The 57,671-nt window shown below is 36.4% G+C and carries 59 protein-coding genes (1 of these 59 running past the window's edge); 54 read left to right on the forward strand and 5 right to left on the reverse strand.

What is annotated here, in order from left to right; all coding sequences use genetic code 11:
* The first annotated feature begins 225 nt into the window (after nt 1–225).
* From polA to pepF, 17 genes are all read left to right on the forward strand, one after another.
* Nucleotides 226–2,889, forward strand: a complete 2,664-nt coding sequence (gene polA, locus J5J05_RS00990) for a DNA polymerase I (protein ID WP_208558799.1) — start codon at nt 226–228, stop codon at nt 2,887–2,889.
* Between the two features lie 72 nt (nt 2,890–2,961).
* Nucleotides 2,962–3,810 (forward strand): DNA-formamidopyrimidine glycosylase, encoded by an 849-nt coding sequence (mutM, locus tag J5J05_RS00995; protein WP_208558800.1) that lies wholly within the window; start codon nt 2,962–2,964, stop codon nt 3,808–3,810.
* A gap of 33 nt (nt 3,811–3,843) precedes the next feature.
* Complete coding sequence (gene coaE / locus J5J05_RS01000) at nt 3,844–4,449, forward strand: dephospho-CoA kinase (RefSeq protein ID WP_208558801.1); 606 nt, start codon at nt 3,844–3,846, stop codon at nt 4,447–4,449.
* A gap of 61 nt (nt 4,450–4,510) precedes the next feature.
* Nucleotides 4,511–4,978 carry a transcriptional regulator NrdR gene (gene nrdR / locus J5J05_RS01005; RefSeq protein WP_208558802.1) on the forward strand — a complete coding sequence of 156 codons (468 nt, stop codon included), beginning with the start codon at nt 4,511–4,513 and terminating at the stop codon, nt 4,976–4,978.
* Nucleotides 4,979–5,016: 38 nt separating this feature from the next.
* Nucleotides 5,017–6,438, forward strand: a complete 1,422-nt coding sequence (locus J5J05_RS12925; RefSeq protein ID WP_208558803.1) for a replication initiation and membrane attachment family protein — start codon at nt 5,017–5,019, stop codon at nt 6,436–6,438.
* On the forward strand, nt 6,438–7,367 hold the full coding sequence (dnaI, locus tag J5J05_RS01015; protein ID WP_208558804.1) for a primosomal protein DnaI: 930 nt from the start codon (nt 6,438–6,440) through the stop codon (nt 7,365–7,367). The genes J5J05_RS12925 and dnaI overlap by 1 nt, the downstream gene beginning before the upstream one ends.
* Before the next feature lie 352 nt (nt 7,368–7,719).
* Nucleotides 7,720–9,648, forward strand: a complete 1,929-nt coding sequence (gene thrS / locus J5J05_RS01020) for a threonine--tRNA ligase (RefSeq protein WP_208558805.1) — start codon at nt 7,720–7,722, stop codon at nt 9,646–9,648.
* Between the two features lie 293 nt (nt 9,649–9,941).
* Nucleotides 9,942–10,445 carry a translation initiation factor IF-3 gene (gene infC, locus J5J05_RS01025; RefSeq protein ID WP_208558806.1) on the forward strand — a complete coding sequence of 168 codons (504 nt, stop codon included), beginning with the start codon at nt 9,942–9,944 and terminating at the stop codon, nt 10,443–10,445.
* A 24-nt stretch (nt 10,446–10,469) separates the two neighbouring features.
* Nucleotides 10,470–10,670: a 50S ribosomal protein L35 gene (gene rpmI / locus J5J05_RS01030; protein ID WP_208558807.1), complete on the forward strand. Its 201-nt coding sequence runs from the start codon at nt 10,470–10,472 to the stop codon at nt 10,668–10,670.
* A gap of 53 nt (nt 10,671–10,723) precedes the next feature.
* Nucleotides 10,724–11,083, forward strand: coding sequence for a 50S ribosomal protein L20 (gene rplT / locus J5J05_RS01035; protein WP_208558808.1), 360 nt, complete (start codon nt 10,724–10,726; stop codon nt 11,081–11,083).
* A 523-nt stretch (nt 11,084–11,606) separates the two neighbouring features.
* Complete coding sequence (hemG, locus tag J5J05_RS01040; RefSeq protein ID WP_208558809.1) at nt 11,607–13,010, forward strand: protoporphyrinogen oxidase; 1,404 nt, start codon at nt 11,607–11,609, stop codon at nt 13,008–13,010.
* Between the two features lie 129 nt (nt 13,011–13,139).
* Nucleotides 13,140–13,883, forward strand: a complete 744-nt coding sequence (locus J5J05_RS01045; RefSeq protein WP_208558810.1) for an MBL fold metallo-hydrolase — start codon at nt 13,140–13,142, stop codon at nt 13,881–13,883.
* A 14-nt stretch (nt 13,884–13,897) separates the two neighbouring features.
* Complete coding sequence (lplA, locus tag J5J05_RS01050) at nt 13,898–14,917, forward strand: lipoate--protein ligase (protein ID WP_208558811.1); 1,020 nt, start codon at nt 13,898–13,900, stop codon at nt 14,915–14,917.
* A gap of 373 nt (nt 14,918–15,290) precedes the next feature.
* On the forward strand, nt 15,291–15,698 hold the full coding sequence (spxA, locus tag J5J05_RS01055) for a transcriptional regulator SpxA (RefSeq protein WP_208558812.1): 408 nt from the start codon (nt 15,291–15,293) through the stop codon (nt 15,696–15,698).
* A gap of 274 nt (nt 15,699–15,972) precedes the next feature.
* Nucleotides 15,973–16,632, forward strand: a complete 660-nt coding sequence (locus tag J5J05_RS01060) for an adaptor protein MecA (RefSeq protein WP_208558813.1) — start codon at nt 15,973–15,975, stop codon at nt 16,630–16,632.
* Nucleotides 16,633–16,726: 94 nt separating this feature from the next.
* Entirely contained in the window at nt 16,727–17,869 is a 1,143-nt protein-coding gene (locus tag J5J05_RS01065; protein WP_208558814.1) for a competence protein CoiA, read from the forward strand.
* 84 nt (nt 17,870–17,953) lie between these two features.
* A complete protein-coding gene (pepF, locus tag J5J05_RS01070) occupies nt 17,954–19,771 on the forward strand; it encodes an oligoendopeptidase F (RefSeq protein WP_208558815.1) in 1,818 nt (605 codons plus the stop codon).
* A gap of 37 nt (nt 19,772–19,808) precedes the next feature.
* Here pepF and J5J05_RS01075 read toward each other — a convergent pair whose 3' ends face one another.
* Complete coding sequence (locus J5J05_RS01075) at nt 19,809–20,438, reverse strand: DsbA family protein (RefSeq protein WP_208558816.1); 630 nt, start codon at nt 20,436–20,438, stop codon at nt 19,809–19,811.
* A 216-nt stretch (nt 20,439–20,654) separates the two neighbouring features.
* Nucleotides 20,655–21,245 (reverse strand): CYTH domain-containing protein, encoded by a 591-nt coding sequence (locus tag J5J05_RS01080; RefSeq protein ID WP_208558817.1) that lies wholly within the window; start codon nt 21,243–21,245, stop codon nt 20,655–20,657.
* A 101-nt stretch (nt 21,246–21,346) separates the two neighbouring features.
* Here J5J05_RS01080 and yjbM point away from each other — a divergent pair, with 101 nt between their 5' ends.
* From yjbM to J5J05_RS01105, 5 genes are all read left to right on the forward strand, one after another.
* Entirely contained in the window at nt 21,347–22,000 is a 654-nt protein-coding gene (yjbM, locus tag J5J05_RS01085; RefSeq protein WP_208558818.1) for a GTP diphosphokinase, read from the forward strand.
* 4 nt (nt 22,001–22,004) lie between these two features.
* Entirely contained in the window at nt 22,005–22,814 is an 810-nt protein-coding gene (locus tag J5J05_RS01090; RefSeq protein ID WP_341868489.1) for an NAD kinase, read from the forward strand.
* A 211-nt stretch (nt 22,815–23,025) separates the two neighbouring features.
* Nucleotides 23,026–23,919, forward strand: a complete 894-nt coding sequence (locus J5J05_RS01095; RefSeq protein WP_208558820.1) for an RluA family pseudouridine synthase — start codon at nt 23,026–23,028, stop codon at nt 23,917–23,919.
* Complete coding sequence (locus tag J5J05_RS01100; RefSeq protein WP_208558821.1) at nt 23,920–24,906, forward strand: ComEC/Rec2 family competence protein; 987 nt, start codon at nt 23,920–23,922, stop codon at nt 24,904–24,906.
* A 40-nt stretch (nt 24,907–24,946) separates the two neighbouring features.
* Complete coding sequence (locus tag J5J05_RS01105) at nt 24,947–25,186, forward strand: DUF3006 family protein (protein WP_208558822.1); 240 nt, start codon at nt 24,947–24,949, stop codon at nt 25,184–25,186.
* Nucleotides 25,187–25,217: 31 nt separating this feature from the next.
* Here J5J05_RS01105 and J5J05_RS01110 read toward each other — a convergent pair whose 3' ends face one another.
* Entirely contained in the window at nt 25,218–25,649 is a 432-nt protein-coding gene (locus tag J5J05_RS01110; RefSeq protein WP_208558823.1) for a GNAT family N-acetyltransferase, read from the reverse strand.
* Between the two features lie 142 nt (nt 25,650–25,791).
* Between J5J05_RS01110 and J5J05_RS01115 the strand changes: the two genes are divergently transcribed.
* Together J5J05_RS01115 and J5J05_RS01120 are read left to right on the forward strand one after the other, a co-directional pair.
* Nucleotides 25,792–26,883, forward strand: a complete 1,092-nt coding sequence (locus J5J05_RS01115; RefSeq protein ID WP_208558824.1) for an AI-2E family transporter — start codon at nt 25,792–25,794, stop codon at nt 26,881–26,883.
* A gap of 58 nt (nt 26,884–26,941) precedes the next feature.
* A complete protein-coding gene (locus tag J5J05_RS01120; protein WP_208558825.1) occupies nt 26,942–28,540 on the forward strand; it encodes a peptide chain release factor 3 in 1,599 nt (532 codons plus the stop codon).
* A gap of 54 nt (nt 28,541–28,594) precedes the next feature.
* On the opposite strand, the gene J5J05_RS01125 is transcribed toward J5J05_RS01120, so the two are convergent.
* Nucleotides 28,595–30,844, reverse strand: coding sequence for an ATP-dependent Clp protease ATP-binding subunit (locus J5J05_RS01125; protein WP_208558826.1), 2,250 nt, complete (start codon nt 30,842–30,844; stop codon nt 28,595–28,597).
* Between the two features lie 361 nt (nt 30,845–31,205).
* Here J5J05_RS01125 and J5J05_RS01130 point away from each other — a divergent pair, with 361 nt between their 5' ends.
* The 3 genes from J5J05_RS01130 to J5J05_RS01140 all read left to right on the forward strand — a co-directional run bounded on the left by J5J05_RS01130 (nt 31,206) and on the right by J5J05_RS01140 (nt 34,184).
* Entirely contained in the window at nt 31,206–31,472 is a 267-nt protein-coding gene (locus J5J05_RS01130) for a phosphocarrier protein HPr (RefSeq protein ID WP_208558827.1), read from the forward strand.
* Nucleotides 31,472–33,196 carry a phosphoenolpyruvate--protein phosphotransferase gene (gene ptsP / locus J5J05_RS01135; RefSeq protein WP_208558828.1) on the forward strand — a complete coding sequence of 575 codons (1,725 nt, stop codon included), beginning with the start codon at nt 31,472–31,474 and terminating at the stop codon, nt 33,194–33,196. The genes J5J05_RS01130 and ptsP overlap by 1 nt, the downstream gene beginning before the upstream one ends.
* A gap of 94 nt (nt 33,197–33,290) precedes the next feature.
* Nucleotides 33,291–34,184 (forward strand): NAD(P)-dependent oxidoreductase, encoded by an 894-nt coding sequence (locus tag J5J05_RS01140; RefSeq protein ID WP_279633266.1) that lies wholly within the window; start codon nt 33,291–33,293, stop codon nt 34,182–34,184.
* 64 nt (nt 34,185–34,248) lie between these two features.
* Here the strand turns inward: J5J05_RS01140 and J5J05_RS01145 are convergent, their stop codons facing one another.
* Entirely contained in the window at nt 34,249–35,427 is a 1,179-nt protein-coding gene (locus J5J05_RS01145; RefSeq protein ID WP_208558867.1) for a pyridoxal phosphate-dependent aminotransferase, read from the reverse strand.
* A gap of 195 nt (nt 35,428–35,622) precedes the next feature.
* Between J5J05_RS01145 and J5J05_RS01150 the strand changes: the two genes are divergently transcribed.
* The 27 genes from J5J05_RS01150 to ileS all read left to right on the forward strand — a co-directional run.
* Complete coding sequence (locus J5J05_RS01150) at nt 35,623–35,874, forward strand: YkuJ family protein (protein WP_208558830.1); 252 nt, start codon at nt 35,623–35,625, stop codon at nt 35,872–35,874.
* Nucleotides 35,875–36,031: 157 nt separating this feature from the next.
* A complete protein-coding gene (locus tag J5J05_RS01155; RefSeq protein ID WP_208558831.1) occupies nt 36,032–36,568 on the forward strand; it encodes a YqeG family HAD IIIA-type phosphatase in 537 nt (178 codons plus the stop codon).
* Nucleotides 36,555–37,682 carry a ribosome biogenesis GTPase YqeH gene (gene yqeH / locus J5J05_RS01160; protein ID WP_208558832.1) on the forward strand — a complete coding sequence of 376 codons (1,128 nt, stop codon included), beginning with the start codon at nt 36,555–36,557 and terminating at the stop codon, nt 37,680–37,682. Before J5J05_RS01155 ends, yqeH begins: the two co-directional genes overlap by 14 nt.
* A 33-nt stretch (nt 37,683–37,715) precedes the next feature.
* Entirely contained in the window at nt 37,716–38,030 is a 315-nt protein-coding gene (yhbY, locus tag J5J05_RS01165; RefSeq protein ID WP_208558833.1) for a ribosome assembly RNA-binding protein YhbY, read from the forward strand.
* Between the two features lie 71 nt (nt 38,031–38,101).
* Complete coding sequence (locus tag J5J05_RS01170; protein ID WP_208558868.1) at nt 38,102–38,704, forward strand: nicotinate-nucleotide adenylyltransferase; 603 nt, start codon at nt 38,102–38,104, stop codon at nt 38,702–38,704.
* Entirely contained in the window at nt 38,694–39,296 is a 603-nt protein-coding gene (gene yqeK / locus J5J05_RS01175) for a bis(5'-nucleosyl)-tetraphosphatase (symmetrical) YqeK (protein ID WP_208558834.1), read from the forward strand. Before J5J05_RS01170 ends, yqeK begins: the two co-directional genes overlap by 11 nt.
* Before the next feature lie 10 nt (nt 39,297–39,306).
* A complete protein-coding gene (rsfS, locus tag J5J05_RS01180; protein ID WP_208558835.1) occupies nt 39,307–39,666 on the forward strand; it encodes a ribosome silencing factor in 360 nt (119 codons plus the stop codon).
* Complete coding sequence (locus J5J05_RS01185; protein WP_208558836.1) at nt 39,666–40,388, forward strand: class I SAM-dependent DNA methyltransferase; 723 nt, start codon at nt 39,666–39,668, stop codon at nt 40,386–40,388. Before rsfS ends, J5J05_RS01185 begins: the two co-directional genes overlap by 1 nt.
* Before the next feature lie 9 nt (nt 40,389–40,397).
* On the forward strand, nt 40,398–41,600 hold the full coding sequence (locus J5J05_RS01190) for a nucleotidyltransferase (protein WP_208558837.1): 1,203 nt from the start codon (nt 40,398–40,400) through the stop codon (nt 41,598–41,600).
* A 142-nt stretch (nt 41,601–41,742) separates the two neighbouring features.
* Nucleotides 41,743–42,306 (forward strand): YceD family protein, encoded by a 564-nt coding sequence (locus tag J5J05_RS01195; protein ID WP_208558838.1) that lies wholly within the window; start codon nt 41,743–41,745, stop codon nt 42,304–42,306.
* 102 nt (nt 42,307–42,408) lie between these two features.
* Nucleotides 42,409–42,579, forward strand: coding sequence for a 50S ribosomal protein L32 (gene rpmF / locus J5J05_RS01200; protein WP_208558839.1), 171 nt, complete (start codon nt 42,409–42,411; stop codon nt 42,577–42,579).
* A 134-nt stretch (nt 42,580–42,713) separates the two neighbouring features.
* Nucleotides 42,714–43,076 (forward strand): DUF3397 family protein, encoded by a 363-nt coding sequence (locus tag J5J05_RS01205; protein ID WP_208558840.1) that lies wholly within the window; start codon nt 42,714–42,716, stop codon nt 43,074–43,076.
* Nucleotides 43,077–43,361: 285 nt separating this feature from the next.
* Entirely contained in the window at nt 43,362–43,793 is a 432-nt protein-coding gene (gene mraZ, locus J5J05_RS01210) for a division/cell wall cluster transcriptional repressor MraZ (RefSeq protein ID WP_208558841.1), read from the forward strand.
* A gap of 44 nt (nt 43,794–43,837) precedes the next feature.
* Entirely contained in the window at nt 43,838–44,782 is a 945-nt protein-coding gene (rsmH, locus tag J5J05_RS01215) for a 16S rRNA (cytosine(1402)-N(4))-methyltransferase RsmH (RefSeq protein ID WP_208558842.1), read from the forward strand.
* 32 nt (nt 44,783–44,814) lie between these two features.
* Nucleotides 44,815–45,201 (forward strand): cell division protein FtsL, encoded by a 387-nt coding sequence (gene ftsL / locus J5J05_RS01220; RefSeq protein WP_208558843.1) that lies wholly within the window; start codon nt 44,815–44,817, stop codon nt 45,199–45,201.
* Nucleotides 45,198–47,378, forward strand: coding sequence for a penicillin-binding transpeptidase domain-containing protein (locus J5J05_RS01225; protein WP_244244552.1), 2,181 nt, complete (start codon nt 45,198–45,200; stop codon nt 47,376–47,378). Before ftsL ends, J5J05_RS01225 begins: the two co-directional genes overlap by 4 nt.
* Before the next feature lie 48 nt (nt 47,379–47,426).
* A complete protein-coding gene (gene mraY, locus J5J05_RS01230) occupies nt 47,427–48,392 on the forward strand; it encodes a phospho-N-acetylmuramoyl-pentapeptide-transferase (protein WP_208558870.1) in 966 nt (321 codons plus the stop codon).
* A 112-nt stretch (nt 48,393–48,504) separates the two neighbouring features.
* A complete protein-coding gene (gene murD, locus J5J05_RS01235) occupies nt 48,505–49,890 on the forward strand; it encodes a UDP-N-acetylmuramoyl-L-alanine--D-glutamate ligase (RefSeq protein WP_208558844.1) in 1,386 nt (461 codons plus the stop codon).
* 24 nt (nt 49,891–49,914) lie between these two features.
* Entirely contained in the window at nt 49,915–51,039 is a 1,125-nt protein-coding gene (murG, locus tag J5J05_RS01240) for an undecaprenyldiphospho-muramoylpentapeptide beta-N-acetylglucosaminyltransferase (protein ID WP_208558845.1), read from the forward strand.
* A 27-nt stretch (nt 51,040–51,066) separates the two neighbouring features.
* Nucleotides 51,067–51,903, forward strand: a complete 837-nt coding sequence (locus tag J5J05_RS01245; RefSeq protein ID WP_208558846.1) for a cell division protein FtsQ/DivIB — start codon at nt 51,067–51,069, stop codon at nt 51,901–51,903.
* A gap of 245 nt (nt 51,904–52,148) precedes the next feature.
* A complete protein-coding gene (ftsA, locus tag J5J05_RS01250; RefSeq protein ID WP_208558847.1) occupies nt 52,149–53,471 on the forward strand; it encodes a cell division protein FtsA in 1,323 nt (440 codons plus the stop codon).
* A 24-nt stretch (nt 53,472–53,495) separates the two neighbouring features.
* The gene (gene ftsZ, locus J5J05_RS01255; RefSeq protein ID WP_208558848.1) at nt 53,496–54,725 is read left to right on the forward strand and encodes a cell division protein FtsZ; all 1,230 of its coding nucleotides are present in this window, start codon (nt 53,496–53,498) and stop codon (nt 54,723–54,725) included.
* Nucleotides 54,726–54,759: 34 nt separating this feature from the next.
* On the forward strand, nt 54,760–55,245 hold the full coding sequence (locus J5J05_RS01260; protein WP_208558849.1) for a cell division protein SepF: 486 nt from the start codon (nt 54,760–54,762) through the stop codon (nt 55,243–55,245).
* Between the two features lie 18 nt (nt 55,246–55,263).
* Nucleotides 55,264–55,563 carry a YggT family protein gene (locus J5J05_RS01265; protein ID WP_208558850.1) on the forward strand — a complete coding sequence of 100 codons (300 nt, stop codon included), beginning with the start codon at nt 55,264–55,266 and terminating at the stop codon, nt 55,561–55,563.
* A 12-nt stretch (nt 55,564–55,575) separates the two neighbouring features.
* Nucleotides 55,576–56,361 (forward strand): YlmH family RNA-binding protein, encoded by a 786-nt coding sequence (locus J5J05_RS01270; protein WP_208558851.1) that lies wholly within the window; start codon nt 55,576–55,578, stop codon nt 56,359–56,361.
* 86 nt (nt 56,362–56,447) lie between these two features.
* Nucleotides 56,448–57,131 (forward strand): DivIVA domain-containing protein, encoded by a 684-nt coding sequence (locus J5J05_RS01275; protein WP_208558852.1) that lies wholly within the window; start codon nt 56,448–56,450, stop codon nt 57,129–57,131.
* A 283-nt stretch (nt 57,132–57,414) separates the two neighbouring features.
* A protein-coding gene (ileS, locus tag J5J05_RS01280) for an isoleucine--tRNA ligase (protein WP_208558853.1) crosses the window boundary here: on the forward strand, nt 57,415–57,671 show its 5' portion. 2,527 nt of this gene lie beyond the right edge of the window; only the first 257 of its 2,784 coding nucleotides appear in the window; its start codon is at nt 57,415–57,417; the stop codon falls past the right edge of the window.

Raw genomic sequence — 57,671 nt, forward strand, 5'->3', positions numbered from 1 at the left:
TTACGCAAGGTATTGAACCGCCGTGTACGGAACCGTACGCACGGTGGTGTGAGAGGACGGTAAATCAACTAATGATTTACCTCCTACTCGATTTGCATGCGCTTGAAAACCACTGTAAGGGGATAATGACTTTACGAGTACGTTCTCTTTTTTGTAAGACGTATTTTTGTTAAAATAAGTTAACGAGTGTCAGAGTTGATCTGAGAAAATGAGGAGTCGAGACGAATGTCTGAAACGAAAAAATTATTGCTGATAGATGGATACAGTATAGCCTTTAGAGCGTTTTATGGTTTGCACAGTCAATTAGAAAGAATGAAAAATAGAAATGGGCTACATACGAATGCATTATATGGTATTCATAATATGCTTGAAGCTGTAATGAAAAAGGAACAACCAACGCATGCATTAGTTGCTTTCGATGCAGGAAAAACAACTTTTCGTCATGAGTTTTTTGAGGACTACAAAGGTGGTCGTTCAAAAATGCCGGCGGAGTTTGCAGAACAAATTCCTTTTATCAAAGATTTGCTTGCCGGTTTTGGACTAGAGTCATACCAACTAGTTAACTTTGAAGCAGATGACATTATCGGAACGCTTTCTAAAAAAGCTGAAGCAGATGGATTTAACGTTGTTATTTTGACGGGAGACCGAGATCTAACGCAATTAGCCTCTGACAAAGTAAGAATCGATATTACAAAAAAAGGTGTCAGTGATATCAAAGAATACACTGCGGATTCTATCATGGAAGAAATGGGTCTGACACCGAATCAGATTATTGACATGAAAGGACTTGCTGGAGACGCTTCTGATAATATACCCGGAGTTACCAACATCGGAGAAAAAACAGCATTAAAACTGTTGAAAGAATACGGTAGTGTAGAAAATCTATATGAGAATATAGATGAAATGAAAAAATCTAAAAGAAAAGAAAATTTGATCAATGAAAAAGACACAGCGGTACTCAGTAAGCGATTAGCGACGATCGATATTAAAGCACCCATCAAAATAACCGTTGAAGAATTATTGTATAGTGGAATGGATATGGAGAAACTCATTGCCTTTTATAAAGAAATGGATTTTCAATCTCATTTGAATAACTTGGATACGTCAGACTACATGGAACAACTTGCTGAAGATGTTGAGGATATTGACTATGAATATGTACAGACGATTTCCTCAGACATGTTCGAAGCGGACATGGCATTATATATAGAGATGCTGGAAGATAATTACCATCAGTCAGAAATCGTTTCTGTCGCATGGGGTAAGGAAAATCGCTTGTTTGTGGCTGAACCATCAGTTGCTTTTCAGTCAAAAGAATTTAAAGAGTGGATCGAGTCAGAAAGTATCTCTAAAACACTCTATGATACTAAAAGAACTTACGTGGCACTAAATCGTAAGGGGATGACACTGAAAGGAACGGCATTTGATATCTTGCTCGGTTCATATTTGCTGACTGCCGAAGATAGTAGTAGTGGAGACGTAGCAGATGTTGCAAATAAGCATCACTTCAAAGGTGTATCTCCAGATGAAATGGTCTATGGTAAAGGAAAGAAAAAGAAAGTGCCTGAAAATCTCGAATTAATGAGAGATCACGTTGCTCATAAAGTAAATGCAGTATATAAACTATCTCAACAAATGAATGAAGCGCTAATTGAGAATGAACAAGAAAATCTCTTGAAAGATATGGAGATTCCTTTAGCGATTGTATTGGCTGATATGGAAATACAAGGAATTACCGTAGATTCAGACAGACTTGAAACAATGAAGGCAGAGTTTGCAGAGAGTTTGCAGTCTATCGAGCAGAGAATCTACAAGGAAGCTGGAGAAGAATTCAATATCAATTCTCCAAAACAACTGGGTGTTATTTTGTTTGAAAAAATGGGTTATCCAGTAATTAAAAAGACAAAAACAGGCTATTCAACTGCACAGGATGTTTTGGAAAAACTACAAGATCAAGCACCTATCGTTGAATTTATTTTGAAATATAGACAAATCGCAAAAATTCAATCGACTTATATTGAAGGTCTCTTAAAAGTAATCAATCCCGATACGAAAAGAATACACACACGCTACCTTCAAACGGTCGCAAGAACAGGTCGTTTGAGTTCTGTTGATCCTAATCTACAGAATATTCCTGTTCGATTGGAAGAAGGAAGAAAAATCAGACAAGCTTTTATTCCTAGAAAAGAGAACTGGAAAATATTTGCCTCTGACTATTCTCAAATTGAACTAAGAGTGCTGGCGCATATATCAGATGATGAACATTTGAAACAGTCATTCATCGAGGAACAAGATATTCACACAAGTACAGCAATGAGAGTGTTTGACTTAAAAGATCCCAGTGAAGTGACTGCCAATATGAGAAGAGATGCGAAAGCTGTAAATTTCGGAATCGTTTATGGAATCAGTGATTATGGACTTTCTCAAAGTTTGAATATCACGCGTAAAGAAGCTCAAGAATATATCGATACCTACTTTGATCGTTTCCCAGGGGTCAAGAAGTTTATTGATGAGGTTATCCGTGAAGCGAAAGATAAAGGATTTGTCGAAACATTGTTCCACAGAAGAAGGTATCTTCCAGATATCAATTCTCGTAACTTTAATTTGCGGTCATTCGCAGAGAGAACGGCCATGAATACGCCTATTCAAGGAAGTGCTGCGGACATTCTTAAAGTGGCAATGATTGAACTGGCTGAAAAAGTTAAAGAACAAGGCTTAGAGGCGACAATGTTATTACAAGTTCACGATGAAGTGATATTTGAAGCACCAGAAGCAGAAATTCCTGTATTAGAGGCTTTAGTTAAAGAAGTCATGGAGAATGCAGTGGCGTTAACTGTCCCATTGAAAGTAGAAAGTAGTTGGGGCAAGAGCTGGTATGAAGCGAAATAAACTATTTATTATACCTAAGAAGAGAGTCTTACTCACTTCTTAGGTATTTTTAAAGAAGAAAGGAAGAACCTTGTGCCTGAATTACCAGAAGTAGAAAGTGTCCGGTCAGGATTAGAAAAGTTGATTCAAGGAAAAACGATTAAAACTGTCAACGTTTATTGGGACCGCATCATAGCTGAACCTAGCAACGTTGAAGCCTTTAAAAGGCAACTAGTTGATCAAAAAATAGAAGCTATCGGAAGAAGAGGGAAGTTTCTTTTATTTCAACTCACGGACTATGTACTGATTTCTCATTTAAGAATGGAAGGCAAGTATCGGATTGAAGAAAGTACTGTACCTTTGACAAAACATACGCATGTGGTTTTTAGTTTAGACGATGGAGTAGAGTTAAGGTATCTTGATGTCAGAAAATTCGGTAGAATGTCTCTGGTTGAAAAAGATCTGGTTCATACGCACAAGTCTCTGGCTAAACTAGGACCTGAGCCATTTGATGGAACACTACGACTAACTGAGCTCGATCGACAACTTAAGAAAAGAAAGAAAATGATAAAAGCGAGCTTGCTAGACCAGACAGTTATCGCGGGTATAGGTAATATTTATGCGGATGAGATACTATTTGAAGCTAGAATTTATCCAGGTAGATTAAGCAACTCTTTGAGTGATTTGGAAATGACTAACCTCCATAAAGCAATTCTGTTGGTTATGGGAAAAGCTGTCAAAGCAGGTGGAACGACCATCAGAACCTATATGAATGCATTTGGAGAGACTGGAACTTATCAAGCGTCGTTGAATGTTTATGGAAAAGATGGACAACCCTGTGTACGTTGTGGAACGATTATTGAAAAAACGAAAATTGCTCAACGTGGAACGCATTACTGCCCTAACTGTCAATTAGAAAATGGACCAATTGAGCCAGTATAGATAAATTGAGTTCGTTTAAATAGGAGGTATCATATGAGTTTTATATTAGGATTAACTGGCGGAATAGCGACAGGAAAATCGACGGTTAGTAAAATTTTTGCAGAACATCATATACCAATCGTGGACGCTGATATAGCTGCTAGAGCAATCTTAGAACCTGGAACAAAAGCGTTGGCCAAAGTTAAAGAAATTTTTGGAGAAGAAATCCTTTTAGATTCTGGAGCGTTAAATCGTAAAAAATTAGGCGATATTGTTTTTAATGACCAAAACAAATTAGACCAATTGAATGAGTGTCTGTCTCACTATATAAGGCAATGGATTTTAACTGAAAAAGCACGATTAGTTGAAGCAGATCATCCATTGATTGTTTTAGACATTCCGTTACTATTTGAAGCAAACTATAAGGAAATAACGGATGCAGTAATGGTTGTTGCTGTAGACGAGTCCACCCAATTAACACGATTGATACAAAGAAATCAATTATCTGAAGAAGAAGCTCGACAGAGGATGAACGCACAAATGGATTTATCTGAAAAGATAAAGCAAGCAGATTTCGTTATATATAATAATGGAACTATTGAACAATTAAGAGCACGAGTGGAAGAATGGCTTATAAGTAAAGGGTATTCCGGTGATTAAAGCTATGGTATAATAAATATAATCGAACGATCGTAAGATTATGAGAAAAGGACTGATTTCGATGCAATGTCCTCGCTGTCAGCACAATGGGAGCAGAGTCGTAGATAGTAGACCTGCTGATGAAAACACAGCCATCCGTAGACGTAGAGAATGCGAAAATTGTAAATTTAGATTCACAACCTTTGAACGCTTAGAGCAATCGCCTATATTAGTGGTCAAGAAAAATGGAACACGCGAAGAATTTAGTCGAGAAAAACTGCTTAGAGGGTTAAGAAGAGCTTTTGAAAAGAGACCGGTCACAGCTGAAGAACAAGAGAAAATCGTTAACCGTGTGGAGTACCAAATTAGAGATCGTGGAGACAGTGAAATTGAATCCACGAAAATCGGAGAATTTATCATGCACGAATTGGCTGAAGTGGATGATGTGGCTTATATAAGATTTGCCAGTGTTTATAGGCAGTTTAAGGATATAGAAGTTTTTATGAAAGAGATGGAAGAGCTAGCTAAAAAGAGAAAGAATCGTCAGTAAATGCATCACCTAGCGAATAGAGAGGAGCGCGCGTATTAGTGAGTTATCCATGGCAACAAGTCAAACCAAAAGATTTTTTTATATTACGTCAATCGTCGCCTCTCTCTGACCAAGACGTTAGAATATTGACAACGATTTATCAGCCACTGATTGGGAACGCGGCGTTTTCGTTATATATGAAATTAAAAGAATCGGTCAATAATCGAGGAGATTGGACTGAAGCTAGACCTTTATCAGAATTATTGATTGTATTAGATATTGGCATCCCTGAATTATATCAAGCGCGAATTCGACTGGAAGGTTTAGGCCTATTAAACGTTTATAAAAATAAAAATGTGTCAGATCGGTTTTTATTTGAGATTAAACCACCACTGACACCCGTCCAGTTTTTTAATGATCATTTGATGCGTCTAATCCTATTTGAAAAAGTCGGAGAAAGACTATTCAACGAAATTAAAAATCAATTTTTCAATGAACAGCCTAGTAATGAAGAGTATGAAGACATTACGAAATCATTTTTAGATGTCTATTACTTTAATATTCAACAACATAATCAATTATCAAATGGAACCTTTGAGAATCAACAAACTGTTCTGCCACAATTTTCTCCAGTTCAAAATCTTGTTGAACAAACTGATTTTGACTGGTCTTTTTTCATTGAAGGATTAAATCAGCACTTTATTAATAAAAAATCCATTACAAAAGAAGTTAGAGAATTGATTCTCTCGATTCATGAAATATATGGGATCAATGAATTAGATATGCAAAAGTATGTACTTGAAGCAACGGATATCGAGACTGCGGCGGTTGATTCGAAAAAATTATCTCAAATCGTGCAGCGTGATTTCCATCAAAAACAAGCTAAGCAAGTGAAATTAACTGATAAAGTGGATCATTCTATCGAAGAAAAAGAAGTAATGCAAAATGGTCGCAGAACTCAATTGAAACAAAAAGGGTTCAATGCACAAGAAGTAGAGATCATCTTACATGCGCAAGAAGTTAAACCGATTGAATATCTGAAATCAATCAAGAGTCAAAAAGGTGGCTTTGTTTCTAGTAATGAAACGTGGGTCATCAAAGAACTGGTTGAGCAGTCATCCCTTTCAACGAGTGTCATCAATATTTTGATTAATTATGTGTTGATTGGTAAAAATGCTCCAGTCCTCGAGAAAAGTTTAGCTTTGAAAGTGGCTAATGATTGGGCTCAAAATAATGTTGAGTCTCCAGAAGATGCTTTGCAGAAGGTTAAACAGCTATATGCAGAATCAAAGAGTGCGAGACAAAGTAGACAAAAATCTGGGTCATCTCGTTCGGGTAATCAGAAATATATTCGAAAAGAGACATTGCCTGACTGGGCTACTGAAGAAAATACTGGTGAAGAAATTGATGCACAAAAACAAGAAGAATTTAGAAGAAGGCTAGAAAAAATCAGAAATAGAAGTAAGGGTGGTGACAACTGATGGAAAGTATTCGTAACCAATTGGAAAATATGATGAACACAACAAAAATGAACGAAAGATTTCGAGAAATCATGAAAAATGAAGTATTCAAAGATCCTGATGTCAGAAAATTCATTGCCGAAAATAGAGCCGTATTAGATAATGAAGCAATAGAAAAAAGTGCATCAAAACTATATGAATTTGTTGTTGAAAAGAAAAAAGCAGCCGCTCAAAGTGGACAATTGATGCCTGGATACAAACCTAGGTTATCCATTAATAATAAACGAGTGGATGTAACGTATGAACCATCCTCAGACTTGATCAATCGTCAAAAGCAAGAAGCCATTAATAAACGGATTCATTCAATGTACATGTCTAAAGACATTAAACAATTCAATATTGATCATTTTGATAGTACGCCAGGACGAATCAAAGCAGTGCAAGAAGCATACGATTTTATTGATCAGTATTTGGAAGATCCAAGTACTTTCCATCAAGGTCTCTATTTCTACGGAAAATTTGGTGTAGGAAAAACTTTTCTACTGGGCGCGATTGCGCATGAACTCTCGGAACAAGGGCATCCGTCAACGCTTGTCCACTTTCCGACCTTTGCTGTAGAAATGAAAAACTCGATTGGTCAAAATACAACGGATGAAAAATTAGTCGCACTGAAAAATGCACCAATCTTGATGATTGATGACATTGGTGCTGATTCTATGTCTAGTTGGATCAGAGATGATATTCTTGGTGTCGTGTTGCAACATAGGATGCAAGAACAACTACCAACATTTTTTTCCTCGAACTTTGATATGGCTCATTTGGAACAGGAACACTTAAGAGTAACGCAAAGAGGAGAAAATGAACCTTTAAAAGCAAAAAGAATTATGGAACGCATCAAGTTTTTGTCTAAGGAAGTTGAATTGACTGGAGATAATAGAAGACACAGCTAGTATAAAAAACTATTGAATCCTTTAATCAAGCGTGGTATTCTACTATTATTCTAAAACCATAAAACAAAGAGAAAGATAATATTGATAATCTACTGTTTTTTCAGCGAGGAAAACGTTTGGTGAAAGTTTTCTAAAGCATATTATCATTTACCCCTTTCGAGTGTTACTTTGAAATAAGTAGGAGTAGCCGTGACTCTGCGTTAAAGAGCTAAATGAAGACAGAAGGGATGACTATCCCCCTCTGTAAATCTGGGTGGAACCACGTAATCAATCACGTCCCAATGAATAAGGTCAAACTTATTCATTGGGACTTTTTTTGTACAATAATAAATTGAAATCAGGAGGAAATCAGATGTCAGAAATAGCAGTTAAATTACCAGATGGTTCTGTAAAAAATGTAGAATCAGGCTCATCACCAAAAGTTATTGCCGGGAGTATCGCTAAGTCATTAGAAAAGAAAGGGTTAGCAGGTAAGTGGAACGGTCAGCATGTTGATTTTGATCAGCCTCTTTACGAAGATGGCGAGCTTGAAATCATTACACCGGATCATGAAGATGCGCTAGGTATCCTTCGTCATTCTACTGCGCATTTAATGGCACAGGCTATCAAGCGCCTGTTTCCAGATGTTAAGTTCGGTGTAGGACCAGCAATTGAAACAGGTTTTTACTATGATACTGATTCTGAAACACCGATTACTGAAGAAGATTTAGCTTCTATCGAAAAAGAAATGATGGCGATCGTTAAAGAAAATTTACCTTTTGTCAGAAAAGAAATTTCTAGAGAAGAAGCGTTAAAACTATTTTCAGCAGATCCTTATAAGGTTGAATTGATTACGAACTTACCAGAAGATGAGACAATCTCCGTTTATGAACAAGGAGAGTTCGTTGATTTATGTAGAGGTGTGCATGTTCCATCAACTGGACGCATTCAAGTTTTTAAATTACTTTCATTAGCAGGGGCCTATTGGAGAGGAAATTCCGATAACAAAATGATGCAACGGGTTTACGGAACAGCTTTCTTTGATAAAAAAGAATTAAAAGAATTCATTAAAATGCGCGAAGAAGCGAAACAACGTGATCACCGTAAGCTAGGTAAGGAATTAGATATTTTTATGCTATCTCCTGAAGTTGGATCTGGATTACCTTTCTGGTTGCCAAAGGGTGCGACGATACGCCGAGTGATCGAAAGATACATCACTGATAAAGAAATTAGCATGGGTTATCAGCATGTTTATACGCCCATCATGGCAAACGTTGATTTTTATAAAAAATCAGGTCACTGGGATCACTATCACGAAGATATGTTTCCGCCAATGGATATGGGTGACGGAGAAATGCTTGTATTGAGACCTATGAATTGTCCACACCACATGATGGTGTTCAAAAATGATGTACGAAGCTACCGTGACTTACCAATTCGTATTGCTGAATTAGGCCAAATGCACCGCTATGAAAAGAGTGGCGCGCTATCAGGTTTACAACGTGTTCGTGAAATGACATTGAATGATGCACACGTATTTGTAAGACCAGATCAAATTAAAGAAGAGTTCCGTCGTGTCGTTGAGTTGATGCTAGCGGTATTTGAAGATTTTGATATTACGGACTATCGCTTCCGTTTAAGCTACCGAGATCCTGCAAATACTGAAAAGTATTTTGATGATGACGAGATGTGGGAAAAAGCACAATCTATGCTGAAAGATACTTTAGATGAAATGGGTATGGAATACTTTGAAGCAGTTGGTGAAGCGGCATTCTACGGCCCTAAATTAGATGTTCAAGTTAAAACAGCCTTAGGCATTGAAGAAACATTATCAACTGTACAGTTAGATTTCTTATTACCTGAAAGATTTGATTTAACATATGTTGGTGAAGATGGAAATGATACGCACAGACCAGTCGTTATCCATAGAGGAATCGTTTCAACAATGGAACGTTTTGTAGCTTATTTGATTGAAAGATATAAAGGCGCGTTTCCAACATGGCTAGCACCGGTACAAGCGAAAATTATTCCAGTAAACTTAGACATACATGCAACATATGCTAACGAGCTGAACGAAGAACTAAAAGCGCAAGGTTTGCGTGTAGAGATTGATAACCGAAACGAGAAGATGGGATATAAAATCCGTCATGCACAAACACTCAAAATTCCTTACCAAATCGTTGTTGGTGACAGCGAGGTAGAAAACAAAACGGTCAGCGTACGTAAATATGGAGAGAAAGAAACACACACTTACTCAAAAGAGGACTTTGTAGCGAATTTGATTGCTGAATCAAGTAAGTAATCCTTTTTAAAGATATTGTTGACAAGTTCAAAAAAAATTGGTAAGATATAAAAGTTGAGAAAACAAAGCAGAAGCACCCGCTTCTCGCCTTTTGGATTTAAATCCATGGGCAGATATCGAACGTATATAAATCAGAATAAAAAAGTTGCTTGTCAGCTTTTCTATTTTGAAATCAGATGAGGTCAACTTATCTGTTAGCGGAGATAGAGACGGGGCATTCAAAAAGCCACGTCTCTTTTTCTGTCTTCGTTTTTTCGCAAATACTTTGGAGGTGAACCACCATAGCAAAAGACATGATTGTCAATGATCGTATACGTGCTAGAGAAGTACGTTTGATCGGCAAAGACGGTGAACAGATCGGGGTAGTCCAACGCAACGAAGCAATGCGCTTAGCCGAAGATGCCAATCTAGATTTAGTTCTAGTGTCACCTAACGCTAAGCCACCTGTTGCTCGTGTAATGGATTATGGGAAGCATCGCTATGAAATGCAAAAGAAAGAACGTGAAGCAAGAAAGAATCAGAAAGTTGTTAACATCAAAGAGATTCGTTTGAGTCCAACAATTGATGACCATGACTTCGATACTAAATTGCGTAATGCTCGTAAATTCTTGGAAAAAGGCGATAAAGTGAAAGTATCTATTCGATTCCGTGGACGTGCGATTACTCACAAAGAAATTGGACGTGAAGTATTGGAACGTATGGCGGAAGCAGCGTCTGACATTTCACAAGTCGAATCGAAAGCTAAAATGGATGGTCGTAGCATGTTCTTAATGCTTGCACCGAAATCTGAGAAATAAGACAAGTGTAGGAGGAAATCAAAAATGCCTAAGCAAAAGACACATAAAGGTTCAGCAAAACGTTTCAAGAGAACGGGTTCTGGTAAGCTTAAACGTAGCCACGCAAAACGTAGCCACATGTTCGCGAACAAATCTCAAAAACAAAAACGTCACTTGCGTAAATCTACAATGGTTTCACACAGTGATTACAAACGTATCAAACAACAACTTGCTAAAATGAAATAATAAATGTACGAGCACTCGAATGATCAAGAGTGCAACCAAGGAGGAAATGAATAATGGCACGAGTTAAAGGTGGAGTAGTCTCTCGCAAGCGCCGTAATCGCGTTTTAAAGCTAGCTAAAGGGTACTACGGAGCGAAGCATCGCTTGTTTAAAGTTGCAAAACAACAAGTAATGAAATCATACCAATATGCATACAGAGACCGTAAACAAAACAAACGTAACTTCCGTAGATTATGGATTGCACGTATCAACGCTGCAGCACGTATGAACGGTTTAAGCTACTCTAAGTTTATGCACGGACTAAAACTTGCTGGAATCGACATGAACCGTAAAATGTTAGCTGAACTTGCAGTAAGCGATGCAGCAGCATTTACTACACTTGCTGATCAAGCTAAAGACGCATTAAGCAAATAATAAAACAAAAACTCGCTTTTATTAGCGGGTTTTTTTTATTCCTAAAATACATAACATAGGTAAATGATTTATATTCATAGAGAGTGTTTAAATATACAAAATCGTTTTTTAAGATAGGAAATGTTTTTTTATTAAGAAAATGATAGAGGCACTCAAGAAACAATATGTAATCAAATAAGTGTTGATGAAAATACACATTTATCAAGAAAAACTAAGCTACTAAAGTAATCTGAATGTTCAATTTTGAGATATCATTCAGGAAATATTGTGAAAGATAGTTAAAGTTATAGATTAATCTAATTTAGCTCAGCAAGAAATCAACAATTTAATATAGAATTTTTATGAAAATAAGATATAATCGTTAAATCATGATATAATAAAAAAAATGAACGTTTGCCTTTCCGATGGGATATAATCAATCATCATTCGAACAATGAAACAATATTTCTCATAGCGCAAATAATTGATCGTGTAATTGTACATAAGAGGATATTCCTTATATAGAAACGGAAGGTATGAGGCAATGAATAGATCCAAAAAAAGGATTGCAGTCATAGGAACGGGTATCACAGGTCTAACGACAGCATTCAGACTAAAAAAATTAATAGAAGAAAATAATCTACCTTTCGAATTGATTGTATTAGAGAGTTCTATCCGTTCAGGCGGAAAGATACATACAATGAAAATGGGAGAAGACTACGTCGATCTTGGTGCAGAATCTATAGATGTTAGATCAGGTGATGCTCTAAAATTGATTGAAGAATTAGGCTTGCAAGAAGAAGTTAGCTTTAGCCAGAACGGTAAACCAGATATTTATGCGTTTAATAAATTATATCACGTTGATAGTCCGACCTATAAAGGGATTCCAGCAAAACGATCAGAGATTTGGAAATATGATATATTGTCTTTCCAAGGGAAAGTCTCCTATTTAAAAGATACGTATTTACCTGCACCAGAAGTGAATGAAGAGACGAGTGTAATACAATATTTGAATGATAGAGTTGGATCAGAGTTAACGGAATATGTAGTAGAACCATATTATTCACAGATTTATATGAACAATATGGAATCTACGGGTATGAATATGGTTGACCTGAAAATCATGGATCTTGAACATGAACATGGTAATTTAACCAATGCTATTGAAGCAAATCCAGCTATGCAAGACAGCGATGGAAATCAAATCTCTTTCAATAAAGGCCTAGAGACATTGACCAATGCGCTTTTAGAAGAGCTGAAAGACCATGTTATGTTTTCAAAAAAAGTAACAGAAATCAAGAAGAGTATTGAAGGAACCTATATACTAGATGTTAATAAAAAAGAACAAGTGAGAGTAGGGGCGGTCGTCGTTGCTACTGATCCTGGTGCTTATAAAGAAATGTTTAAAGATATTGAGTTTCAAGAACCACTCAAGGAAATCAAATCAAACTCAATTGGTTACGCGATGTTTAGTTTTCCTAAGGGATCAATAGTAAACGTACCTGAAGGTAATGGGGTATTGTGCTCAAGAAGAAATGACTCTCATATTTCCAGTGTGATTTGGCTGAACAAGAAATGGAAAAGTCTCGAAGAACGAGATGAAGAGCTCTTGGGCGTCTACTTTGGTAAAGGTAATGAAGAAATTATGTTGTCATTAAGTAACAGACAAATTGAGGAGCTTTTGTTAAGAGATCTTGAGAAGATGCTAGGTATTAGTGAAGAACCCATCTATCATGTTTTAAAACGATGGACAAATTCACTTCCAAAGCAATCCTTTAGTGGAGATACAGCTGGCAATCGCTTAATTGAAATGATCCAACAGGCATATCCTGGTGTATATCTAGCTGGTAATGGTATCAAAGGATTTGGTATTAACAGTTGTATCAAGCAAGGTACTGAAGTTAGCCAAAACATTATCCACCATCTAAAAATACAAAATGGTTTATAATGTTTGATCATTTTATAGATTTTTCGTGAAAAAGCAACTAAACTATGCTCTGTAGAGTGAATTTAGTTGTTTTTTTATTTTCATCTGGAGTAAGGTAGAAGCAAGTAGAAAAAGAAGGGAAGATCGATTATGCAAGTTACTATATTAGGGTACTATGGTGGCTATCCAACTAACGATGTTGGAACGAGCGCCTATTTAATACAGTCTGATGGCTATAACCTTTTGATGGATGCTGGAAGTGCTTCTCTACTAGCGTTAGAACATCATATTGACCCGTTAGATTTAGACGCGGTATTGCTATCTCATTATCACCATGATCATATAGCGGATTTAGGTGTATTGCAGTTTACTAGACAGCTAAAACGCACGGAAAAAGGCGATAGAGCACCTCTACTCTCAGTATATGGTCATAGTGAAGATCAAGAAGCATTTAGGAAAACAACATTGGAAGAGGTCAGTCAAGGAATTGATTACACAAAAGAAGATAGTGTAACAATAGGACCGTTTGATGTCACCTATCTTAAAACGTTACATCCAGTGCCTTGTTATGCATTTAAGATAGTGGAAAGAGTAACTGGGAAAACACTCGTTTATACGGCTGATTCAGGTTATTTAGAAGCCTTTCTCCCGTTTGCAGAGGGCGCCGATCTACTCATAACAGATACCAATTTATTTAAAGGAATGGAAGGCCATTCAGTCCATATGACTTCCAAAGAATGTGGCTATATAGCAAATAAATCTAACATAGATCAATTAGTACTTAGCCATTTACCGCAGAAGGGTAATCTTGATTTACTGAGAGAAGAAGCAGCGGCAGAAGCGCCAAATACGCGTGTTATGTTAGCGGAAAAACACTTAAAAATAAGCATATAAAAAGGGGAATACTCATGTATTATGTAAAAAATGAAAGAAATGGCGAGGAGATTCTGGATGCTAGAATCAACTTGGCTATCGAATACTATTTATTAAATGAGATAGAATTAGATGAACCCATTTTGCTATTTTATATAAATGATAATGCGATTATCGTTGGTAAGAATCAAAATACATTTGAAGAAGTTAATACGGACTATGTGAACAAGCATGATGTTACGGTTGTTAGGAGATTTTCTGGTGGTGGTGCTGTCTATCATGATCTAGGTGTACTATGTTTTTGTTTCTTGACCAAAGATGATGGAAATTCTTTCAGGGATTTCAAAAAATTCACTTCTCCTGTAATTGATGCCCTTCATAAAATGGGAGTAGAAGGTGCGGAGCTACGCGGTAGAAATGATTTAGTGATTGATGAGAAAAAATTCTCCGGAAATGCAATGTACTCAAAAAATGGTCGACTAACTGCTCATGGAACATTGATGTTCGATTCTGAAATTGAGGCAGTTGTGGGCGCATTAAGACCGAAGAAGCATAAATTAGAGTCAAAAGGCATTAAGTCGATTAGAAGCCGAGTTACGAATATCAAACCATACTTAAGCGACGAATATCAGTATATGAATGCGAAAAATTTCAAAGAAAAACTTTTGTTGAATATATTTGACGTTTCTGATGTTTCCGAAGTGAAAGAGTATCAGTTAACCGAAGAAGACTGGGAAAAAATTGATCAGTTTGCTGAAACTTATACGGCCAACTGGGATTGGAATTACGGAAAGTCTCCTAAGTTTGATTTGGAAAGAAGTGAACGACTGTCTGTCGGTACTGTTGAAGTAAAAATTAATGTTGATAAAGGGATCATTAAAGATATCAAGATATATGGAGACTTTTTTGGCTTAGGAGAAATTTCGGATGTAGAAGAAAAATTAGTTGGTAAGCCATATGAAGAGAGCGCGATTCGTCAAGTCTTTGAAGAAGTAGATATTGATAAGTACTTCGGTAAAGTTGAAATTGATGAGTTAGTCGAATTATTTTATTAAAAGAATTAAAAAAACAGCTTGGAGTATATTCAATTACAGAATATCTTCAAGCTCTTTTTTGTGAAAAAGTTAAAGATAAACGATTTATATCCAACTAGGTGTGACGAGAGTTTCTTTTGTTTATAATCGTTACAATTTAGTATCGTTTTAAACGTTCTAATGATTATTCGTTATAAACGCTTTAGAATAGGCGTTTATAGCGATTTTTAACAAGTGGTTATAATGTATATCGATTAATTTTGACAAAAAAATGACAAAAGGGGTTTACAAGAGTTCACAATTGATATATAGTTAGTAATGTAGTCAATAAGTAAACCAATTGAACTTAAAAATGAACTTAAAAAAAACAGAGTTTTGAAGGGAGCAATACATAATGGTCACATTATTTACATCACCAAGTTGCGCATCATGTAGAAAAGCGAAGGCGTGGTTGGAAGAATATGGTATCCCTTATGAAGAAAGAAATATCGCTTCAACCCCTATTAGTATAAATGAAATTAAATCAATCATGCGTATGACAGAAGAAGGTACGGAAGAAATCATTTCAACTCGTTCTAAAGCTTTTCAACAATTGAACGTTGATATTGATGACCTTTCACTACAAGAACTGTATGCTCTAATCCAAGAAACACCAAGTTTACTACGTAGACCGATTGTTTTAGATGAAAAGCGTATGCAGATTGGATATAACGAAGACGAAATTCGTCAATTTATTCCTAGAGAAGTTAGAGCACTTGAGTTGCAGAAAGCACAACGACTAGTTGCACTATCGAATCTATAGTCTTTATTGAATAAATTGTCTTATCGAACTAAAGCCAAAGATTCGACGCGTCTGGTACGGTCGGATCTTTTTTATATTCTTTAAATCATTGACTTGTATTCGAATCAGTCATTTTGTATAATAGCTAGAGCGCAGACTATGTGCAAAAAGAGGTTACTAAGCTTCATATTTAGTAGTAGAACCTCTATAATAGAGTTATAGATATTGTCGGTAAGAACAATATGCCTAAAAATTGAATACCTGACATTGATCAAAGGAATGGGGTGCTAGAAATATGGAAATTGAACACATTAACGAAGATACTATTCGTGTGAAAATTGAAAATACTGACCTCGAAGAAAGAGGCATCACTTTTCTTGACCTATTAGGTAACCAGAAACAAATTGAAAATTTTTTCTATAGCATTTTAGAAGAAGTAGATATTGATGATGAATTTCAGGAATCTGAAGCTGTTACATTTCAGGTAATGCCAAATAACAATGGTTTAGAATTGTTTATCAGCAAAGGGACACAGTATAGAGAAGAGTTAGAAGATGACCTTGAAGATGATTCGATGATGGATCCAGTAAAAATGCTTAATGACTCACTGTCTCAGAAAAAGAATGAAGATGGGGTAGAAGAATACATGAATGCACAGGATACGAAGACCATGGAAGCAGTATTCGTGTTCCATAGCTTTGAACAAATGATTATGATGGCCCAAGAGTATTACTTGGAAAGTGGGTTATCTAATTTATATAAATTCAAAAATCAATACTACTTGCATATTGTATTTTTTATTGAAGAAATGTCACTTAGAACGACAGACGAAGAAATTGCACATGCTCTTGAATTCGGTGAAAGAAGCCGAATATCAGCGGAAGTTTTAGATGAATACGCAGATAAAATCATGGACACAAATGCATTAGAGCTAGTTAGACACTATTTCAAATAAGTTAAGTAAACCACGTGGATAATTTCCTCGTGGTTTTTTAGTGAATTAATTAATAAATGGTCAGTTTTCTATTTGAGAAAGAAAGGTGATCATAATGATTATTGCGAAATTAGACAACGTAACGCATGTAGTTGCTTCTGATGGTAGTCTAAATAGGTCTTCACCCATGTATTGTCCATCATGTGGACAACGAGTCTATTTAAAAAAAGGTAAATTGAAAATAGCACATTTTGCTCATTTTTCTAAGCAAGAATGTGAATCATTTTCTGAGGGAGAAACAGCGGAACATCTAAAGGGGAAATGGAAACTATTCCATTCACTTAAAAAGCAAGGTTATGAAGTTGCCTTGGAAGCGTACCTGCCTGAATTGAAACAAAGACCAGATATACTATTGAAAACAGACACGGAGTCTATCGCTATTGAATATCAATGTAGTATGCTACCCATCGATAAAATGGTTGAAAGAACTGAAAATTATTTAAGGAACGGTTATTATCCTTATTGGATATTGGGAGAAAAATTTGTGATGAATCAGAATATAACGACCTTAAAGAAAACTTTTATTCAACATACTACTAGATTAGGTTTTTACTTTGTCCATTTCAATTCCGGAACAAATGAATTAAAGATTTTCTACGATTTTTATAAAGTTTCTGATAGTAAATGGCGCTACACTAACTGTCGTATACCATTAGAGGCGCTTGATCTAATGTTAAATAAGAACTTTAAGGAACTCATTTCGAAAAAAACGATTAAAAAACCGAAGGAAAGTCTCTACAGGAGCTATCTTGAACTCCAAAATAAAATACGAGCTTCAAATAACCGACTTAGACCTTTTATTTTTACACTTTATAGACATTCAGAAACCATTGTAACGATGCCAATAGAACTTTTCTTATCACTCAAAAATGAATGGCTTATTGAGCAGCCACCATATGAATGGAAATATCACTTTTTAAGGTGGATAGAATCTCAAAATAAGCGAAAAATTATAACTAAAAGGAACATTATTAGTTATATAAAGAATGCGATCAACAGTCAAGAGCTTCAAATAGCGAGATTACCTTTGGTCAAAGACGAAGTAATTGTTTCATTATTCGTAGACTATTTATCACTCCTTATAAATACTGGAATAGTCATCAAAATTAGCGATGAAAAGTGGCTATTTCAATCAAAAGCAGCGCGATATTCTAATGAATCTGATAAAGTGAAAAGATTGAAAAACCTTTTCTTCTAAAATGAACAGAATGAATTATTTGTATATTCTATTAGAATTCAAATTATGTTATCATTATTTAAGAGTTATATTAGGAGGGTGTTTATGTCAACAGGAAACCGTTTGCCAAATAGAGAAGAAGTCTCAGATGCATTAACTTGGGATCTGACCGTGATTTTTGAGTCGGACGAAGAGTGGGAAAGTAAAATTAAAGAAACAGAAGTAAAAGTAAAAGAAGTTGCTGCTCTGCAAGGGACATTGAATGATGGAGCAGATGCATTTCATAATGTACTTGTATCTTTATTAGATGTATTCCGTTCATTTGGTTCCATTTATGTCTATTCACATTTAAAAAATGACCAAGATACATCGAATGGCACATACCAAGCAATGAACGACCGGGCGAGATTACTCGCGACGAAAGCTGGAGAAGCTACTTCATGGTTCGAACCTGAACTGTTGTCGCTATCTGAAGAAACGGTCTCAGCTTATTTCGAAAAAAATGATTCGTTATCTCAATACAAGCACTACGTTGACCAATTAACAGCTAACAGAGAACATGTCCTTTCGGCAGAAATGGAAGCACTACTAGCTGGAGCAAGTGATATCTTATCCGCTTCTAGTCAGACATTTAGTGTATTAAACAATGCAGATTTGACGTTCCCTAAAGTGAAAGGTGAAAACGGCGAAGAAGTTCAATTGTCACATGGCATGTATGGTGAATTGCTTGAAAGTACAAATAGGGATGTCCGAGAAGAAGCATTCAAGAAAATGTACGAAGTCTACGAAGGTCTTAAAAACACATTTGCGAGTACATTATCGGCGAATGTAAAAAATCATAATTATCAAGCCAATGTTCACAAATTTGATTCAGCTCGCCAAAGAGCATTATCAGCAAATCACATTCCAGAAGCAGTACATGAAACGTTGATAGATGTGGTGAATGATCATTTACATTTGCTTCATAGATATATGGATTTACGCAAAAAACTATTAAATGTTGATGAATTGCATATGTATGATTTGTATACACCAATAACTGGTGAAGCAAGTCTGAAATATACCTACGATGAAGCAAAAGAAGAAACATTCAAAGGATTAGCGCCTCTAGGGGATGAATACCATAATGTTTTAGAACAAGCTTTTAATAATCGTTGGATCGACGTTGTTGAAAACAAAGGAAAACGCAGTGGTGCATATTCTTCAGGTGATTATGATACGAATCCATACATTTTACTGAACTGGCATGACTCACTCAACCATCTCTACACACTAGTTCACGAATTAGGCCATAGTGCACATAGTTACTTTACTAGAGAAACACAACCTTATGTATATGGCGATTATTCTATTTTCTTGGCAGAAATAGCTTCTACAACTAACGAGAATATCTTGACTGACCATTTATTAAATACGACAACAGATCCTAAAGCACGTGCTTATGTATTAAATCACTATCTTGATGGCTTTAAAGGGACAGTATTCCGTCAAACACAATTTGCTGAATTTGAACATTTCATGCATAAAGAAGCGGCTAAAGGCATTCCTTTAACAGCGGACCATTTGAGTGAGAATTACGCTGCAATCAACCATAAATACTACGGTGAATCTGTAGAAAAAGATCCTGAGATTGAGTTCGAATGGGCACGTATTCCTCATTTCTATTATAATTACTATGTCTACCAATATTCTACAGGATTTTGTGCGGCGACAGCACTTGCTGACAAGATTTTGAATAAAGAAGAGGGTGCACTAGAACAGTACCTGAATTATCTGAAATCGGGTAGTAGTGATTTTCCGATAGAAGTGATGAAAAAAGCTGGTGTAGATATGACAAATAAATCGTATATCGAAAAAGCGATGAAGGTGTTTGAAGAACGATTGAATGAACTTGAAGCTGTATTAAAAGAATTAAATCTGTAAAAAAAAAAGAATCCTTGGCCAGTGCCAAGGATTCTTTTTATACCATTTGGAATCTAAATTTATTTTTTGTTTCAGGGATCTCTTGAGCAATCGTGTCATCTGAGCAAAGTCCATGAAGTAATTTTGTAGACAAAGTGGTTTCAATTCTATAACCACACTCTGCATCTACGCCGTTAAATAAAATACAAGAAGGTGTATCGTTCACAGCCATTTCTTCAGCCAATTTTTGGTCTTTAGTGAAAGCAGACTTAGCTATATCTGACATTAAATCTTCTTCAAACATTTCTAAGTCTAATTTAGCTTTTTTAGCTGCAGCAATAACGATTGATTTTGTTAGGAACCCTTGAGATTCCATAATCATTTCTTGTAATACCATCAAAAACTTTCTAGCTTTTTTCTTTCCTTGCATAGATGCAGCAGCGTAGGCAAGACTTGCGTTGAATGAGTCAGTATATAGGCGATTGCGATTCTCAATCGAAGTACTATGATACTTTTCATCTAACAACTGTCTCTTCACAGAATTAAAGTTAAGAAGTGGAATGAAACGTACTTTAACTTTTTCGTCTCTTTCTTTAGAGAATACTTCAATGATTTCTTCGGCTTCGTAACTTTTAGCACCTAAAGGATTTACAAATAAAAATATCTCAATAACATTATTTAAAACCATACTATACTCACCTAACAATAAATTATTTTTTTTGGTCATCTTTAATCCAGTTTGACCTTTATATGATGTTTATATTAATTTCCCGTAAACGTTGTGAACGTCCTTTACATATAATAGATTAACAAAGACCTACAATTTATGGTAATTATCTGCACATAAAATAACATAATTTATACTTGCTTGTGACAATTCCGACACAATTGTATGAAATTTAGTCTAGAGTTGTCGTTTTTGTGAAGCCTTCATAGCACGAGTGATTTTATTAGGTGTGATTCTTTCGGGAATATGATACTTTTTCATCATTTCTGAGATAAATTGTTTTCCTTCATTAGCTGTTTGACTTTCCACTTCCAATTCAAAATCAACTTGATCAGCGTACCAGCTCTGGTCTAAAACGAGCAGACAATTCCCCATTTGTCTTTCTATTCTCCTAGTTTTTAATCGTGTGATCATATGTAAGTCGATAGTAGGGTCAATACCATTCGCCTTTAATACGTCTGCGATTTCGCCGAAGGGATTGATTTTTTCTAATTCAATTAAATGATTAGCCTCTTTAACTGTTAATGTATGATTAGTTTCTAATAAATGGTCTTGATAAGGGGATTTAAGCGTCATTTCTGCAAAATTTTGCTTTACTCGAATCCTCAATGCCATGTTATGTGCTTTCAGTATCATCTCTTCGGAATCAAAATAACAATTCTCTTGCGTAAAAGCTTTTTGCTCGTCAAATTCGAAAGCAATGATCAACTTCTTATATTCTTCTTCACTCAAAAGATTTTTGTATTCTATTTCTACATTCTGGCTCATTAGTACCCTCGATTCGTTGTCTATGTTACGGATTTATACCTGAATATGGTACAATAGATTTGACGAGAATGAAAGAAGGAAATGAAAAGAAGGTTATAAATATGGACAGAGACTGGGAATTATTTTTATTACCATATACGCAAACAGTTAATGAATTAAAGGTTAAGTTAAAGGGATTGCGGTCAATGTATAAACTGAGAAAAGAGCACGGACCAATTGAATTCGTAACGGGACGTGTGAAACCAGTTAATAGCATCCTTTTAAAATCAAGAACGAGAAATATTTCGCTAGATAAATTAGAAACAGATATGGAAGACTTAGCGGGTATCCGAATTATGTGTCCATTTGTGGAGGATATTCACGATGTCGTGAAAATGTTGAAGCAACGTGAAGACATAAAGGTTTTACAAGAAAAAGATTATGTTTCTCACAAAAAAGATAGTGGTTATCGATCATACCATTTAATTTGTGAGTATCCGGTTCAATTAATAGATGAGCTAAAGCATGTACTGGTAGAAGTACAAATAAGAACACTTGCTATGAATTTTTGGGCATCGATTGAACATTCTTTGAATTATAAGTATCAAGGTGAATTTCCAGATGAAATTAATATTCGCCTACAAAAAGCAGCGGAATCAGCGTTTCAGCTAGATGAAGAAATGTCTACGATCAGAGAGGAAATCAAAGAAGCTCAAAGAAATTTCAGATTTAAGAACGATCAGAAATCTTTTGATGTCAATAATTGGAAGGAATAATGATGTGAGAATAGCAATCGTATATAATTCAACTGAGGAATCAGCAAAAGTTACTAAAAAGCTCAGAGCGATGTTGTTGGAAAATAATTTTATTTTAGATCAAAAAAATCCGGCAATCGTTATATCGGTTGGAGGAGATGGCACATTGCTCTCTGCTTTTCACCGTTATGCACATATACTCGATAGTGTTCGCTTTATAGGTGTCCATACAGGTCATTTAGGATTTTACACAGATTGGCGTGAGTATAATATTGGAGAGTTGATTGAAAGTCTCAAATCCGATAATGGTGAATATATTGACTATCCTCTTTTAGACGTGGAAATTTATTACGACAATAAATCTAAACCTACACATTTCTTGGCATTGAATGAATCAACAATCAAAAGAGTTGATGGAACACTCGTGTGTGATGTTTACATAAGAGATGAGCACTTCGAAAGATTTCGAGGTGATGGACTTTGTGTATCGACACCGACAGGCTCAACTGGTTATAATAAATCTATCGGTGGAGCTGTATTGCATCCACGTTTAGAAGCATTGCAGCTAACAGAAATGGCTTCTTTGAATAATCGTGTGTTTAGAACGCTCAGTTCACCATTAATTATTGCACCGGATGAATGGATCAAAATGAGACCCATTGAAACGGACGATTTTGTCTTATCGATTGATCAAGTCGTGACAAATGAAAATAAAGTAAAAGAGTTGCGATTCAAAATAGCAGATGAGCGGATTAGATTCGCACGCTACCAACATACGCATTTTTGGAATCGTGTTGAAGATGCCTTTCTTGGAGCGAAGAAAAGAGAATCGTGATAGCAAATTAAAAACAATCTTAACGGCATTAGGTAGACTAAGTAAACTGTCTACCTTTTTTGCTGAAATCAAAAAGAAACAGTCATGCGTTGCAGGTCACTTCTTGGCTAAAACTGCCTACTGAGTCATCACTTCGTTTATGATAAGATGTAATAATGAAAATAAGTCTATTTAAAAGAGTAAGGTCTCTTTAAGGAGCGAACAAGAAGTAGTGATAATTGAATGGATATACGAAGAGACAGAACAGATCATGCTGAAGACCTTTTTAAAAGAAAAAGCAGTATCTAAAAAAATGTTGGCAAAAGTTAAGTTTAAAGGTGGCCAATTAGAAGTGAACGGAAAAAATGTTAGAGTACGGGAGATACTCAATAAAGGTGACGTCGTAAAGATGTCTCTACCCATTGAACCTTCTAACCCTCATTTAATTCCATCATTCAAAAAAATAGATATTCTATTTGAGGATGATCACTATCTGATTATTAATAAAGCATCTGGGGTTGCATCTGTTCCTTCGCCGACACATAGAGAAGACACGATGGCGAATCGTATTAGAGGATACGTAGAAAATCAACAATATGAACACAAAACAGTCCATGTAGTAACGAGGTTAGATAGAGAAACCTCTGGCGCGATGATTTTCGCGAAACATGCTTTTGCGCACTCTATGATCGATCTCGTTTTAAGAAGGCATGAGATCGATAAAACCTACCAGGCAGTCGTGAGTGGCAGAATTGAAAAAGAATATGGCCTAATAAAAGAACCAATTGGTCGCACAGAAGACTCGATCATAACGAGAATGGTCAGAGAAGATGGGCGACCTTCCTTAACGGAATATTGGCTGTCTGAATATTTTGATGATGCATCATTCATTAAGGTTAAACTTCATACTGGTAGAACACATCAAATAAGAGTTCATTTTTCTTATCTCAATCATCCACTAGTAGGAGATGATCTTTATGGTGAAAATAGCGGTTTATTTACTAGACAAGCACTGCACTGTTCTGGACTTAGCTTTGTACATCCTTTTTCCCGAGAAGAGATACAGGTAACAGCACCTTTACCCACAGATATGACAGGATTGATAGAAAAATTAAGAGGTAACTAAATGGCTAAAAGAAAAAAATGGACAAAAAAACAAAAAGAACAAAGATTGAAATTAACGATTACAGGCTTACTGGTAATCGTATCGTTTTTGATAGGGTTGTTTTTTGGAGATAACCCTTATGATGCAGCTTTTTTCACCCGAAAGTGGGAAAGTTTGACTAACGATTGGGGAACCACATTCTCTAGTACAAATCCTAATAATGTAGCTGATTCTGATGGAACGGTCTATTTCTTTGATGTTGGGCAAGGTTCTTCTACTTTATATCAAGCAGCTGATGGTACCACAGTATTAATCGATACGGGAAGATACGACGATAAAGATAAAAGAATCGTTAGTTATTTAGATCGTTATATCGGTACTGGTGGAAAAATTGATTTATTGATTTTTACGCATAATGATGCTGATCATATTGGAAATGGAGACTTAGTACTCGACTATTATCAAGTAGAGGAAGTCTGGATGAACGGTGTTGATCAAACGACACGGGTTTACGAAAATGTACTAGATGCAATTGAAAAATCAAATGCGATATATTATGAACCGAAAGCCGGAGAAATGAGAGAAGTCGGTCCATTCAAGGTAGAAGTCTTTAATCCTGAAACTTCATCAAAAACAGGTGACCATAATGAAGAATCAATAGTAACAAGAACAACTTTGAGTAATGTGAGTGTTGTAAATTCCGGTGACGTATCGGAAAAATTTGAAAATCAAATCATAGATAACTATGGATCACTTCAAGCAGAAATTCTTTTGGTGGGTCATCACGGGTCAAGAGATAGCAATAGTAAAGAATGGTTATCAACAATTGATCCAGAAGCTGCAGTTGTGCAAGCAGGGGAAGATAATCCATATGGACATCCACACAAAGAGACCTTGGAAAGAATAAACGAACAGTCTATACCGCTTTATAGCACAATAGAGGATGGAACGATCACTGTGATGATACAAAAAGACGGACAATATTCGATTACAACAGATAAACCGTAGTATAAATAGTAAAGAAGGTACAAGATTTTGGAGGGATTAGATGCGTGTAGTTTTAGAATCTAATGATGGTCTTCAAGCGTTATTAATTCCAGATGACTTATCAGAGCGTATAATCATCTCAAGCGAATTATTACCTGAAGGCTCCGAAGTGGGAGACGTTTTAGAAATAGAGAAACAGACGGATGGTAATCGTCGTTTTAGACGGTTGATAGATGAAACGGAAAAAAGGAAAAATAGAGTGAGAAGTAAAAGAGAAAAACTGCTGAAAAGAAAACACTGATCAATCTAATTAGATTGATCAGTGTTTTCTACTATATATCTTTGGTCATTTTATGATGGGGGATACCAGCGTCTGGAAATCCTTTTCCTTCAATAGTAAAACCACATTTTTCATAGAAAGAGAGTGCATAGTCTTGTGCATCAAGTACCATCTGGTGACTTTCCAATGTACGAATCTTTCTTTCGACTTCCGCCATCAATTCTTTTCCAGTACCTTTCTTTCTACCTGTTTGCAATACGGCGACTCTTTGAATTTTGAAGATGCCAGGTTCTTTTTGGTAAATACGTGCTGTAGCGACAGCCGATTCATTCAAATAGCCCACAACATGCATTGTTTTAGCTTCAAGTTCGTCGATTTCTAATTCAACTGGTACTTTTTGTTCTTCCACAAATACCGTTTTACGAATCAATAGCGCATCATTATAGACTTTGCTAGATGTATCTTCAGTCCATTTAAATTTCATAAACATACCTCCAAGGATATCATTTTTATAATCTTATCACTAAATTTACTTTTTCGTCAACGATTCAGGCGAACTCCCTCTTTTATTTATGCTTGTACTATCATATAATGGAGTGTGACTATAAAGTAGAGGAGAAATAGAATTGGTAAACTGGAAAAATTCTAAAATAATGTTTTGGACAATATGGTTTCTAGCCGTTGCTTTATTGATTTATATACTACAACAGATTGAATTTATTTTAAATCCTCTATTAGCCATACTCACTTCTTTATTTATGCCGCTGCTTATAGCTGGATTTTTATTCTATTTATTAAATCCTATTGTAAGAGTACTTGAAAAAATTAAAGTTAAGCGCATATTTGGTGTGTCACTCGTTATGGTTTTTCTAGTAGGCATAGTCGTGTTGACACTTTTTCTAGGTCTGCCAATCCTTGTCGAACAAACAAGCTCATTAATAGCAGGTATTCCAGATTTTGTAAATGAATTGGATTTTTACTTTCGTCAGTTGGGTGACGAGCCATGGATGAATCAAGTAGACTTTGATGAGATCATTGTTAGTATTGATACGTGGCTGAGAAACCTAGGATCTAACTTTTTAGGAGGCATGTTGACCAGTGTAGGTAGTTTTTTACAGAGCTTAACGGATTTTTTCTTTACATTTATCACGGTGCCAGTCATCTTGTTTTATATGTTGTATGATGGTCATAGGTTTCCTGGATATCTTGAGAAAATTAGTCCTGAGCCATACAAGAAAAATACAAAAGAATTAGTTTTGAAGATAAACGAAACGATTGCCAGTTATATCAGTGGAAAAGGAATGGCCTCATTATTAGTGGGGATTATTTTATTCATTATGTACACGATTGCTGGATTTCCTTTCGCCTTGTTACTTTCTGTGTTTGCTGCAATCACGAATTTCATTCCATACGTCGGTCCTTTCTTGGGAGCGGGTCCTGCAATATTAGTAGGTATGATCGATTCACCTGGTAAAGCCCTTCTTGCCGCTGTTTTTGTGCTAATTGTTCAGCAATTGGATGGGAATTTGTTTACACCATTCTTAGTAGGGAAGTCTCTTTCAGTTCACCCACTTACAGTTATTCTGATATTGCTGGCTTCTGCAAACATAGCTGGACTGTTAGGCATGCTCATTGGTGTTCCCGTTTTTGCCATCATCAAAACGATTGTGCTGTATATAATAAAAGTTAAAAAAGAAAAGAAAATAACACTCACCTAGTTCTAGAAGGTGTACAAAAAACGATAGACTATAATAGGCTTAAAACGAAGGAGTTACTATGTCAGTAGAAACAAAAGAAAATAAAGTATTAAAAAAAGAGGTTGAATCAAGAAGAACCTTTGCCATTATTTCCCATCCCGATGCAGGTAAAACCACGATTACAGAACAACTTTTACTTTTCGGGGGCGCGATTAGACAAGCGGGTACAGTTAAAGCTAAGAAATCAGGGAAATTCGCAAAATCCGATTGGATGGAAATTGAAAAGCAACGTGGGATCTCAGTGACGAGTTCTGTTATGCAGTTTGATTATGATGATAAGCGAATCAATATATTAGATACACCCGGTCATGAGGATTTCTCAGAGGATACGTACCGTACTTTAATGGCCGTTGATGCTGCTGTGATGGTAGTGGATAGTGCAAAAGGAATCGAAGAACAGACTAAAAAATTATTTAAAGTATGTAGAATGCGCGGCATTCCTATTTTTACGTTTATGAACAAATTAGATAGAGATGGTAGAGAACCACTTGAGTTAGTAGAAGAACTAGAAGAAGTTCTTGAAATCGATGCGTATCCGATGAATTGGCCGATTGGCTCTGGTAAAAATTTCTTAGGGTTATATGATTTATTCCATAACCGTATTGAAATGTTTAGACCAGATGAATCAAATCAAGGGAATCGTTTCATTCCATTGAATGAAGATGGAGAAATTGAAGAGGCGCATCCACTAAAACAAGAAAGTTTGTATGATCAAGTTTTAGAAGAGGCTTTATTGTTAAGAGAAGCTGGAAATGATTTTTCAGAACAAGCGATTTTAGATGGAGAGCTTACGCCCGTCTTCTTTGGATCTGCATTAACAAATTTTGGTGTTCAAACGTTTCTAGAAACATTTTTACAATTTGCACCAGCTCCAGCAGGGCATACAGATGTAGAGGGAAATGAGATTAAACCAACTAAAGAAGAATTTTCAGGATTTGTATTTAAAATACAAGCGAATATGGATCCTAAACACCGAGATCGAATCGCTTTTGTGAGAATTTGTTCGGGTGATTTCGAGAGAGGAATAGATGTAACGCTCGCAAGAACGGATAAAAAGATGCGTTTATCTAACTCCACTCAATTTATGGCTGAAAATAGAGAATCCGTTAAAGGTGCTGTAGCAGGTGACATCATCGGTCTTTATGACACAGGTAATTTTCAAATTGGAGATACCATTTATGAAGGAAAAAAATCTGTTCAATTTGAAAGCTTGCCACAATTTACACCAGAATTATTTGTTAAAGTAGAAGCTAAAAATGTTATGAAGCAAAAGTCATTCCATAAAGGCATCAATCAGTTAGTTCAAGAAGGTGCTATCCAATTGTACAAATCCTACCATACAGAAACCTATATTATTGGTGCCGTCGGTCAACTTCAGTTTGAAGTTTTCCAACACCGTATGTTGAATGAGTATAATTCTGAAGTGGTTATGACTTCTATTGGAAGTAGAATCGCTCGTTGGATCAACCCTGAACAATTAGATGAAAATATGGGATCAAGCAGAAATATGCTTGTTAGAGATCGCTTTGATCGTCCGTTATTCTTATTTGAGAACCAGTTTGCAGAAAGATGGTTTGCAGATAAATATCCTGGTGTTGAATTGACATCATTACTATAAGAAAAAAACCTCGACACAACTGTTTTATACAGGTGTCGAGGTTTTTTTTAGGCTTTAATCACTTTCTTCATTATCAAGGTTTTCTTCTTCTTTACTTTCATTTGAATCATCATCCTTTTTCTTTATGATGATTGAATCATTGTCATCTACCGTTGCTAAGATATTTCCTGGTTGTGGATGATTTAGATAAAATTCAGCAACTTTATCTTCAATTTGTTCTTCAATGACTCTGCGCAATGGACGAGCGCCCATTTTAGGGTCATATCCAAGATCTACTAATTTCTCTTTAGCAGAAACATCTACTTCAACAACGATATGATGCTGTTTCAAGGCGTGATTAATATCTTCTAGCATCAACGTAACGATTTCCAACAAATGCTCTTTAGATAATGATTGAAATTCCACAATACCATCTAAGCGATTTAAGAATTCTGGTTTAAAGAATTCACCCAAATTATTCAATAAAGAATGTTGGCTACCGCTGATTTGAGCACCGAATCCAACACTAGATTCTACATTAGTCGTACCGGCATTACTAGTCATAATGATGATGGTTTCTTTGAAGTTGACAGTTCTTCCTTGTGCATCTGTCAAGCGACCGTCATCTAAGATTTGTAAGAACATGTGTAGCACATCTGGATGAGCTTTTTCAACTTCGTCTACTAAAATCAGGCTATAAGGATTACGACGAATTTTTTCAGTCAGTTGTCCTGCTTCTTCGTAACCAACATATCCAGGAGGGGAACCAATCAGTTTAGAGGTGCTATGTTTTTCCATAAACTCGCTCATATCTAAACGAACATAGGATTCTTTACTCCCAAACAATTCTAGTGCAAGTGTTTTAGCTAATTCCGTTTTTCCAACACCGGTAGGGCCGACAAACAAGAATGAACCGATTGGTCTATTTTTTTGTCTTAATCCGATGCGGTTTCTGCGAATAGATTTTGCTACTTTTTGTACTGCATCATCTTGTCCGATAACATGTTTACGAAGAGATTGATCTAAATCTCTTAATTGCTCTTGTTCTTTTTCTTTCAATTCGCCAACTGGAATACCAGTTTTTTGTTCTATAATATGAACCATATCTTTTTCAGTAATCACTGGTAAATCGGACTCAGGGGTTTGTTGATCCATCATCTCTTTATGCTTAGTCACTTGGTCTCGGAAGAATGCTGCTTTTTCATAGTCTTCTTGTTGAAGAGCTGACTGTTTTTGTTTTTCTGCTTCCTCAATTTTTCTTTCGATTTCTTCAGGATCAACCGTGCGTATCGTTAAGTTCTTTTTAGATCCTGCTTCATCAAGTAAGTCTATAGCTTTGTCAGGCAGAAAACGATCTTGGATATATCTATGGGATAATTCCACAGCACTTTGGATCGCTTTATCTGTATAATGCACATGATGATAATCTTCGTATTGTTTTTGGATACCTTGTAGAATCGTTATGGTTTCTTCAAGTGTTGGCTCACTAACTCTTACAGGCTGTAAACGACGCTCAAGAGCAGGGTCTTTCTCGATTTTTCTATATTCGTTCAAAGTAGTTGCGCCAACCATTTGTAATTCTCCGCGAGCAAGGGCTGGTTTTAGGATGTTTCCTGCATCCATACTACTACCTTCAGCTGTACCGGCACCTACTAATTCATGGACTTCGTCAATAAACAATATGATAGAATCGTCTTCGCGAAGTTCTTTGATCAATTGTTGCATGCGCTCTTCAAATTGCCCACGGATACCAGTACCTTGAACGAGGGAAGCGACATCTAATCGAATGACCTCTTTTTTTAATAATTTTTGTGGAACATCATCATTGATGATTTTAAGTGCCAATCCCTCGACGATTGCAGTTTTACCTACACCAGCTTCACCAGTTAAGACTGGATTATTTTTGGTTCTTCGGTTAAGGATTTCAATAACACGTTCAATCTCTTTATCGCGACCAATGACTGGATCAATTTTTCCATCTTTTGCCATTTGTGTTAAGTCTACGCCGTATTCACCGAGCAATCCGCCACGACTATTTGGTTTTTGAGGTGGCTGTTGTCCGTTTCCTCTGAAATTTTGTTGATTAGGTGGTGTTTGGGGATTCTGAGGACCTTGGTTGCTTTGAGAAAGTGCTTTAAATAAGTCATCAAAGTTTCCAAATCCAAAAGGATCTTGACCATTTGCTTGATTCATTCTTCCTTGCTCCTCTTGTTGTTGAATCGTTCTGTAACAGATTTGGCATAAGTCGATTTCTCTTTTTCTTCCATTAATACTTGTTGTCAGATGAATTGTTGCATTTCTTTGTCCACATCTTTGACAGATCATCTTGAGACACAACCTTTCTTTAATATAAGTTAATTATAGTATACTAGTCTGAAAGCAAAAGGTCAGTTGAGAGCATTTGTAATATGCACTAAACTTGGTGTGAAAAAATATTTCTTTTATCATTGACCAATTTTGACCTTTTGCATATTTCTATTATACTCTGACCTATTTTGACTTTCAAGAGTTAAATACCTCGAAATAGTAAAAAATAGTTGTAGGTAATTCAGAAAAGTGGTAATCTGTATAGGAAGAAAGGTAAAATGTGCCTAATTATGCCTAACACTAACCTTTTTGATTAGGTTAACAGGGTTGGTCGTTTTACTATTTTCAAAACTACTAATTTGTAAAGGGGAAACTTACAATGGAAAAACGCAACTATACTGTAACTGCAGAAACAGGTATTCACGCACGTCCAGCAACTTTATTGGTACAAACTGCAAGTAAATACAACTCAGATATTACTTTGGAATACAAAGGTAAATCTGTAAACCTTAAATCTATCATGGGTGTTATGTCACTTGGTGTAGGTCAAGGCGCTGAAGTTACAATTTCTGCTGAAGGTGCAGATGAAACTGAAGCAATCGAAGGAATCGAACAAACAATCAAAAACGAGGGAATGGCTGAATAATGGCATCACAAGTATCTGGTATTGCTGCAAGTGATGGTATTGCTCAAGCTAAAGCATATCTTTTAGTAGAACCTGATTTATCATTTGAGAAAAAGACGATTTCAGATGTTGATTCTGAAGTAGCACGTCTTCAGGCTGCTATTGATACTGCTAAAGAAGAGCTTGCTAACATACGATCAATTGCTGCTGAGTCACTTGGAGAAGAAGAAGCACAAGTTTTCGACGCACATACTATGGTGCTTTCTGATCCTGACTTGATTGAACAAACAAACACTGTAATCAAAGATGAAAAAGTAAATGCTGAAGTAGCATTTCAAAAAACGTCTGACATGTTCATTACAATGTTCGAAGGCATGGAAGATAATCCATACATGCAAGAAAGAGCTGCGGATATCCGCGATGTGCGTAAGCGCGTAATCTCTCACTTGCTTGGCGTGAAACTTCCAACTCCTGCAACAATTGATGAAGAAGTAATCATTATTGCAGAAGATTTGACACCAAGTGATACTGCTCAATTAAATAAAGAATTTGTAAAGGCTTTTGTGACTAACATTGGTGGACGTACGTCTCACTCTGCTATCATGGCTCGTTCGTTAGAAATTCCTGCAATCGTAGGAACAAATAACATTACGGAACTTGTATCAGAAGGAGATTTCTTGGTAGTTGACGGAATGGAAGGCGATGTTTTCGTTAACCCTTCTGAAGATACCAAGAAAGCTTACAGCAATAAAGCAGAAGAATTTGCTTCTTTAAAACTTGAGTGGGAACGCTTGAAAGACGAAAAAAGCGTAACTAAAGACGGTAAGCACGTTGAACTAGCTGCCAATATTGGAACACCTAAAGATTTAAATGGTGTTGTTGAAAATGGTGGAGAAGCAGTCGGACTTTACCGTACTGAGTTCCTTTATATGGATTCTAAAGAACTACCAACTGAAGACGAACAGTATACTGCCTATAAAGCAGTATTAGAAGGCATGGGTGGAAAACCTGTTGTCGTTCGTACGATGGATATTGGTGGGGACAAAGAGCTTCCATATCTTGAACTTCCGAATGAAATGAATCCTTTCTTAGGATACAGAGCAATTCGTGTAAGTTTAGATCAAGATGAAATCTTCCGTACGCAATTACGTGCGTTACTACGTGCTTCTGTACACGGAACTTTGAGAATCATGTTCCCTATGATTGCTACACTGCCTGAATTTAGAAGCGCGAAAGCCATTCTGGAGGAAGAAAAAGCAAAATTAGTTGAAGCAGGTACTGAAGTTTCTAACGACATCCAAGTTGGTATCATGATTGAAATTCCAGCTGCAGCTGTATTAGCTGATCAGTTTGCTAAAGAAGTAGACTTCTTTAGTATCGGAACAAATGATTTGATTCAATATACGATGGCAGCTGACCGTATGAACGAACGTGTTTCTTACTTGTATCAACCATACAACCCTTCAATTTTACGCTTGATCAAGAACGTTATTGATGCAGCGCATAAAGAAGGTAAATGGGCTGGTATGTGTGGAGAAATGGCCGGAGATCAAATCGCAGTGCCAATCCTTCTTGGATTAGGACTTGACGAGTTTTCAATGAGTGCGACGAGCATTCTTAAAACACGTAGTTTACTAACTGAACTTGATTCTACTGAAATGAAAGAATTAAGTGAAAAAGCACTTAATGAATGTACTTCAGCCGAAGAAGTTATCAAATTAGTTGAACAATATACTGCAAAATAAGATAGAGCACATCAAAGGACAATTCTGCCCTTTGACGTGCTTTTTTCTATGGAATTGTACAAAAAAACATCGGATGCTATACTATAGTTAAATGATGAAAAAGGGGCATATTAAAATGAAAACAATCGGATTTATTGGAACTGGGGTCATGGGTGCTTCGATAGTAGGCCATTTGATGGATGCCGGCTATGAAGTAAATGTATATAATAGAACAAAGCATAAAGCAGAACCACTAATCAATAGAGGTGCTGTCTGGAAAGATACACCTGAAGAGATTGCTGCTTCTAGTGAATTGATTTTTACAATGGTCGGTTTTCCCGAAGATGTTGAAGAAGTTTACTATGGAGAAAACGGCATTTTTGATGGGATACGACCAGATACGATTGTTGTTGATTTGACAACCAGCAAACCGTCTATTGCTCAGAAAATTTACGAAACAGCCAAACAAAAAGATGCTGCTTCGTTAGATGCACCAGTTTCTGGAGGAGATTTAGGTGCGAAAAATGGTACAGTGACCACTATGGTTGGTGGAGATGAATCAGTATTTGAAGAAGTGAAATCAATCTTTATGATTTTTTCAGGTACATTAGAGTTGCAAGGACCCGCTGGTAGTGGTCAACATACAAAAATGGCAAACCAGATCATGATTGCGGGAACGATGACAGGTCTAACAGAACTTTTAGTATACGCTGATGCAGCTGGACTAAACAAAGAGAAAGTTTTAAAAACAGTTGGGGGCGGGAGTGCTGCCAATTGGTCTTTACAAAATTATGGTCCAAGAATATTAAAAGAAGACTATTCTGCTGGTTTCTTCGTAAAACATTTTATCAAAGATTTGAAAATCGCACTGGAAGAAGCAGATAGAATGGGAATTGAACTTCCAGCCACTAAAAAGGCTAAAGCTTTATACGATCAATTAAAAGATGATGGACATGGTGATGAAGGTACACAGGCACTGATTAGACTTTGGTGGAAAGATGCGGAATAAGTTTTCTGGTAGAACCATCAATTAAAAAAAAAACTTCCTAAAAAGCTTAGGAAGTGTTTTTTTCTTATACTTTAGTTGTCTTCATATAGGTTTCTAACCTAGTCATAACTTCTTTGATATCGTCCATGCTAGAAGCATAACTTAAACGAATGTAGCCTTCCCCAGCTTTACCAAAGGCTACTCCAGGAATAAAACCGATTTTTGCTTTTACAGCTAAATCATAGCAAAAATCGAAACTATTTTGAGTATAGGCATCAGGTATTTTTGCGAAAATATAAAAGGCACCATTTGGCTTAGCAATCTCAAAGCCTAACCGACTCATAATTTCGTAGATATAATCTCTTCTTTTTTTATATTCTGCTCGCATGGGTAATGCATCATCCATACCGTTTTCCAATGCTTCAATCCCAGCATACTGAGTGATGCTAGATGCACTTGTAACGAGGTATTGATGTACTTTGATCATTTGTTGAGTAATGGCTTTGGGTGCTAAAGTAAAACCCAGTCTCCATCCAGTCATCGCATGAGACTTCGATAATCCATTGATGACGATCGTTTGATCAAAAAGATATTCTCCTAAGGAAATATGTTTCCCTTCGTAAACGAGTTCACTGTAAATCTCATCGCTGATAGCAAAAAGATTCGGGTAATTTTTTAATGTATCAGCTATCGCAATGACTTCTTCTTGATTCCAAGTAACACCTGTTGGATTTGTTGGGTAGTTTAAGATAACTGCTTTTACACGATCGCCATGTTCTTCCATAGCCTGTTCGATCATATTAGGAGATAAAATAAAATCATTCTCAGAGGTATCTATATAGATTGGTTCAGCTCGTCCGAGTATGACTAAAGGTTCGTAAAGAGAGAAAAATGGAGACGGGATCAGTACTTTATCTCCCGGATTTAGTATTGTGAGTAGAGCAGAAGCAAGTGCCTCTGTAGCCCCAACCGTTGTAAGGATTTCAGTCTCTGGATTATAATAGACGTTGTATTTAGTTTTCATAAAGTTAGACATTGCTGTTCTTAAACGAAGTTCTCCAGCCATACCTGTATAAAAAGACATGTTATTGTTGATTGCCGCAATCCCAGCATCTTTAACGTGTTGCGGTGTTGGGAAATCAGGTTGCCCTAATGTTAACTTGATTAAACCTTCGATTGATGAAATTTTTTCATCAAAAACTCGAATACCTGAGATCTCTATTTCTTGAGTTTGTGTATTGAATAATTTATTTAATGCTGTCATGTCCATGGGTATCCTCCTAATGATTCTTAGGGACTATTCTATCATATTATGAGAATGAAAGTAGGAAATTCTTTCATTTTATTCATTTATTGCCAGAACCTGAAAAAGAACTAGCTGTCTTACTGTAATTTATTGGAAAATCTGGTAAAATAAATAAGTGAAAGTTTAGAAGAGAAGCAGGAAGGGGAATACCAGATGAAACCATCCCAACTTATACCAATTATAAGACGATTAGATGCGATGAGAGAAGACGAAAGTGATGAAGTACAAGTCAGAAGATTCGAAAAAGACGGCAAAGAGCAATGTGTCGTTCGTTATGACAAAGCTTCACGCATGTATGAGTTAGAAGAGCGTGCAAGTGGACAAACGTATGAATTTGATAACATTGACTATGTCGCTGTTGAGATTTTAGAACTTGTTCAACCTGCAAGTTCGACTGAAGACTAGAGTCATGCACATAGGGAGTGCTTAACGGTGCTTCCTATTTTTTTGAATATTTATAGATAGAAGATACAACGTAAGCTCTTCCTGCGAGAGTCGAAACAGTATATATATTTATGGGTTACATTCAAGACGATTCATCTTATATGAAAGGAAGAAATAGATGCTGAATAGTTTTAAACCTACATGGATGGTACATTCTATTTACCAAATATCTCCGGAGCAATTAAAACAAAGAAATATTAAAGTTGTATTGACTGACTTAGATAATACATTGATTGCTTGGAACAATCCTGAAGCGACTGAAGAAACGCTGGAGTGGATTGAATTGATGAAGAAGAGTGGTATTCATGTAGTCATCATTTCTAACAATAAACGAAAAAGAGTAAGTAAAGTAGCAACTATACTTGAACTAGAATTTATTTCTAACGCAATGAAACCTCTACAAAAAGGTTTCAAAGAAGCTCAAGCCCAGTTTGATGTATCTAAAGAAGAAATTTTGATGGTCGGAGACCAAATTATAACGGACATTAAAGGGGCAAATCACGCTAGTATTCGCAGTGTACTAGTTAAGCCGATTCTAGATTCAGATGCATGGAATACAAGGTTCAACCGTTTTGTTGAGCTGAAGATTATGAATTATCTTATCCGAAAAGATCCTGATATGAAATGGAGGAATTCGATACATGAGCGAGTCTAATACAATCGAAATGATGTGTATAGGTTGTGGTGCAGTATTACAATCTGAGCATGAAAATAAAGCGGGTTTTTTACCACAATCAGTTATCAATAAAATAGATGATGAACAAGAAGTGTATTGTAAACGTTGCTTTAGATTGAGACATTACAATGAAGTACAAGATGTTGAATTAACAGATGCCGACTTCTTGAATATGTTACATGAAATCAGCGATGAAAAAGCATTGATCATTAATATTGTAGATATCTTTGATTTCAATGGTAGTTTTATCCCAGGTATTCAACGATTTGCGGGAAACAATCCAGTTATACTCGTTGGAAACAAAATCGATTTGTTGCCTAAGTCTCTCAAAGAAGGCAAGATGCGTCAGTGGTTAACGGAACGTGCTCATGAGGCAGGGTTGCATCCCAAAGAAGTTTATTTAACTAGTGCAGTTAGAGCTGATTCAGTAGAAGGCTTAATGAAGTTGATTGATAAAGAACGTAAAGGACAAGATGTATATGTCGTTGGAACAACGAATGTAGGTAAGTCTACTTTGATTAATCAAATTATTAAATTGGCTACAGACTCAGAAGATGTCATCACAACTTCTTATTTCCCAGGAACGACATTAGGTAAAATTGAAATTCCACTGGATGATGAAAGAGTACTCGTAGATACACCAGGAATTATTCAATCATCACAAATTGCACATTATTTATCGCCAAAAGAGCTTAAGTATGTAACACCAAGAAAAGAAATCAAGCCAAAAGTCTATCAATTGAATGAAGAACAAACGTTGTTCTTAGGAGGACTAGCCCGCTTTGATTACATTAAGGGAAATGGCAAACAACCATTTGTGTGCTATCTATCAAATGAGCTCAACATTCATAGAACGAAGCTTGAAAAAGCAGATGACCTTTATGCTCGTCAAAAAGGGGAAGTACTGACACCACCCTTTAAAGATAGCGAATCCACACTTCCAGAATTGAAGCGTTTTGAATTTATGATCAAAGAACCGACAGATTTAGTGTTTTCAGGGTTAGGTTGGATCTCTATTGAGCATGCTGGAACTAAAGTTGCTGGATGGGCGCCTAAGGGTGTAGATATTATAGTAAGAAAATCACTGATCTAATATTAAACGTTTGTAAGAAGAAAGGAAATCATAATGAATTTAACAGGAAAACAAAAAAGATTTTTAAGAGCACAAGCGAATGAAATGTCTCCAATTTTTCAAATAGGAAAAAATGGTCTTACGGAGGAAATGGTCGCTGAGTTCGAAGAAGCTTTAGAAAATAGAGAACTTATGAAAGTTCAGTTACTGCAAAATACAGATGTGGAACCCAAGGAAGCAAAAGCTTTTATTGAAGAACATTCAAAGATAAACGTTGTTCAAACAATTGGTAAAGTGATTGTATTGTTCAAACCGTCGACAAAAGAAAAATACCAGGCGTATTCTACAAGATTGCCACGTTCAAACTAGGCTAACGAAAAGAATAAGGTAGGCGAAAGAAAGTGTCAAAAAAAATATCAAAAGTCATAGAACCTCAAATAATGGTTAAGCATGCAGTATCTAGTGAAAGAAAAAAGATAGGCATTCTTGGCGGAACATTTAATCCGCCGCACTTAGGACATTTGATTATTGCGGATCAGGTGAAAAATCAGTTAGGGTTGGAAAAAATCCTTTTTTTACCCTCAGCTGAACCACCGCATGCACAAGGTAAAGAAACAATTGCTGCAGAGCATCGAGTCGAAATGGTCAAGCGAGCGATTGCTGGTCGAGCGGATTTTGAAATCGAACTATCTGAGATTGAACGTGGGGGGAAAAGCTACACCTACGATACGATTCGAAGATTGACAGAAGAGAATGAAGAGGTCGACTATTATTTCATTATTGGCGCAGATATGGTTGAAAATTTACCATCATGGTACAAAGTTGATGAGCTCGTTCAGCTTGTTCAGTTCGTCGCAGTAAACAGACCATCGTACTCCATGAATACTGAATATCCTGTGATATTTATTGATGTACCCAATGTAGAAATCAGCTCAAGTTTAATCAGGCAAAAAATGATCGATAGCTGCTCGGTGAATTATTTAATACCCGAGTCAGTGTTACGTTATATTGAGACAGAAAGGTTGTATGATCATGAAAGCTAAAAATTTAGTATACTCAGATGCTTATATTGACCTTTCCAGAAAAGAACTGCTTGAATCGATTCGTCAGGTATTGAGTGAGAAGCGCTACACACATGTTTTAGGTGTTGAACAAGCTGCGCTAGAATTGGCTGAAAGATACGGCGTTGATTCAGAGCAAGTAAGTATTGCGGCGTTACTGCATGATTATGCTAAAGAACAATCAGATGAAGAAATGCGAGATATGATTATTAGTGAAAATATGGATTTAGAGTTACTCCAGTATGGCAACAGCATTTGGCATGGCCCTGTTGGTGCCGTGATGGTTAGAAATCAATTTTCTATTCACGATCAGGATATCTTGGATGCAATTAGACACCATACGGTTGGTTCCCCTAATATGGGAATAGTTGAACAAATCATTTATTTGGCTGATTATATTGAACCAAACCGGACGTTTAAAGGTGTAGATAAAGCGAGATCCTTAGCGGAAAAAAATATCCACGAAGGGATTGCATACGCAACTTTAAAGACACTTAAACACTTGTTGAATAAAAATGCAAGAATATACCCTAAAGCTATCGAAACATATAATGCTTGGGTTGTAAAAAAATAGGAGGAATCACATGACTAAAACAGCTGAAGAAATTTTAGAATTTACAGTTAAAGCAGCATCAGATAAATTGTCAGAAGAAATTGTAGCACTAGATATGAGGGGTGTTTCATTACTAGCAGATTATTTTGTTGTTACACACGGAAACAATGAAAGACAAATCGCGGCAATTACTGAATCAATTAAAGATGCAGCGGAAGAAAACCAAGTTGAAATTAGAAATATTGAAGGTAAAGATGGTGGGAATTGGATTTTAATTGATTTAGGAGAAGTAATCGTCCACTTGTTCAATCAAGAAGAAAGAGAATTTTATCAATTAGAAAGATTATGGACAGATGCACCTTTTGTAGATGTCTCTAACTGGACTGAATAATGAAATACAATTGGTTTGCCAAAGTTTATGATGAGCTAATGGACGATACGCTTTACCCAAAATGGGCAGCTTATACTGGGAGATATCTTACGAACCAAGATCATATATTGGAGCTAGGATGTGGAACGGGGATATTAGCAACGGAATTAACGAAGGCGGGCTTTGATATTATTGGTTTGGATTTGTCAGCAGACATGTTAAGCCTTGCTTATGATCGACAGTTAGAAACGGGTGTACGTTATCCATTAGTCGAAATGGATATGAGAGATCTTTCAGAACTAGAAAAATTTGATGGTGTCATCTGCTACAGTGATGCACTTTGCTATATTGAGACGGAAGAGGCTAAGAAAGAAGTCTTTTCTGCCGTTTATAATCAATTGAATGACAAAGGGACTTTTTTGTTCGATGTCCATTCATTGCATCAAATGACATTATTCGAATCGTTCTCTTATCATGATGAGGTTAATAGTATTGTCTTTTTATGGGATAGCTTTAAAGGAAACACCCCGTACGCTATTGAGCATCAACTGACATTCTTTGTGGAGAATGAAGACGGACGTTATGAACGTTTTGAAGAAGTCCATAAAGAATGGACACACCCCATTGAAACTTATGTAGCCATGTTGAAAAGTGTGGGATTCAAAAACGTAGAGGTCACTGCTGACTTCGGTGAGTCTGTTGATAATACGAGTAAAAGATGGTTTTTTGCTGCTGAAAAGTGAGGGAACAACATGAGAGCATGTGGCATTGTTGCAGAATATAACCCATTTCATAATGGGCACCTCTATCAAATTAAAGAAGCAATTAAGAGAACTAAAAGTGAAGTAATCATCGTCGTCATGAGTGGAAATTTTCTACAACGTGGAGAACCAGCAATGGTTGATAAATGGTCAAGAGCTGAAATGGCACTGAATAATGGCGCCGATATCGTTTTAGAGCTACCCACAGCTTATAGTGTACAACCCGCTGATATATTCGCTAAAGGGGCTATAGAAATACTAAGCGCTATGAAATGTACTGCTTTAAGTTTTGGATCTGAGTCAGGTAATGGAGCGGATTTTGAAAAAGCAGCTGCACATTTAGTGGAAAATGAACGTGAAATCGATAAATTATTCAAATTGCAAAATGAGAAAAATTTATCTTATGCCTTAAGAATGCAACATGTTATGGATGAATTTTTGCCAGAATTAACAATCGATTTATCATTACCTAATAATCAACTTGGCCTGGCTTATGCGAAAGAGAATGTAAGAAGAGGTTCTCCTTTTACTCTTGAAGTTGTTCGGAGAAAACAAGCTGACTATCATGAAAAAGCCTTACAAACAGTCGGAAATGTATCGAGCGCAACAGCCATTCGCCATGAATTACTGTCTGGTGATCAAGGGCTGTCGGCAATTTCTGATTTTTTGCCGGAAGCAAGTATGGAATTGCTACAAAATAAGCCTTTGCAATCGTGGGAAAATTACTGGAAATTTTTGAAGTATCAAATTTTAACGGCGACTAAAGAAGAGTTGAAACTAATTTACCAGATGGAAGAGGGTCTGGAAAACTTATTGATCAATAAGGTAGAGAAGGCTGATTCCTTTGAAGCCTTTATGCAATTGATCAAACACAAGAGAATGACGAGAACGAGATTACAACGTCTGTGTGTATACGTCTTACTTCAAATCAAAAAAACAGATATTAAATTAGATAGTGAACTAAAAGCAACTAGAATCTTAGGTTTCACAACTTTGGGACAAACTTACTTGAATGAAGTGAAGAAAGATAGAACGATTGATTTGCTCACAAAAATCGATCGTAAAAGTAGTGAATGCTGGCAACTTGATATTAAAGCAGGAAACCTTTACCAAATGGGAAATGATTTGCTGACAGAGAGACAGGATTTCGGACGAAACCCTATAAAAAGCATTGACATTGACCGCTGTCACTAGTATAATAATTTTTGTTGCCTTGAAGTCATAGGGCTTTATTTTTAGTATCGAAAAGGACTGTAGGAATCATTGTTCTTATGGCGTCCAACGTTTGCTAAAAAATGATTAAACCATTTATAATGAGGCCAAGAGGTGATAACACATGAAAATCAAATGGGCTTTGAACGAATTAAAAAAGTTTAAAGATGATCCACTGACATTGAATGGGGAAGTCGATTTAAAGGATTCTCTTGTAGAGAGAAATTCGATTATTATTGATGCTAGTCCACTATCAATGGATGGGATTCTAGTTGTGGAGAAAACAGATGAATTTTTAGTAGACTTGAACTTAACAATCAGTTTGACTCTTCCGTCATCACGTTCTCTTGAGCCTGTAAAAGTTGATTTACGTATTCCGTTTTCCGAAACCTATATTGCTGCTGGAACGATCGTTGATTCAGAAAAGTATGGGGAAGACGAAATTGTTGTTGAACTCGAAGCAGATATGCTTGATCTGAGAAAACCACTTGAAGACGCTATTCTTACGGCAATCCCGACGCAGGTCTTCACTGAAGAAGAACTTGCTTCAGAGGATATGCCAAGTGGTAGCGATTGGAAAGTAGTATCAGAAGGAGCTTATGGCGACGGAGTGAGAGAGCGCTTGTCAGAAGAAGAGGACCCTAGATTTGCAGCATTAAAAGGGTTCTTTTCGGAAGAGAATGAATAACATTGTTTAGTGTACTCTAGACAATGATCTTAGAGAAAGACATTCAACCTATATGGAAAGATGTTTTAACTCTATTACCCTTTTAAGGAGGTGTGTTGGAATATGGCAGTACCTAAAAGAAGAACATCTACAGCAAGAAAAGCAAAACGACGTACTCACATCAAATTGGATCTTCCAAATATGAGCGATTGTCCTAAATGTGGAGAAGTTAAACGTAACCACCACGTATGCCCATCATGTGGCTTTTACGCTGGAAAAGACGCTTCAAAATAATAAATAGTTCATTAAAAAACCTCTATTGTATACAATAGAGGTTTTTTAGTGTAAAATTTTTCTGGAATACAGTAAAGTAAGATTGATAGCGACTAAGAAACTTCTTATCTGATAATCATTAAGTAGGTGATTGAGTGTTAGAACCGCAAATAGATTTACTTTTTATATTGTTTTACCTATGTCCTTTGCTTTTAATGATACCAAGCAAGCAAATGAATAAATTCTTTAAAAAACACAATGTTAAAATAAAACTTGTTGATTTCGTTACCCCTGTTTTAATCGTAACTGTACATGTTTATAGCATGTTACTAGTCGGTTTTTCATTTACGCCTTACCTAGTTGTAGTTGCAGCGATGATTGGTATCATTCTATCGACTATTTTTACTTTTAGGATCAAAAAACTCCAATTGGTTCATTTTTTTAGAGTTTGGTGGCGATATGTATTTATCAGTGCATTTTTATTGTATATTGCTTTAGGTGTTATGATGATTCTTTGAATGTATAAACAGAAAAAATTAACACTTTAATCAGTGGCATTGACCCCCCTAATATATCGTTAGGGGCTTTTTTTATTGGGAACACGTATACGCATAATTACTTGCGACATAAGGATATATTGTCAAACAAAAATCTTAAAAGTAGATAAAGGGAACGTGCGTTATAATTATTCGATTAAAGTTTGATTTATTACATATTTTTTGTTTAATTTAATAATATTAGGTGGTGGAAAGTGGGGCATTGTGGTAGACTAATCCTTATAAGTGGGGAGAGGGGGCTTTGAAATGTTATTAGGGGAATACAAGCATAACATCGATTCAAAAGGTCGCTTGATTGTCCCGGCCAAATTCCGAGAGGATTTGGGCGAATATTTCATTGTCACAAGAGGATTAGACGGTTGTCTTTTCGGCTACCCACAAAAAGAATGGGAAGTACTAGAACAAAAGTTGAAACAACTTCCCTTAGCAAAAAAAGAATCTCGTTCATTTACTAGATTCTTATACTCTGCTGCTACTGAATGTACATTAGATAAGCAAGGAAGAATTAATATTCCTCAAACCTTAAGAGATCATGCAAAACTTGAAAAAGCTTGTTTTGTTATTGGTGTATCAGATCGAATTGAGATCTGGAGCGAAGAAAAATGGCTTGCTTATTCTGAAGAAGCTGAAAATTCTTTTGAAGATATTGCAGAAGAAATGGTTGACTTTGGATTTTAAACGATAAATTTTATATGATGAATAGATAGATAGGAGGTTAAAGCGTGGCATTTAACCATGAAACAGTCTTGCTTAATGAAGCAACAGAAGGTTTAAAGATAAATCCTGAAGGTGTATATGTAGATTGTACATTAGGCGGTGCTGGTCATACATCACTTATTCTTGAACAGCTAAGTGACAAAGGACATCTTTATGCATTTGATCAAGATCAAACAGCGATCGATCATGCTAAAACCCTTTTGAAAGAAGAAGTAGAAAAAGGGAAAGTAACATTTGTTCAGTCTAACTTTAGATTTATAAAAGAATCTCTAAATGACTTAGGCGTCTCTCACGTCGACGGTATTTTGTATGACTTAGGCGTTTCATCTCCTCAATTGGATAATGCTGAGAGAGGATTCAGTTACCATCAAGATGCTAAGTTAGATATGCGAATGAATAAGGACCAGCCGCTTAGCGCTCATGATGTAGTGAATCAGTGGGAATATTCGGATTTGGTAAGGATTTTCTTTAGATATGGTGAAGAAAAATTCTCAAAACAAATTGCCAGAAAGATTGAAGCGCATAGAGAAAAAGAATCGATTGATACGACACAAGAACTTGTAGATATCATAAAAGAAGCAATCCCTGCTCCTGCTAGGCGAAAAGGTGGACACCCAGCTAAACGAGTATTTCAGGCCATTAGGATTGCGGTCAATGACGAATTGACTTCATTGGAAGAATCGCTTGAACAAGCGATTGAGTTACTCGCAATGGAAGGTAGATTGAGCGTTATCACATTCCATTCGTTAGAAGATCGTATCGTTAAGCAAATGTTTAGAGATTATTCTAAGCTACCTGACGTGCCACGAGGACTTCCGGTAATGCCTGATTTTAAAAAGCCAGTTCTGAAATTAATTAATAGAAAGCCAATTTTACCCGGAGACGATGAATTAGACCAGAATAATAGAGCAAGAAGTGCTAAATTACGCGTAGCAGAAAAACAAGCTTAAATTGACTAGATTCTATAGAAAGGAGCTTTCTTATGGCGATGAATGACAACCTAGCAAGAAATCTTACAGCACAACAGGTAGTGCCTAAGCCAATACAACAGCCTGAATCTTTACCAGGTAATTTACATACTAAAAAAGTTATCAAAAGAGGTATAACACGTTTTGAAGTATGGGCAGTTAGTTTTTTCGGAATTTTATTATTCGGTCTCTTAGTAGCGAATGTTACGATGGCGATGCAGTTGTCAATGACCAATCGGTCAACGCAAGACCTTGAACAACAATCTAATGATATTGTTGTGGTTAACGAAAATCTTGAACAGAAAATCCAAGAATTATCTCGTTATGACCGTGTATATGAAATTGCAAAAAATAATGGATTAGAAATGAACGAAGAACAGATTAGGAATGTATTCCCATGAAAAAAATAACTAAAAAAATTAAAGCTACGAATCCACTTCGCAACCGTAAAATCATTGCTGTATTTTTATATATGGCATGTTTTATACTGTTTGGATTTGTAGCTCTTCGTTTTTCTTGGATAATGGTCAAAGGTGAAGTGAATGGAGAAAATTTAATCAAAAATATTGATCATCTCTATACACGAAATACAGTGATCCAAGCCAATAGAGGAACGATATACGATAAAAATGGAAATCCCGTTGCAATGGATGCAAACACGTACAAAATGGTCGCTATTTTGACAGATCAATGGTCAAGTCCAACTCGACCTCAGCACGTGCAAGAACCTGAAAAAGTTGCGGCGGTTTTAGCTGAACATATTTCTATGAGTAAAAAGGATATTCTGAATCGTTTGACGCTCGATCAAAACCAAGTAGAATTTAGTTCGGCTGGAAATAATCTTTCTTTTGATATCGTTAGCCAGATTCAAGAAGAACTTGATGATCAAGAATTGACAGGTATTACATTTGAGGATAAGAAAACAAGGTTATATCCAAATGGTGTTTTTGCTTCTCATACAGTAGGGTTAGCTCAGACTTCTGCTGAGGAGGACGATCAGCAGTTAAAAGGGATTATGGGTATTGAACAGACTTATGACGACTTGCTTAGTGGAGTGAATGGATCTGTAGAGTATCAGAAAGATCGATATGGCTATGTCATTCCGGGCCAAGACGAAAAAAGAGTCGAAGCTGTCAATGGTAGTGATATTTATATGACTTTAGACCGTCGATTGCAAGTAGTATTAGAAAATGCGATGGAACAAGTAGAAGAAGAGCATGATCCTGAACGAATGACTGCTACATTGATGAATGCGAAAACAGGAGAAATTCTTGCAACTTCTCAACGTCCTTCTTTCAATGCGACAACAAAAGAGGGGATCGATCAGACCTGGCAGAACTTGTTAGTAGAATATGCCTATGAACCCGGTTCCACGATGAAAGCAATGACATTGGCTGCAGCTGTACAAGAAGGGACATTCCAACCTGAGAATACTTACAAATCAGGTAGAATCTCAGTAGCTGGTGGAACAGTAAGTGACTTTAATCCAGATGGATGGGGACAGATCACTTACTTGGAAGGTTTAGCAAGATCTAGTAATGTTGCTTTTGTTCATCAAATAGAAAAAATGGGCGTCGATACTTGGAAAAAATATTTAGATGGTTTTGGTTTTGGCCAACCCGTGGGGATGAATTTACCGAATGAATATAGCGGTAGTAATCTATATGCCGGTGCCTTGCAAAAAATCAATACATCCTTTGGACAAGGTATCAGTGTGACACCTGTCCAGATGTTACGTGCTTTTTCAGCGATTGCCAATGAAGGAAAGATGGTTAAACCACGTTTGATCGATCGTATCGTGAATAAAGAGACTGGTGAAGAAACAAAAGTTGAATCTGAATATACAGAAAGTCCGATTTCTAAAGAAACAGCGGAACAAACGTTACAATATTTAACTGAACCTGTTACGAATGAACACGGATCTGCACAAGGGTATAAAATAGATGGTTACGATATTGCGGCTAAAACGGGAACAGCTCAGCTGATTAATCCTGAAACTAATAAATATTATGCTGGGAATGGTAATTATATTTACTCTGTAGTTGGAATGGCACCGGTAGATGATCCAGAAGTGATTTTATATGTGACGGTTCAGCAACCGAAATTTAATGGTGCTACTCAGGGTAGCGAAATCGTTCAAAAAATATTCAATCCAGTTATGAAGCGTGCCTTAGAGTATATAGATGCTGCTGGAGAAGAATCAAAACAAAAAGATGAAACAGCCACTATGCCCAATTTAGTCGACATGAATATTGCTGATGCATTAGATTTGACCAAAGAAGACGGTATTGAAAATGCTGTTATTGGTTCTGGAGAGAAAGTGGTACAACAATTCCCATCTAATGAGTCGACGCTTTATGATAACCAACGTGTGATATTATTGACGAATGGGGCTATGACATTACCAGATATGACAGGTTGGTCAAGAAGTGATGCTATGAAAGTAGCTGAAATGACAGGTGTTGTATTTAGTTTTGATGGAGAAGGCTATGTGTCTTCTCAAAGTCTTGAACCAAATGCGTTCATTGAAGCAGGTACTGAAGTTGACCTGACACTTACCCCACCATCGCAAGAATAGTAAAAACATATGAATGAAAAAGCTCTAAAGGAGAACAGATAAAAAATGATTGATTTAACAAGGATCATAATGCCAGTTTTACTGAGCTTTATAATAACCGTTTGCTCTATGCCTTTTGTTATACAATACTTTTCAAAAAAACAATTAGGTCAAGTAACAAGAGAAGAAGGTCCAAAGTGGCATGAAAGTAAGTCTGGTACACCAACCATGGGGGGTGTATCCATTATACTAGCCGCGTCAGCAACTGTTTTGCTTGCCAGTCTCTTTTTAAATATCATTACAACGGGTACGCTGTTGTTAGTATTTATTCTAGTATTCTATGGATTAATTGGGTTTTTAGATGATTACATCAAAGTAATCATGAAACGAAACTTGGGGTTAACAAGCTTGCAGAAGTTAGTTGGTCAGATATTAGGCGGTATCGTCTTTTTTATTGGATTGAGTTTGCTTAATTACCCAACAGTCATTACACTGCCCGTCTTAGGATCGATTGAATTAGGTTGGTTTTACGGACTGTTCGTTTTGTTTTGGTTGGTAGGTTTCTCCAATGCGACTAACTTAACAGACGGAATAGATGGCCTAATGGCGAGTACTGGCATGATTGCCTATCTTGCCTATGCAATAATCGCTGTTTTTCAAGAACAGTATGACATCATGGTTTTTGCATTAGCGGTATTTGGAGGATTATTCGGATTTTTCTTATTCAACAAGAAACCTGCTAAAATCTTTATGGGAGACGTAGGATCTTTAGCACTGGGAGCCGGTCTTGCAGGGATATCGATTTTATTGAATCAAGAATGGTCATTACTACTAATTGGATTTATTTTTGTATGTGAAACAGCTAGTGTAATGTTACAAGTAGGGTCATTTAAATTAAGAGGTAAAAGAATTTTCAAGATGAGCCCCATACATCATCATTTCGAAATGGTAGGATGGAGCGAATGGAAACTGGTAGGTGTTTTCTCACTCATCAGTGTTGTTATGGCTTTAGTCGTTCTTCTCATTTTGGTATAATGTTAAAAGTAAAGCTGGACGTAGAGTAATCTGCTTCCAGTTTTTTTCAAGTATAAATTGTTTAGAGAAACCATCTATTGATCATATCATTAATAAAAAAAGAGGGATGAACATGAAACAAATCGATAAATATACAAATAAAAAAATTCTTGTATTAGGATTAGCTTTGAGTGGCGTAAATGCAGCTAAATTGCTACATAAGCTAAAAGCGCTCGTGACGGTTAACGACTACAAAAATCTGGATGAAAATCCGGAAGCTAGAGAATTAGTGAATGAAGGATTAAGGGTTATTACAGGTGGTCATCCCTCTGAATTAATGGATGAAGACTTTGAACTTGTAGTTAAAAATCCTGGTATACCTTATTCAAATCCAATTATAAAAAGAGCGTTAGAAAAACAAATCCCTATTATTACAGAAGTTGAATTGGCTTCAGAAGTTGCTGAAAGCACCATTATTGGTATTACAGGAACAAATGGAAAAACGACAACCACGACAATGATCACAGAAATCTTAAATACAGAAAGAAAAGCTGGGAAAGCATATGCAGCAGGAAATATTGGCACACCAGCAAGTCAAGTAGTATTGACAGCGACAGATGAAGATGAAATTGTTTTGGAATTATCAAGTTTTCAATTACTTGGAACACCAAGTTTGAAACCGAAGATTTCAGTTATTACTAACCTTTACTCAGCCCATTTGGATTATCACGGAACGAGAAAAGAATATGTTAATGCTAAATTAGAAATCACCAAAAATCAGACTGAAGAAGATTTCCTTGTCTATAATGCAGATCAAACAGAATTGACCGAATTAGTCCATCAACATAGTCATGCACAGCTTGTTCCTTTCTCGCGTAAGAAAATACTAGAAAAAGGTGCATATATCAAAGACGATGCTATCTACTATAAGGATGAGTACGTAATCAAAGTAGAAGATATCCTATTACCAGGGAAGCATAATCTTGAAAATGCGTTAGCAGCTGTGGCCGTTGCGAAACTAATGAATAAAGGGAATGATCAAATCAAATTAGCGTTGAGCCAATTCAAAGGGGTCAAACATCGTACGCAATTTGTTAGAACCTTTGAAGGACGCAAATTTTACAATGATTCCAAAGCAACGAATACGCTAGCAACGATTAATGCATTAGAAGGATTTACTAAACCGGTGATTTTACTAGCGGGTGGATTGGATCGGGGTGTCTCATTTGATGATCTTATTCCAGCGATGGAAAAGCATGTCAAGGCAGTGCTAGCGTTTGGAGAAACAGCAGAACAGCTTTTAGAAACTGCTAAGAGAGCCGGAATAGAGCATACACTAAAAGTTGTTGATGTTGAACAAGCAGTACCGGAAGCATATAAAATCAGTGATCCAGAAGATATTGTTTTACTATCTCCAGCTTGTGCAAGTTGGGATCAGTATCCTAGCTTTGAAATTAGAGGAAATGCTTATATGGAAAGTATCGAGCGGCTCATTCAAACGAAACAAGAGGAGGATTAAGACACGAAACGTGTTGTATTGACTATGAAAGTATTGTTAACAGGTGGAGGTACGGGTGGACATATTTATCCAGCGCTAGCCTTAAAAAAGAGAATCGCAGAACGCTTTCCAGATGCAGAGTTTTTATATATTGGAACTGATCGCGGACTGGAAAGTAAAATTGTTCCAGAAAATGATGTTCCTTTTAAATCTATAAGGGTCGAAGGTTTTAAGAGGAAAATGAATCTATCGGGTATTCTATATAATTTAAATACAATTAAACTTTTTATTAAAAGTATCAGGAAAGCGAAGAAACTCGTAAAGCAATTTAATCCAGACGTTGTCATTGGAACGGGTGGTTACGTTTGTGCACCGGTCTGTTATACAGCCAGTAAGCTAAATATTCCAACGATCATTCATGAACAAAATAGTGTAGCGGGTATAACGAATAAATTTTTGGCACGCTATGTTGATAAAATTGCTGTTTGCTTTGAAGAAGCTACAGAACAATTCAAAGGTCAAGAGCATAAAGTTGTTTATACTGGTAATCCTAGAGCGCAAGAAGTTGCCGCTCTCCAACCAAGCGATATTTTAAAACAATTCGATTTAAGTAGCGATAAAGAGACTGTGCTGATCTTTGGAGGCAGTAGAGGGGCGCAAAAAATCAATGAAACATTCATTGATAGCTATGATGCATTAGCACACGCACCGTTTCAAGTGTTGTATGTAACGGGAGAGGTTTATCACGACGAAATTGTGCAAAAAATAGCTGATCGTTATTCTATTAAGAATAATCATACTTCGGTAAAAATCGTTCCATATATCCATGATATGCCAAAAGTCTTTGCATCTGTTTCCCTCGTTGTCGGTAGGAGTGGTGCTACGACTCTGGCAGAATTAACTTCCCTAGGTATGCCAAGCATTCTCATACCTAGTCCAAATGTCACGGAAGATCATCAAACAAGAAATGCACTGAGTCTGGTCAATCAAGAAGCAGCCCTAATGATCAAAGAGTCTGAACTGACAAAGGAAAAATTTGTAGAAACCATCAATCAATTGATGATGGATGATATCAAACGAAATGAAATGGCTGTTCATTCAAAAAAAATGGGTAAGCAGCAAGCATCGGACGAATTGATAGCGGTCATTCGTTCAATATCTAAAATATAGAATAGGCTATAGAAGGAGGAGAGCAAGATGAGCAAGAAGAATAACCAATCGGTTACCAATATCGAGGATGCATACAAAAAAAAGCATGCTCACTCTCCTCAAAACGCTAAAAGTGCTCATTTAAAATTGAAATGGACTTTTTTAATGACTGTTTTCATAACGATGCTTTTGATTGCTATTTATTTCATTAGCCCTTACAGTAAGATTGAGGCCGTTAGTGTGAGGGGTACGAACGAAGTTTTAGATCAAGAAGTAATCGACGCAAGTATGATCAAATCAGGTGATTCTTTATGGAAAACGTATTTTGATCATAGCAATGTCGAGGACAGGGTTAAAAATCAATATCCACAAGTAAAAGAAATGAAACTTTCTATAAACAACTTGAATAATATCGAACTTGAAATCAGTGAGTACGAAACGGTTGCATACTTATATAGAGACGAAACTTATTTTAAAGTCTTGGATAACGGTGAAGTTTTAGAAGAGGCCTATCCTAATACAGTAGGAAATCTACCGATATTTTTTAACTTTAAAAACGAAACGGTCCTTATGCAGTTATTAGAGGAGTATAAGTTACTTGATAGTGGTATTCAATCTATGTTGTCTGAAATCGAATGGATTGAAAATGATCGAAATCCATTACTGGTGAAGGCATATATGAATGATGGCAATGAAGTATTAGCGTCCATCCCTAGTTTCTCTGAACGATTGAATCATTACCCTCAGCTTGTGCGAGCTGTAAATGGAGAAAATGGGTTGTTTGATTTAGAAGCGGGCGCATACTTTTTACCTTTTTCATCAGCAGAAGATCAGACCTATGATGAAGATAATAGTGTAGATTTAGACAGTGAGATGGAAGAATAATGGATAAGGGTGCTACTAAAGGGAAACGCGCGTTCTTTTGTTACACAAAAGTTATCTTTTGTATTGAGAAATCAACAAACTAACTTCAATAAGGATAGGTTTTTGTGGTAAAATGAGCCATAATCGAATGAAAAATCAATCAGTAAGATTATGGAAGAATAAAATATGAAAAATAAAAGATTAAATTCTAAGGCTAAATCTAAAAATAAATAATGCCTAGTGTAGACTGGAGGTTTCAATCGATAATGGAAGATGGCGTTTACGCAAGTTTAGATATAGGAACAACTTCAATTAAAGTGATTGTGGCAGAAGTGCTTAATAATCAAATGAACGTTATTGGAGTAGGAAGTGAGCGCTCCAAGGGCTTGAATAAAGGAATGATCGTCGATATTGATGAGACAAGTCAGGCTATAGCAACTGCCATTCAACAAGCAGAAGAAAAATCAGGTGTTGCTATCGAAGAAGTTATTGTCGGTATTCCTGCAAACGGGGTAGATATTATACCGTGCAATGGTTATATTCAAATCGATCCAAATAGTCAAGAAATAACCGATACTGATGTTCAACAAGTTATCAATGAAGCGTGTCTGAAACACGTACCTTCAGATAAAGAAATGATTTCAGTAATGGTGGAAGAATTCTTAGTAGATGGTTTTGATGAAATTAAAGACCCTAGAGGTATGGTAGGAGAACGATTGGAAATTTATGGAACAGTACTAGCAGTGCCTAAATCAATTGTTCATAATATCAAAAAATGTGTTCGTGAGGCTGGTTATATGATTCAAGACTTGATCATTCAACCTCAGGCAATGGCGCATCTTGTACTGTCTGAAGACGAAAGACAGTTTGGAGCGGTACAAATCGATATGGGTGGTGGTCAGACAACTGCATCAGCAGTGCACGACCATCAATTGAAATATATGCATGCAGAGCAACAAGGTGGAGAATTTGTTACAAAAGATATTTCAATGGTCTTAAACACCTCTATTCAAAATGCTGAGAGCTTAAAAAGAGATGTAGGATATGCACTTTCTACTAACCTAGAAAGTGATCAAACGATACAAGTAGATACCGTCGGTCAAAAAGAGCCGATACGGGTCAAAGAAACCTATATTGCAGAAATTATTGAGGCAAGAATTGAACAAATATTCGAAGTTATAAAAGACGATTTAGATAAAATCGGCGCATTGGCTTTACCAGGTGGTGTGAAATTGACCGGTGGTGCTGCTGCTATACCTGGCGTGAGAGAACTAGCAGAAGAGATATTTGATGTACAAGTGGATGTTTACATACCCGATTTTATGGGAGTGAGATACCCTTCTTTTACAAATGCAATATCACTCGCTTATTACGAAGGTAAACTAGATGGTATTCAGAAACTGATCAATAAAATCTGTTTATCGGCTCATCAATTCAATCATCAAGGGACTACCCCACATAATCAGGGGAAATCGGTTAATCAAGTTACTGCCTCTCAAGATGAAACTTATGAGTCATCTTCTGATATAGCAGAAGGGCCGTCTTTTACAGAAAAAGTAAAAAGCTTTTTCTCGACATTTTTTGATTAAATATCGCAAACAGGAGGAAAAAGAATGGAGTTAGAATTCGATTCAATTGCATCTCAAGGAGCAGTACTAAAAGTTATTGGTGTTGGTGGGGCCGGAGGAAATGCGGTCAATAGAATGATCCAAGACGGCGTTCAAGGCGTTGAATTCATCGTAGCGAACACAGATGTACAGGCGTTAGATATGATGCTAGCTGAAACTAAAATACAACTTGGACCCAAGTTAACTAGAGGACTAGGTGCCGGAGCAAATCCAGAAGTGGGTAGAAAATCGGCTGAAGAAAGTGAAGAAGCTATCGCTGAATCATTACGTGGAGCAGATATGGTATTTGTTACTGCTGGAATGGGTGGCGGAACGGGTACAGGTGCTGCTGGTATTGTAGCGCGTATCGCTAAAGAACAAGGCGCCTTAACTGTTGGTGTCATTACCCGTCCATTTACATTCGAAGGACCCAAAAAAGGTCGTTTTGCTGCTGAGGGTATTGCATTGATGAGAGAGCATGTTGACACCTTAGTAACGATTTCAAATAATCGTCTATTAGAGATTGTTGATAAAAAGACACCGATGATGGAAGCTTTTAGAGAAGCTGACAATGTTTTACGTCAAGGTGTACAAGGGATATCTGATCTAATCACGAATCCTGGTTACGTAAACTTAGATTTCGCTGATGTGAAGACAGTCATGGAAAACCAAGGTTCTGCTTTAATGGGTATTGGTACAGCTACTGGAGAAAATCGTACGGCAGAAGCAACTAAAAAAGCTATTTCTTCTCCTTTACTTGAAGTGTCTGTAGATGGAGCAGAGTCAGTATTATTAAATATTACTGGTGGCGCTGATCTGACATTATTTGAAGCACAAGATGCATCTGATATCGTTTCAGCAGCTGCAACAAGTGAAGTGAATATCATTTTCGGGACTTCAATCAATGAAGATCTTGGAGATGAAGTCGTTGTTACTGTTATTGCTACAGGTATCAATGGCGAAAAGAAAGAGACAAAAAAACCTACAACAGTCAATAAAGTGACACCTCAACCAACACAGCAAAAAAAATCTGAGAATGATCCTTTTGGTAATTGGGACATCCGTAAAGAACCCAATCTTAGAGACCGTCAAAACAGTGATTTAGATGAATCTAAAGAGTCTACTAAAGAACAAGGGGATAGAGATTTGTTTTCAAGAGATGATGCTGAAACACAATCTAATTCAAATGAAGAAGTAGATACACCACCATTTTTTAGAAGAAGAAGAAAAAGATAACAAAGAGGCCTCTGCGAAAGGAGACTGAGTCATTATGGGCATTAAAGATCGGTTAAATAACTTCTTCTTTTTAGAAGAAGACGCTGATGAAACAGAAGAAGACACTGTACAAAACAACCTACCTCAAAGAAAAGTAAAAGAACAGCCTGTTCCTAAAGTAGAAAAAACTGTCGTAGCCACCAAATCACAACCGGTTCGTAAGGCTTCTACATCTCAAAACATTGTGCCTCTTAATCAACAACAAGGCATTAAGAAACCGCGAATCAATGTAATGGAGCCACGAACGTATTCAGAGGTACAAAGTGTTGCAGATGTCTTGCTAAACAATCAATCAGTAATCTTGAATTTCAGACGTATGGAAAAGGATCAAGCTAAAAAAATGATCGACTTTTTAATGGGTGCGACGTACGCGATAAAAGGTGACATTGAAAGAATTGGCGATGAGATATTTGTTTGTACTCCAAGTTCTGTTGAGTTAGATGGCGCTGAGTTACAAGCTTTGAAAAATCAAGACTTTTAATGGAACGGAGAAATAAAAATGGCTATTCAAATTGTTCTATTTATTTATGATGTCTTAATAAAAGCAATTGATTTTTATCGATTGCTCCTTATTGTTTATTTCTTGATGTCATGGTTGCCTGGTGCTTATCAGTCATCTATCGGGCGTATTTTAATTAAACTATGTGAACCTTATGTAGGGTTTTTTAGACGTTTTGTACCGCCAATAGGGATGATCAGTCTGGCAGGACTTGTTGCGCTATTTGCGCTATCTTTCATCAGAATGGGCATAGCACCGATATTCCAGATTATCTTGAATTTAGTAACCAGCATATCGTGAGGTTGATGAAGCATGGAAAGTATTTACCAGCATTTTAGAAAAGATGAGCAAATCTTTATTGACACGGTGACCGATTGGTCTCGTCAAGTAGAAGAGCAGTATACACCATATCTGACGCCCTTTCTTGATCCGAGACAACAGTATATCGTGGAATCAGTTGTTGGTCAGAATGCTGATATCTCCTTATATTACTTTGGGGGATATGAAGAAGCGGAGAGAAAACGTATTTTTCTTGCACCTTCTTACTTTGAACCAGATCAGCAAGATTTTAAAATCACGATCTGTGAAATCAATTATCCTTCAAAATTTGCGACACTGTCTCACGGTAATATTCTAGGTTCACTAACAGGTGCAGGAATCAATCGTGAGACACTAGGAGATATCATAACAGATGCTGAGACATGGCAGTTCTTTTTAGATGAACCCATGCTACCCTATCTTTTATCACAAGTAGATAGCATTGGAAAAATCAAAGTACATTTAGAAGAAAGAACTTATACGGAAATTGTTCTCCCTAAAGATAAGTGGGACAGTCAAAGTGTGATTGCCTCTTCTTTAAGAATTGATGTCGTGCTAGCTGCTGCTTTTAATTTATCCAGACAGAAATCAAAAGAACTGATTGCTTCTAATAAGGTGAAAGTGAATTGGAACGAAATCACAAGACCCGATATTTCACTTGGCATTTCCGATGTCATTTCAATCAGAGGTTTTGGTCGAATCAAATTAAAATCGATAGAAGGTAAAACACGTAAAGAAAAAATCAGACTGGAACTTGATATACTAGATAGAAACCAATAGGGTCTTGTTTCAGAACTGAATATTATTTATACTAGAAAAAAACAACTCAAAGAAACAGAATCACGATCTTAAAGGAGGAATTCGAAATGGCATTAACGCCTATGGACATACATAACAAAGAATTTTCTGTTAAGATGAGAGGTTATGATCAAGATCAAGTAAATGATTACCTCGACCAGATTATCAAGGATTATGAATTGTTATTGAAACAAAAAAAAGAAACTGAAAAGAAATTAGAGTTTGCAGAAGAGAAATTAGCAAGTTATGATCAAATGCAAGATTCACTGAACAGATCAATTCTGGTAGCCCAAGATGCAGCAGATCGCTTGAAAGAAAACTCTGAGAAAGAAGCAACGATGATTTCTAAAGAAGCTGAAAATAAAGCTTCTAAAGTACGTCAAGATGCTGAAGATCATGCTGATCAATTGTTGAAAGAAGCAGTTGGAAAAGCAAGAAAAATCGAAGAGGAGACTGAAGCTTTGCGTAAGCAAAGTCGTATTTTTCGTCAAAGATTACAACTAATGATCGAATCTCAATTAGAACTTGTAAAAAAAGAAGAGTGGGATGATATTCTTCAAGCACCTGTTTCTGAGAAACCTGATACACACACAATCAATGAAGTTAGAACAGAACTTAATCAAAAAGACGAATCTGACGAAGAAGTTGAATTAACACCTGAGTCTTTGGAAGCTATTAACGAACTTGATGATAACCATGATCAAGGCTACGAAGACGGTATGACACCTGCAGTAGAGTTACCGAACGCATAATTTCATATTAGCTGATGCTGAACTCCCATCCTTTTATATCCTTTTCAGTGAGCCAACGACGGTGTGAAGTTGGTAAGTTCTTATAATTGGATGATCACTCAGTAGCTCTTTAACGAATGAAGTAGTTAAAGACGTTTCTCTGCGTTAAAGAGAAGAGGGAGAAAAAGCGGTCTATGCTAGAATGTTTTTTCTCTGAAGTAAGGTGGTACCACGAAGATTTCGTCCTTTTATAGGATGAAGTCTTTTTATTTTCAAAAAAATGTATAAAAGAGGATGTATAAAAATGGAAGTAAAAGAAACCCTTAATCTATTGAAGACAGCTTTCCCTATGCGAGCTGGTCTTCCAAATAAAGAACCCGATCGTCAAGCTGATTGGGAAGAAAACAATGTTTATGCAAACAGACAAGAATTAAATCAAAATAAAACACCTTTCATTTTGCATGATGGACCGCCATATGCAAATGGCAATATTCATATGGGCCACGCGCTAAATAAAATTTCTAAAGATGTTATTGTACGTTATAAATCGATGTCAGGTTA

The organism is Marinilactibacillus kalidii (genome assembly GCF_017599325.1).
Taxonomy (GTDB): Bacteria; Bacillota; Bacilli; order Lactobacillales; family Carnobacteriaceae_A; genus Marinilactibacillus; species Marinilactibacillus kalidii.

Bases quoted from the DNA above. Each gene is read 5' to 3' on its own strand.
- polA (WP_208558799.1), top strand. From the start codon at position 226: ATGTCTGAAACGAAAAAATTATTGCTGATAGATGGATACAGTATAGCC.
- coaE (WP_208558801.1), top strand. From the start codon at position 3,844: ATGAGTTTTATATTAGGATTAACTGGCGGAATAGCGACAGGAAAATCG.
- nrdR (WP_208558802.1), top strand. From the start codon at position 4,511: ATGCAATGTCCTCGCTGTCAGCACAATGGGAGCAGAGTCGTAGATAGT.
- dnaI (WP_208558804.1), top strand. From the start codon at position 6,438: ATGGAAAGTATTCGTAACCAATTGGAAAATATGATGAACACAACAAAA.
- thrS (WP_208558805.1), top strand. From the start codon at position 7,720: ATGTCAGAAATAGCAGTTAAATTACCAGATGGTTCTGTAAAAAATGTA.
- infC (WP_208558806.1), top strand. From the start codon at position 9,942: ATGATTGTCAATGATCGTATACGTGCTAGAGAAGTACGTTTGATCGGC.
- rpmI (WP_208558807.1), top strand. From the start codon at position 10,470: ATGCCTAAGCAAAAGACACATAAAGGTTCAGCAAAACGTTTCAAGAGA.
- rplT (WP_208558808.1), top strand. From the start codon at position 10,724: ATGGCACGAGTTAAAGGTGGAGTAGTCTCTCGCAAGCGCCGTAATCGC.
- hemG (WP_208558809.1), top strand. From the start codon at position 11,607: ATGAATAGATCCAAAAAAAGGATTGCAGTCATAGGAACGGGTATCACA.
- J5J05_RS01045 (WP_208558810.1), top strand. From the start codon at position 13,140: ATGCAAGTTACTATATTAGGGTACTATGGTGGCTATCCAACTAACGAT.
- lplA (WP_208558811.1), top strand. From the start codon at position 13,898: ATGTATTATGTAAAAAATGAAAGAAATGGCGAGGAGATTCTGGATGCT.
- spxA (WP_208558812.1), top strand. From the start codon at position 15,291: ATGGTCACATTATTTACATCACCAAGTTGCGCATCATGTAGAAAAGCG.
- J5J05_RS01060 (WP_208558813.1), top strand. From the start codon at position 15,973: ATGGAAATTGAACACATTAACGAAGATACTATTCGTGTGAAAATTGAA.
- J5J05_RS01065 (WP_208558814.1), top strand. From the start codon at position 16,727: ATGATTATTGCGAAATTAGACAACGTAACGCATGTAGTTGCTTCTGAT.
- pepF (WP_208558815.1), top strand. From the start codon at position 17,954: ATGTCAACAGGAAACCGTTTGCCAAATAGAGAAGAAGTCTCAGATGCA.
- J5J05_RS01075 (WP_208558816.1), bottom strand. From the start codon at position 20,438: ATGGTTTTAAATAATGTTATTGAGATATTTTTATTTGTAAATCCTTTA.
- J5J05_RS01080 (WP_208558817.1), bottom strand. From the start codon at position 21,245: ATGAGCCAGAATGTAGAAATAGAATACAAAAATCTTTTGAGTGAAGAA.
- yjbM (WP_208558818.1), top strand. From the start codon at position 21,347: ATGGACAGAGACTGGGAATTATTTTTATTACCATATACGCAAACAGTT.
- J5J05_RS01100 (WP_208558821.1), top strand. From the start codon at position 23,920: ATGGCTAAAAGAAAAAAATGGACAAAAAAACAAAAAGAACAAAGATTG.
- J5J05_RS01105 (WP_208558822.1), top strand. From the start codon at position 24,947: ATGCGTGTAGTTTTAGAATCTAATGATGGTCTTCAAGCGTTATTAATT.
- J5J05_RS01110 (WP_208558823.1), bottom strand. From the start codon at position 25,649: ATGAAATTTAAATGGACTGAAGATACATCTAGCAAAGTCTATAATGAT.
- J5J05_RS01120 (WP_208558825.1), top strand. From the start codon at position 26,942: ATGTCAGTAGAAACAAAAGAAAATAAAGTATTAAAAAAAGAGGTTGAA.
- J5J05_RS01125 (WP_208558826.1), bottom strand. From the start codon at position 30,844: ATGATCTGTCAAAGATGTGGACAAAGAAATGCAACAATTCATCTGACA.
- J5J05_RS01130 (WP_208558827.1), top strand. From the start codon at position 31,206: ATGGAAAAACGCAACTATACTGTAACTGCAGAAACAGGTATTCACGCA.
- ptsP (WP_208558828.1), top strand. From the start codon at position 31,472: ATGGCATCACAAGTATCTGGTATTGCTGCAAGTGATGGTATTGCTCAA.
- J5J05_RS01140 (WP_279633266.1), top strand. From the start codon at position 33,291: ATGAAAAAGGGGCATATTAAAATGAAAACAATCGGATTTATTGGAACT.
- J5J05_RS01145 (WP_208558867.1), bottom strand. From the start codon at position 35,427: ATGACAGCATTAAATAAATTATTCAATACACAAACTCAAGAAATAGAG.
- J5J05_RS01150 (WP_208558830.1), top strand. From the start codon at position 35,623: ATGAAACCATCCCAACTTATACCAATTATAAGACGATTAGATGCGATG.
- J5J05_RS01155 (WP_208558831.1), top strand. From the start codon at position 36,032: ATGCTGAATAGTTTTAAACCTACATGGATGGTACATTCTATTTACCAA.
- yqeH (WP_208558832.1), top strand. From the start codon at position 36,555: ATGAGCGAGTCTAATACAATCGAAATGATGTGTATAGGTTGTGGTGCA.
- yhbY (WP_208558833.1), top strand. From the start codon at position 37,716: ATGAATTTAACAGGAAAACAAAAAAGATTTTTAAGAGCACAAGCGAAT.
- J5J05_RS01170 (WP_208558868.1), top strand. From the start codon at position 38,102: ATGGTTAAGCATGCAGTATCTAGTGAAAGAAAAAAGATAGGCATTCTT.
- yqeK (WP_208558834.1), top strand. From the start codon at position 38,694: ATGAAAGCTAAAAATTTAGTATACTCAGATGCTTATATTGACCTTTCC.
- rsfS (WP_208558835.1), top strand. From the start codon at position 39,307: ATGACTAAAACAGCTGAAGAAATTTTAGAATTTACAGTTAAAGCAGCA.
- J5J05_RS01185 (WP_208558836.1), top strand. From the start codon at position 39,666: ATGAAATACAATTGGTTTGCCAAAGTTTATGATGAGCTAATGGACGAT.
- J5J05_RS01190 (WP_208558837.1), top strand. From the start codon at position 40,398: ATGAGAGCATGTGGCATTGTTGCAGAATATAACCCATTTCATAATGGG.
- J5J05_RS01195 (WP_208558838.1), top strand. From the start codon at position 41,743: ATGAAAATCAAATGGGCTTTGAACGAATTAAAAAAGTTTAAAGATGAT.
- rpmF (WP_208558839.1), top strand. From the start codon at position 42,409: ATGGCAGTACCTAAAAGAAGAACATCTACAGCAAGAAAAGCAAAACGA.
- mraZ (WP_208558841.1), top strand. From the start codon at position 43,362: ATGTTATTAGGGGAATACAAGCATAACATCGATTCAAAAGGTCGCTTG.
- ftsL (WP_208558843.1), top strand. From the start codon at position 44,815: ATGGCGATGAATGACAACCTAGCAAGAAATCTTACAGCACAACAGGTA.
- J5J05_RS01225 (WP_244244552.1), top strand. From the start codon at position 45,198: ATGAAAAAAATAACTAAAAAAATTAAAGCTACGAATCCACTTCGCAAC.
- murD (WP_208558844.1), top strand. From the start codon at position 48,505: ATGAAACAAATCGATAAATATACAAATAAAAAAATTCTTGTATTAGGA.
- murG (WP_208558845.1), top strand. From the start codon at position 49,915: ATGAAAGTATTGTTAACAGGTGGAGGTACGGGTGGACATATTTATCCA.
- J5J05_RS01245 (WP_208558846.1), top strand. From the start codon at position 51,067: ATGAGCAAGAAGAATAACCAATCGGTTACCAATATCGAGGATGCATAC.
- ftsA (WP_208558847.1), top strand. From the start codon at position 52,149: ATGGAAGATGGCGTTTACGCAAGTTTAGATATAGGAACAACTTCAATT.
- ftsZ (WP_208558848.1), top strand. From the start codon at position 53,496: ATGGAGTTAGAATTCGATTCAATTGCATCTCAAGGAGCAGTACTAAAA.
- J5J05_RS01260 (WP_208558849.1), top strand. From the start codon at position 54,760: ATGGGCATTAAAGATCGGTTAAATAACTTCTTCTTTTTAGAAGAAGAC.
- J5J05_RS01265 (WP_208558850.1), top strand. From the start codon at position 55,264: ATGGCTATTCAAATTGTTCTATTTATTTATGATGTCTTAATAAAAGCA.
- J5J05_RS01270 (WP_208558851.1), top strand. From the start codon at position 55,576: ATGGAAAGTATTTACCAGCATTTTAGAAAAGATGAGCAAATCTTTATT.
- J5J05_RS01275 (WP_208558852.1), top strand. From the start codon at position 56,448: ATGGCATTAACGCCTATGGACATACATAACAAAGAATTTTCTGTTAAG.